Raw genomic sequence first — 57,448 nt, 5'->3', positions numbered from 1 at the left:
ACTTGTCTTTATTCCTACTTTTATTGGAAATAGCATATATCATACACCAGGGACTTGGATTGTAATGGTACCAAAGCTAAGCTATATCCTGTACGGTAGTGGCTGCGCTCTTTTAGTAATCGCATTTTTCCTTATGTACTTTGCTGTTCTAAAGAAATATTCAATTATATTAGGTATTATTTTGATAATCGGTGGTGTAATCTTGCTCATACATGGTACTAGACCATTCACTGCTATTTCTGATGATGGAATTAAAATGAGAGCTGATACTGGAAAAGAAATTTCTTCCTATACATGGCAGGATATCGAATACATTAACTATTATGATGTCATTAGAAGTGAAGGATTTGATCAATTTGAATTTCATTTTAACGATGGAACCCGATTATTACTAACTGAAAATGGTTATCTAATGCCTTATCATAAAGCACTAATGGCCAAAATTCGAGATGAGCAGCTAGCTGTTAATTGGAAATAAAAACTTGTAAAAAATGCTTAAAAGAGGCTGGGATAAAACTAAATTTCTAATTATAAAACCGGACAATACGATACATTAGCTCCGGGAATACACGTAGACTCCTGCGGGAAGCAAGGCTTCGGTGAGACCCCGCAGTGCGTTAGCACGAGGAGGCTCACCAGCCGCCCGCGGCGAGGTAGACACTGCGATGGTACTTTCGAGCAGATGTCGCCCCGGTACTGGAAGTGAAAGCGAAGTATATTTCCGGAGCGGGTTAGTTGCACCCAAATCGTATAGTTCGGTTTTTACTATGTAGAAAATGCTATTTTCCCAGCCTCTTTTACTTATGCTATTTTTCGTTTTACATAACCATTAATAAAAAGATACGTAAATAAAATTCCTCCAAATAAGATGACTACAAAACCAAGATAAGCTTGTGCTATTACAAACACAACACCGTACATAATGGTTTGAACAATTGCTAATTGCTTAAGCCAAGTTAACAGTGCAGTTTCCCTATTTTTCATCTCTACTGGATATAAATCCAACCACATAATCGTACGATGATGCTGATATAACGTCATCATTTGGAAACTACTCATATATATAAATAAAATAGCAAATGCTAATTTCACCCATATATTAGGGATAACATATATAAACAATCCACCAATAATAATTAGGCGGATATACATATTTAAATAATCCCCATCACGAATAAACGTAATTCGATATAAGTAATCATATGTATTTCTATTGGCAAATGGAATTCTTTTTTCCAAGATAGCAACTAGCCAATGTCTCTGTTTAACTCGATTTTTCAAGTGCGGTACATCGGTAAACATATTTGCAAATCGATAGAAGGCTTGTAACCGGCTGATATCTTTTTCTAGAAGCAATTCCCAGTGCAGACCGGCTTGTTTACGCGATACGCTAAAGTCGTATAAAAAAATAATAATAAAGAAAATAGTCGTAATTCCTGCGAGTAACATTTCTCCACTTATTAAAAAGTAGAATACAGCAATATTAAATACTAATCGAACCACTTGATCAATATATCGAATATTTTGCTCTCTTACTTTTAGCATCCACCAATTTGCTATTAGATTCCATAATTTAAAAATTAATACAATCAATATCGTTAATAAATAAGTTCTTCCGGTTCTTTCTTCAAAAGAGGCGAAATATAGTGGGCCAAAAGCAGCCGTTACAATGGCAACAATATACAATTGAAGTACAAAGCTATAAATAATAGCATTGCGAAAATATGCCTTCATTTTATGTTCCGCCGGGATTAAAAAGACTACATCTGGCTCTTTTAATAAAGTTCTTACAGGACTATAACTGACAACTAATCCTAAAACAATCCCCATGAGCCATGTAGTTGGAAAGTCTTCAGGCAGAACCTTTAATAATTCTTGATAATAATACGCAAGTGCCGCTATGAAGAATAACATTGCAAATGCAATATGGCCATTAAATATATATTTTAAATATCTACTCATGTCCTTTAAATGCGCATTAAATCGATTCATAAAAAATTCATGGGCATTAAACATGGCTATCTTCCTTTGTTAATTGAACATATAAGTCATCTAGCGTCGCCTTTGGCATATCAAACTGCTCTCTTAATTGTTCTAACGTACCTAACGCTCGCACTTCTCCATCATGTAAAATAACAAATCGATCACAATAGCGTTCTGCAGTTGCCAGAATATGTGTTGACATTAATATTCCCGATCCGTTTTCCTTCATTTCATCCATTAACTGTAAGTAGGATTGAATGCCAAGTGGATCTAACCCAACAAAAGGCTCGTCCACAATATAAAGCGGCGGCTCAATTAAAAACGCACACATAATCATAACTTTTTGACGCATTCCTTTTGAAAAATGAACTGGAAACCACTTTAATTTCTTTTCTAAACGAAATTCCTTTAGTAGCACTTTTAGTCTCTTTTCAAACAAGTCCTCTGGTATATTGTATGCCATCGCTGTTAAACGAAGATGTTCATACAATGTTAACTCATCATATAGAATTGGCATTTCTGGAATATATGCTAATTGATTTCTATATTCGGTCGGATTTTCTTTAAATGTCTTCCCATTAATTGAAATAGATCCTTTTTTTGGCTGCATAATTCCAATAACATGCTTAATGGTTGTACTTTTACCTGCACCATTTAATCCAATTAGACCTACTATCTCCTTCGCATTTACTTCAAACGAAATACCGTGAAGAACATTTTTATGGGTGTAGCCCCCAACTAGATCTTTAATTTGTAGTAAAGGTTCCATTACTTTCCCCCCTCATCATTCACTTGTTAAAAATTTTATCATTTATATGTGTAAAATCCAAAAGAAACTCTTATACGATTTTCGACATTTTCTTAAAAAAATGTGTATATATTTAAAAAAACAGTTCAAAATACTAGTGTAGGGTCGAGGAAGGCAACAACCAATTGTTCAACACAAATGAGGTGTTAGTATTGGAAAATGAAGATGCTTCACTAAAAAATGTGTTTAAAAAACAAATGGGGTGTTGACGAAAGATAATCTAATGAAATAAAACCCTTTTGTTAGAAGACATCTCAACGCCAAGGGATACTAACAAAAAGGTTTTTGTAGAACCAGTTAAATTGCATTAGCAAGGTAACGGTAAATACAAGTCCCCACATTAGTTTATGAACCTCGGCTCTACACAGGCAGGCTCGTCCTTATGGGCGATGCCTGTTTTTATTTGTGTATTTGGAGATCTGGAATAAGGTAAGTTGGCTTTTCTCGGTAGATTTTAATGCAAGGAATACTTTTACTTCCGTGAGAGCACTTCTCTCGGTAGTATCTTAACTTAAGTAATAAACTTTCTTCTGTGAGAGCGTGTCTCTCGGTAGTATTTTAACTCAAGTAATAAACTTTCTTCTGTGAGAGCACTCCTCTCGGTAGCGTCTTAACTTAAGTAATAAACTTTCTTCCGTGAGAGCACTTCTCTCGGTAGTATCTTAGCTCAAGTAATAAACTTTCTTCCGTGAGAGCACTCCTCTCGGTAGTATCTTAACTCAAGTAATAACCTTTCTTCCGTGAGAGCACTCCTCTCGGTAGTATCTTAACTCAAGTAATAACCTTTCTTCCGTGAGAGAGCTCCTCTCGGTAGCATCTTAACTCAAGTAATAAACTTTCTACCATGAGTGCACCCCTCTCGGTAGTATCTTAACTTAAATAATAATCTTCTTACCGTGATAAACCCCTCTCGCGTTATTTAAAACGACCCTCCCCCACCATAAAACTTTACATCCGCCAACCCAACTATATACAATAGAGGTAAAAGTTAGGAGATGATTGAAATGGCACATGAAAATTGTATTTTTTGTAAAATTGTAGCTGGAGAAATCCCTTCTGCTAAAGTATACGAAGATGATGAAGTGTACGCGTTTTTAGATATTAGTCAGGTTACGAAAGGACATACATTAGTAATCCCTAAAACGCATGTAAAAAACATTTATGAAACACCAAGTGAGGTGGCTAGTTCATTATTTGCAAGAGTGCCCCGAATTGCGAATGCAATTAAAGATACATATCAACCAGCGGGGATGAACTTACTTCAAAATAATGAAGCAGCTGCTGATCAGTCTGTTTTCCATATTCATATTCACTTAATACCAAGATATGGTGAAGGTGATGGGTTCTCATCGAACTGGACGGTCCATACAGATGAGTATAAACCAGAAGATTTACAACATATCGCTTCTGAAATTAACAAAAATATAAACTAGTCTAAAATTACTAATAATTTTAAAATTACCCTTTTTATTTTAAGTGATGTTTGTTATACTTAAAATAAGTTTCTGCAACTGACAACGAGTGTACAGTTGAGGAACTAAAATAAAAGAGCTGAGAGAAGCTTAGATGAGGAGAGTTACAAATGAATACAAGGATTTTAGTCATTCTGTCACTACTAGTGGGGATGGGTGCAGTATTGCACTTTATCATGCCAGCTTTCTATGGTGTTACGCCAGACATGATGTTGGCCATGATGTTTATTGGAATTATGCTGTTTCCTAAACTAAAGTATGTAAGTGTACTAGCATTAGCAACGGGTGCATTATCGGCATTGACATCACAAGCACCTGGTGGACAAATTGCTAATATGTTGGAAAAACCGATTACAGCATTAATCTTTTTTGCACTATTTCTTTTAATCAAGGATAGAGTAAATATAAAGATTAGCATTCCAGTACTAACTGCTGTTGGTACAATGATAAGTGGAACCATATTCCTATTCATTGTATTTTATGTAATTGGTTCAATGGAAGGTGTGCTTATATTAGCATTTTCATCTGCAGTATTACCTGCTGCAGTGTTAAACACGATTCTATTGGTTATCATTTACCCAGTTGTTCAACAAATCTTAAAAAGATCGAAACCAATTCCTGTATAAAGAATGATATAATAAATCCTCTGGCATTATCTTGTCAGAGGATTTTTTACACGACAGTTTCCTATACATATTATATTGAATCAAAAAGGAAACTGGATTAATAAAATAGATGAAAATCGGAAAAAGTAAAATGAGTGGGAAAGGAGCGGGATTTATATGGCAAATGGTAAATCATTAGCCCTTGGCATTTTAGTAGGGAGTGTTATTGGTGCATCTGCAACATTATTAAGCACTCCAACATCAGGTAAAGAATTACGTACAAAAGTGAAGGATCAAAGTCTAGAATGGAAAGAAATGCTTGAAAATCTAAAACTTGATGGTCTTCGTTTGAAAAATCAAATTGCAGCCACTTCAAAAGAAGGAGTCTCCCTGATTAAAGATTTAACAGAAGAAATGAAAATCTCAATTGTTGATTGGAAAGAATCGGTAGAGCCACATCAAAAAAACATCCATCAATATTTAGAACAAATTGAGTCTAGCCTAAAAGATTTAGAAGAAAAAGTCCAAGGAAATAAATAATCATAAGAAAAAGCCTTCTCACTTAAGAGAAAGCTTTTTTATTATGATTATTTTGGTTCTAAATCTTCTATGGAATCAATATCCATATAAGCTGGAACAACTAGACCAATTTTCGCACCTATAAGATTAGCACCAAGGTCGATAAATTCATCCTGATAGCCCTCATAGAATTCTTTGTGTGTGATCGGCATCCATGGTGCCAAAGAAGCATCACCATCTCCATTAGCAATAGATTCAAATACTACTGCAACATCAACAGGTGTTACCGTTACATCAAATCCTTTTTGTTCCATTGCAAATTTCACAACATTTGCTGATGCTCGCTCAGAATCCCATGGAGTAGATACAAGTTCTACCTTAACACCATCCACCTCATTTACACCATCTAGCCACGTGTCCACTTTGTCCTGATTATCTTCTACCCATCTTTGGGCAACAACGTCAATATCATCACCAGTTTCTTTCGATTCGTACATAATACCTTCCATATCTTCTACATCCCAGCTAAACTGTTCTAACACTTTATACGCTTCTGGCTTTTCTTCTTCCAATCCTTTTCTTACTATCGTTCTAATTTCTTCCTCGCCACCGTAGATTCCTTTTGGATCTTCTAAATACTTCATGTCAGGATGTTTTGCAAATGTCCAATGTGGGTTCCACCCAGTAATAATAATTGGTTCTTCATTTTCAATTGCTTTATCTAACTCAGATGCCATTGCTGCAGTTGAGGATAGTTCAACTGTCCACCCACTTAAAGAGTCATATTCTTCAATAGCCTTTTCTGTCGTCACACTAATACCTGCTCCTGGTTCAATGCCAGTAATTGTATAATCTACCGCTTCACTATAACTTTTATTATCATTTGTTGTTTCGGAACTATCATCTCCACAAGCTGATAAGACAAGTGCTCCTATTAAACCGAAACCTATTAAAAATTTCCTCATTACTTTACAAAACCCCTTTTAAAATTATTCACCAAAAACTTACTTAATTTTCTAACATTTACCACAAAAATAAAAGCAGACATTTTTCCTGTCTGCCTTTATTTTACTGTCCTTATTTTGCTTCTAAATCTTCAATTGAATCAATGTCCATATATGATGGAACAACTAGACCGATTTTTGCACCTTCAAGGTTTGCACCAAGGTCAACAAGTTGGTCTTTATATTCTTCATATAAATCACCATGTGTTCCAGGTAACCAAGCTGCTACCATAGCGTCACCTTCACCGTTAGCAACAGCTTGCCACATAACAGCATTGTCAAGTGGTGTTACAGTAACGTTAAAGCCCAAGTCTTCTAACACTTTACCTACTACATGAGTAGACGCAACTTCTGTATCCCATTCTACATATACTAATTCGATTTCTTTTCCATCTACTTCTTCTGCGCCTTCTGTCCATTCAGCAACTTTTTCAGCATTATCTTCAACCCAAGCTGCAGCTACTTCTTCAGGATCTCCGCCATCTGTAATTTCTAACATTACTGAGTTCATATCATCTTCTGTCCAGAAGAATTGATCTAACACTTTGTATGCATTTGGCATATCTTCTTCTAATCCTTGACGAGCCATTGTAGCAATGATTTCTTCATCACCATAAACACCTTTTGGATCTTCTAAATATTTCAGGTCATATTTTGCAAATTTCCAGTGTGGAGACCAACCAGTTACAATAATCGGTTCTTCATTTTTAATAGCTTCTCCTAGAGCAGTAGCCATTGCACCACTAGAAGATGCTTGTACTTCCCAACCATCTAGGCCATATTCTTCAACAACACGTTCAGATGCTTTAAATACACCTGCACCTGCCTCAATACCAGTGATTTTGTAATCAACAGCTTCACTATAATTTACTTCTCCATTATCTCCGGAAGTTGAATTATCTGAAGAATTATTATCATCAGATCCACACCCTGCTGCTACAAGTGTTAATGAAAGTCCTAGTGCTAAGCCAAGACGTTTCCAGTTACGTTTAAACATAAAATAAATACTCTCCTTCGTTTTGTGTTATATATGGAACTTCTCACTAAAGAGAAGGTGCCAACTAATTTAAACTATATTAATTACTCTTTTGAGTTTGCACTTTGTGTGAAACGGTCAATAATAATTGCAAGAATAACAATTCCAATACCAGCAACGAAACCAGTTCCTACTTGTGCACGTTGTAGGGCAGATAATACTTCCCTTCCTAGTCCAGGTGCACCAATCATAGATGCCGTAACAACCATTGATAGAGCTAGCATTACGGTTTGGTTTATACCAGCCATGATTGTTGCTTTCGCCATTGGTAATTCAACTTTTATTAATTTTTGCATACCAGTACTACCAAATGCCTCAGATGCTTCTACTAATTCTTTGGAAACTTGACGAATTCCAAGATTTGTAAAACGTACAGTTGGTGGTGTAGCAAAGATTAACGATGCAAACACACCTGGTACCATTCCAATTCCAAAGAATGCTACAGCTGGAATTAAATATACGAATGCAGGCATCGTCTGCATAAAGTCTAATATTGGTTTAATAATAGCTTCCGTTGTTTTACTTTTAGACATTAGGATACCTACAGGAACCCCTATGATGACGGATAATAAACTAGCAAGAAGAACTAATGTGAATGTATCCATTAAATGTTCCCATAAGCCTTGGTTATGAATTAACCATAGTCCCACAATAGAAAAAGCTGTTAATCCTAATTTCTTTCCACTTACAAAGAATGCTATTAATGCGACTAAGACAATAACAATAACAGGTGGAATCGACGTCAAACTATCGGATGTGAATTCCATAAAGCTACCAAAGTGCTCTTTAATAGGATCAAAAATAAATTCAAATGTTTCTGTAATGAAGTCAGTTACGCTTTCTGTCCAATCAGCAATTGGAATTCCTTCTGTGAACCATTCTTTAAGCATGGTGAGATTCCACCTCGCTTTCTCCAGCTAATGCGGCGATTACCGCTCCACGAACGATAATTCCAACCAATCTTTCATTTTCTACTACTGCAGTTGGAATTGGTGATCCGTTAATAATAGTAAAAATTTCATTCATCGGTGTATCCTTTTCAACTTGCTTTATATCTGTTCGTAATATTTCTGATATATCGCGAACATCATTTTTTATTGCTTCAGAAGCATCATCTGCAGTAACATACCCCTTTAAATTACGCTTACTATCTACTGCTAGAATGCTAGATATTCCTGCCTCTTTCATTCGCTCTAATGCTACTCTCGGGCCATGTTTTTCAACATTAATTGTTTCCGGACGTTTCATAATATGTTCCGCTGTTAAGATCTTCGAGCGATCGACATCTTCTACGAAACGTTCCACATAGTCATTAGCTGGATTCATCAGGATTTCTTCTGGTGTACCAATTTGTACAATGGAACCATCTTTCATTAATGCAATACGATCACCAAGACGTAGTGCTTCATCTAAATCATGTGTAATAAAAATGATGGTTTTCTTCATTGTAGACTGTAGATCAATTAGTTCATCCTGCATATCCTTACGAATTAATGGATCTAATGCTGAGAAAGCTTCATCCATCAGTAGTACTTCCGGATCATTCGCTAACGCCCTTGCTAACCCAACACGTTGCTGCATCCCTCCGGATAGTTGGTCAGGTTTTTGATCTAAATATCCTTCTAAACCAACTAGCTTTAACGCTTCCGTTGCTTTTTTAGCTCTTTCTTCCTTCGGCACCTTTTGAATTTCAAGGCCATACTCTGTATTTTGTAGAACAGTACGATTTGGAAATAGAGCAAATCGTTGAAACACCATTCCTAACTTTTCTCTTCTCACTTGGCGAAGTTGTTGTTTATCCATTTTCGCTAAGTCTTGGCCATTGATATACATATTCCCTTCTGTTGGCTCGATTAGACGGTTGATCAATCGTACTAATGTTGATTTACCACTACCAGATAGTCCCATTATTACGAAGATTTCTCCCTCTTCAACAGTAAAAGATGCTCTATTTACACCTACTGTACTTCCGGTTTTCTTTAAAATTTCTTCTTTTGTTAAACCTTTATCCAAAAGCTCTAGTGCTTGCTTTGCGTTCTTGCCAAATACTTTTGTAAGGTTTTTCGCCTCAATTATGGGCAAAGTACTCCACCTCTTTCTTAATACTCATCAAACTGCATTTATTATTAGATTAATAGAATGCATGAAGTCGACCGGTATGTTGTTTACTTGTATAACTATACCTTTTTTATATGAACTGGACAAACTTAATATTCCTTTATTTTCGATTGTATTTTTCATACAGTTAAAACTGTACGTATTAAACGGATGTTATCCTTTTAAATGCTCCATAATACTCCCAAATACGTACCAACTATCAATTTTTAAAATTCAACAGACTAATGTAACCTTATTATTAGGTGATATTTAGGAGGTTTGCATGTTGAATAACAGCACCGAATTGAAGAATGGTATTTTGCTAGAATTTGCAAAAACATTAGAATTATTTGATTTAACCCCAATTGAAGCTCGGATTTTTTCCTTTTTATATGTAGAAGGTAAACCGTTAACTCTTGACGAATTAAGTGATGCATTAGGTAAATCAAAAACGACAATGAGTAACGGTATTCGAAATCTAGGAGAACTAAATCTCGTTAAGCGTGTATGGAAAAGAGGAGTACGAAAAGATTTATACCAAGCAAACAAACAATTATATAGAACATTATTAAGTTCTTATATAAAAAAGTGGAATGATGCGACAGAAATCAGAAATGAAGCTGTAATTGAACTTAAGTATCAATTTGATCAATTACGAGAAGAGGAGAAAGATGAAGATCTCCAAGAGAAGCTTGAAGAAATATTAACATTCCATACCAAGTTAGATTCGTTTTTCAAAGAAGCTTCCGAAATAAAAAAATGATGGCTATGGGGAAATTCCCTATAAGCCATCTTTTTTTATAATTTTAATAAATTCACTCAGCAAATCTGGATAAAATCCTTCTTGATGTAAAGCATAGACTGTTTCCGTTGGTTCTAATTTATCGCTTAAACTCCCTACAAATCGAACAAGATGGGACGAATAATCTAATAATCCCTCTTCGATTTGTTCTTGATATTCTCCATTTAATTGTTCAAGAGTGGAAAAAAGTTCATTATACTCTTCTTGTGTCAGTTGATGCTCAATCACAAGCTTTGTAAAAGGGTATTTATTGATATCGATAATCTTAGTTAATAATTGCAATTGAAATAAGGTAAGATTATTCAACTCGGACAAACTTCATTTCCCTCCTTCAACAGTAAAAATAAGAAGTTTTACGAAAACAATCACAATTGGTAGTATTTTTATTTACACTTCTTTATAAAAACCTATTGCTTTTTATAACATATGGTACTATTATCGTAAACGTTAGAATAATAGATAGTTAAAAATTTATTATGACATGAAGAGGAGGGTATTCATATGATCTGCTGGAAGTCTATAAATATCGATAGACATTATGGTACAAAATGGGTAAATCTAATTTCAACTTTCATCACGATAATAACTTTTATCATATTAAATGTACCATTCTCTATTATGCACCAAGGTAACAATATTACTGATAAAGGGATCGTTTATTTACTTTTGGCAATTATTTTATTACCTTCTCTTCATTCCTTTATGCATATTTTACCATTAATTATACAAAATAGACGAATTAATTTAATTGTTAATAGAAAAAAAGCCTTACCAATCTATACATTTTATACAGACGCCCATATTAGTAAGAATGCCTTTTTACTATCTACAATAACACCAACTCTGACTATTACTATTCCTGGATTAATTTTAGCATTTCTATTTCCTGGATTGTATGTTTACTTTTTAATTGTTACAGCCATCAATATAGGAATGTCCTTTTTAGATTTTGTCACAATCAGACATCTACTAAAAGCACCAAAACACGCAGTAATAGAAAAAGATAACGAAGGCTTTGATATTCTTTTAAAAGCCAATTAGAAGAGGGAAAATACTCCCTCTTCTTTTTTTACATTCGAAAAGAGGCTTTTTTCACTATCCTTAATTTGAATTTTTTGTTACAGTATTTTATAGGTATCTATCGTTCTATTTAAATGATAGTTATTTTTAGGTTTAGGGAGGCATTTAATTATGATAATTTTCTTTCTTATATATGCATTCATTATTTTATTCATTTTTAATACATTGACGGATAAATTTTGTAACAAACTGGAAATGAATGCTACTAAGCGAGCTAATGTTTTTCGTGTTACAAATATTATGATACTTATCTTGCTCGTATCCTCCTATGTCAGAGTTTTAAATGTGATGGTTTAAATGATGAGGAAATATGTGTAAAAAATATGTAATTCTCCTTTTAGCTATTATAATATAGACAAACTGTGGTATATTTATTTTTAGCAAGAAAAGTAAGTTACAGATTAGGAGTGTATTTATGAAGAAATTAACGATTGCAACAATTACTGCTGGTGCTTTGCTTCTGTCAGCATGTACGGCTGATAATGACGAAAAAAATTCAGATTCAACTTCTAACGATCCAGATATCGTTGTTGAATCGAAAATAGGCGATATTTCCAAAGAAGAATTCTACAATGAAATGAAGGAATACTTTGGCGAAAATACACTATACAATATGGTCGTATTAAATGTATTAGAAGATAAATACGAAGTGACTGATGAAGAAGTAGATACAGCAGTTCAAGAAGTAAAAGATGAGCAAGGTGATATGTTCTCTTTATGGTTAATGCAAAATCGTTTTGCTGATGAAGAAGCATTCCGTAAACAAACATACGAAAGACTATTACAAGAAAAGTTAATGTTTGAAGATGTTGAAATCTCTGATGATGAAGTGAAAGAGAAATTTGACGAAATGAAAGAAAACAGACAAATTGCAATTCGTGCAAGCCACATCTTAATTAGTAAAGATGATGAGGATTTTGATGCAAAAGTAGCTGAAGTACAGAAGAAACTTGATGAAGGCGCTGATTTTGCAGAGTTAGCTAAAGAATATTCTTCAGACGGTTCTGCTGAAAACGGCGGTGATCTTGGTTACTTCGCTACAGGGAAAATGGTAAAGCCATTTGAAGATGCCGCATTTGCATTAGGTGAAGATGAAGTTAGTGGTCCTGTTGAATCAGAATTCGGTACTCACTTCATTAAAGTAACAGATATCCCTACGTTTGAAGATGAAGAAAGTAAAATTCGTAAAGAATTAGCATCAGAAAAAGTTGATTTTGCTGCTGTTCAAGAGAAGTTAAATAAACTGATTGAAGATGCAGATATAGATATTAAAATTGATGAGTTCAAAGATCTATTTACACAACCAGAAGCTCAAGGTTAAGAATAGATAGAAGGGTCTGTCCTAAGTAAAGTGGACAGACCCTTTTTTTAACTAGTTGCATTTCTGTTATGCCTTTCTTCCCGTTCTTCATTCATTCGATCTATATAGATTTGCCCTTCTCGCTCAATATAGTGCTTTTCCAATTCCTTTTCTGCACGCATCGCTCGAAAAGCCATATAGCCGCTAAAGAATATAAAAATTATTACTGCTAAAACCCACCAAGGCATTCCTAGAATCATCATATACCCTCCTTGTCCAATCTACATATTCCATATATATGTACAAGGAGTTCAATTCATTACTTTTTTAACTATTTTCAAAGGTAGGTTTATAAAATGTTCGATTATCCAGAGGAAATAATCGTTCAGTAAATTCACCCGGTTTTACTTTATCAAGTGCTCGATTCAACATATTCATTTTAGCATCAATTAAATCGATAAGATGTAATAATTCGGCTTCCCGTACTAAAGGTGGTGTAGGACTCCCCCACTCCGCTTTCCCATGATGAGAGAGCACTAAGTGTTGTAAAATCAGTACTTCTTCGCCATCAACGTTTAATTCTTTAGCAACATGGCCAATTTCTTCAATCATGATTGGGATATGCCCTAACAACTTTCCTTCCAATGTATAGGAAGTTGAAATAACTCCGGATAATTCTTTCATCTTGCCTATATCATGTAAAATAATCCCTGCATATAATAAATCTTTGTTAACTTGCGGATACAGTTCACAAAGTTCACGAGCGATTTTTAACATACTTACAATATGATGTAAAAGTCCTGACACATATTCATGGTGGTTCCTTGATGCTGCAGGGTAAATTAGTAATGGCTCCTGATATTTCTTTACAATTGCTCTTACGATACGTTGGATTGTTGGATTGGTCATCTCAAATATCGTTTCGGTTAATGTTGCTATTAATTCATCTTGCTCAACTGGTGCTTTTTCTATAAAGTCAGATAGTTGAACCCCATCCATTTCATGGGCTAGACGAATAGAATTAATTCTCATTTGTGCTTTTCCGCGAAACTGATTGACCTCACCAGTAATTCGAATTATTTGTTCCTGACAGAATAAGGTTTCATCTTCCTTCGTTACATCCCATAATTTTGCTTCAATTTCTCCAGTTGCATCCCGTAACATTAAAGTTAGAAATGGCTTTCCGTTTGTTGTTGTTCCCTTTACTGATTCTTTAATTAACACAAACCCTTCAAACGAATCCCCTATTTGATAGTCTCCGATCCCATTTTTCATTTGTTTTCCTCCCCATTAACAGAAATGAGATTGACATGCAATCTTTAGCAATAGTCAATCCCACCTGATTAGAATTTATTTGTTTTTAGGTATATATTCAAATATCTTACCAGACTCTACAACCTGGATAAATTTCATTAACCAGTCATAATAGTCTTGTGCATATTCTAATCGGTCCAAATCCCGGGTTATACGCTCTTTTAATTCACTATCCTCTGTAGAATCATACAGTTTTAATAATTCTTCTTTTGTTTCTTCCGCCTCTTCGATATTTGACTCGGTCTGTTTTCTCCATCTTCCACCAAATAATGACGTAAAAGATTTATACCAATCTTCTTCTGACTGGTATAGGTCTTTTCGAATTCCTTTTCTATATGTGGATTCTACCATTTTCATATCGTACAAAGTTCGTACTCCGGTTGACATACTTGTCTTACTCATCTCAAGTGCATCTCGCATATCATCCAATGTCATTGGTTCATCGGAAAAATATAACACCCCATATAATCTACCAATAGAAGAAGTAACTCCGTATAAATTCATATTTTTGGCAATGGTTTGGATAAACTTTTCTATTGTTTCTTCATGTTTTTCCCATTCTTTGCTCTTTTTGTCTTCCGTCAATGGATGTCCCTCCATTTGCAAGTTGTACAATTCCATTCATATATGTCATTTTAATCAAATTGATTGTACCTTGTTTTCCATTAATTTTCCACTAATGGAGTCATATTTGTCAACTGGATTAAGTTTTTGTCGAAAAAACTTTCACGAACTTCATCTCTACATGTGAAAAATAGAATTTGATGTCTTGTTGAAAACTCCTCTAGAATACCAATCATAGTACTATTTCTCTGTGAATCAAAATGAACAAATGCATCATCAATAATAAATGGTAAATGTGTTTTCTCACTCATTACGTCACTAATTGCTAATCGCAAGGAGACATATAGCTGATTGATTGTACCTTGAGATAATTCATTCACATGAAACCTTGTATGATCATTTCTCTCCACTATAAATGGTTTATATTCTGAAGGCGGATAAACAGTACTATAATATCCATTAGTGATTCGTCCAAAGAAATAACTAGTTTTTTGTAAAACTTTTTCTAAGTATGTGTCTCTAAAATTATCTTTTGTCTCTGCTAATAATTCTTTTGCCGTTTTTAATATTGCCCAACTTCGAACAAGTTTTGTAAGTTTTTCTTTTTCACTTTCGAATTGATGCATTTTTTCTGAGTATGCTTCTGAAGATTCCAATCGTTGGAACTCCACCTTAAGTTGAGCTAGCTGATGCCTAGTTTTATCTAATTCTTCCTCTAATATGTTAATTTGCTCATTCGCCTCTTCTATTTCTAATTCAAGAGAATTCTTTAAAGGAGGCTGTTCGATAAATTCCTCCCATTCAACTGGTGTGAAGTTATTTACTTGTGCAATAATTTTCTCACTTGCAGCTATTAGTTCTTGTCTCTCTATTAATTCATTAGATTTCTTATAAAATTCTTCTTCATCCTTCACATTAGCCTTGTTTAATAGTATTTGAATCTCATTTTCAATTGTTGCACATGTAATCGTTAGTTCTTCGATATGTTTTTCTCTTTCCTTTATTAATTTTGTTGTTTGGTTAATTTGCTGTTTTCTATCCTTATATTCTTCTACGATTGATGCAAGTAGTTCCATTTTTGCTTGTACAGTTTGAAGCTTTGTTTCAAATGAATATGTCTTGAAAAACTGTTCAATCAAATGATGGAATTGATCTATTTTTTCCTGTAGACTTTTGTTTTTATCAACTACTTCAGTTAACTCCTTGTTCTTTAATAGAACATTTCTCAACGTGTGTAAAAGTTCTGGCCAGTATTCAAGTTTTTGATTGGCAAGGAAAGGATATGCATGTATTTGTTCGCTTATTTTTTGACTCAAATCTACTTCTTTCATTTTTAGTAATTGTTGTTGTTCTAGCAAATGATTTATTTGAATCTCACAATCTCTGAGCTTATCTTGTAATAATTCTAGTTCCCTTTTATTTTCCCCATTTATTTGAAGTAACCGTTCTGCCTTATTCAGCTCTTGATCTGAGATTTCTGGTAACCCTTCTGGGATAGTACTATCCGTTATCATTAAGTCCATTTGTTGAATGGATTTCTTTCCTAACCCATATTGAGCAATTCCTAAAAGGACTATAAGTGCACTCAAGTTAATAAATAATAAATTATCCGTAAGAACCGTCATGCAACCTAATACGATACCAATAATAATACTTACTATTAATAAACGCGATATTCGTTTGGATGTTTTCTCTTTTGTTTTTTCCCATTTTACTTGCTTTTGTACATTTTTCTGATGGAGGGCAATCTTTAATTTACTCTCTGTATGAGAATCCACAATCTCTTCCAATTCCTTCTTTTTTTCAGGAGGGAGTAAACTAACATTAATATCCTCTATTTCTTTTTCAATCCGTGATTGTTTTAATTGTTGTAAATGAATCTGTTCCACAATACTCTGCTTATCATTCGTAAGTTTCTCTTTTTGTACCTTTAATTCCTTCCATTGATTTTCAATATGAAAAGGTAGGTGAAGAGTAGATAATTCTTGCATACTCATGTCTATATTTAGGTCCGTTATTCCTGCTTGTATTTCTTCTTCAAGTTTCCTGTGCTGTTTAATGATTGAGCTATACTCTTTATGTATCTCTTCATATGTTGAGTAGTAAGACAAAAGTTTATCCGCTTCCTCAATCGGGAAATTCTGATTCATTGACTCCAGTTCTTTATTTTCTTTTAATAAATTCGATTTAGTCGTCTCACTAATCTTCCTTTCACTTTGGATAGGAAGTAGTTTTTCTTTTAAGGATTGAAGTCGGACTACTCCATTCTCTGGAAATAAAATGTCTTCTGGTAACTGTTTTAATCGATGTTGGTAATTTATATATTCTTCTACTAATGGAAGAGTTTGAATCATTCTTTCTAATTTAATTATCGTATCTTTTTTCTTTTTTATTTTGCTTTGGATTTGTTGCAGATTTTTTTCTAATTCTAGACTTTTATTTTTCTTATCACGATATGTAGCTTCTTCTAATTTCAATCGTGCCAATTCTCCATCCAGTTTTTCTAGTTTTATTAACTGTTGATTAATGATTGGATTTTTTCCGTATGGTTTAAAATATTCCCCTAGTCGTTGCATGAACTTCTTTTCAACAGACTGAATTCTAGTTGAACCAGTTAAACCAATTCCAAGTAACATTTCACTTAAATCTTCATCTTTCACCTCTTGCAACTCACTTAAATCCATTGCTGAAAATGAAAAAATAGATTGATATGTTTTTCTATCGACTCCTCCAAGCCTTTCTTTTAACCATTCTTCAGGGTACTCGTTTCCATCTGGAGTAAAACAAACAGCAGCACCATTTCGAGAACCTCCTAATCGTTCGATTGTAAAGTTACCAATCTCAGGATCAATTACAGTTAGTCTGCCTCCTAATTTACCACTTGTTTTTGGTTGAAACTGTTTCCGGTCTTTTGGTGGTAATCCAAAAAGCATAAATAAAATAAATTGTTGAATAGTCGTTTTTCCAGACTCATTTTCTCCGTAAATTGCTAGAAATGAACGGTTAGAAAAGTCTATCGTATAATCTACCCATTTACCAAAACCATAAATGGTAGCCTTTTGTAACTTCATATCTTCACCTCACTCTTTTAAAAGTTCATGTACAAGCAGTTCATACGCTTCTTTCTTAATGGAAGTTATTTCTTCATTAGAGATTGTATCCATATATTTTCTGGCTTCTTTATGTTGCAGAATTTCACTTAAATAATCTGTTACAGAAGCCATATCTATTAACTGTGACAATTCTCCAATGAAATGATCACCTGTTTGAAGTTTTTCCTTATCAATTCCAGTATGAACTAGAGAATAACGATAGATATGAATCCAATTATGATATTGCATAAATGATTCGTTTATAATGTCGATAATATCTTCTAATAATTCCTCATTTTTCCATTCGTTCACGATTGTATGCTTACTTTCTAATGTCAGCTCGAGTAATTGTGGTAATTGGTAGTTCTGTTTTTTTAATTCCGCCACTACATGAATTTCAACTTGATGGATTGTTTCGCAATTAGTTATATCAATATTTAAACGATCGAATGTAACTGCCTGAAGTGGGATAAATTCTAACTGACTATCATGTATGGACAATTCAACATAATAACAACCTTTATCGCCAATTTCTTTACGATTTCTACCTTGTATATTACCTGGGTATATGATGAATGGGTTTTCCTTTAAGATTTCACGTTTATGAATATGGCCTAATGCCCAATAATTAAAATCTTTTTCCACTAAATCATTAATTTGAAATGGAGCATATGTATCATGTTCTGTATTGCTTTCAATACTTCCATGAAGCATACCAATATGGAAAGGTATTTCCGGATCTGATTTTGTATACTGGTCAATTTTTCTCTCAATAACTGCTCTTTTTTCATAACTAAATCCATAGATTTTTGCCAATGGCTTTTTTTCTTTTTCATAGATAAAAGAATGGATGTTTTCTTCATTAAATATATGTACATTTTCAGGATATGTTATCGGATAAATATTACCTGACAAATAATCATGATTTCCATACGAAAGATATACTTGTATTCCGTGGTGATGAAGTTGTTCAAAAGCAGTCCTCAACTTTATTTGTGCTTTTAAACTTTGTTTATCATTATCAAATAAGTCACCAACAAGTAGGATAAAATCTACTTTTTTCTTAATGGCAATATTAACTAAATTATCTAATGCATGAAATGTACTTTGGCGAATTTCGTGAAATAGATGATTATCGACACCTGCTAGCCCTCTGAATGGGCTGTCAAGATGTAAGTCGGCAGCATGAATAAAGGATATTTTCATAAACACCCCTCCTTTTTGTATATTTTATCAGAATTGATATACGAATGCACGTTCGACAATTAGTGGAAAGAAAAGGGGTACTTACGTCATATAAATACCCCATTAAAACCTATTCTTTTTTAGTCAACTGTAATGCTTTCTTAATATCTTTGAAGGCATTCGACTTGCCGTACATGAGTACGCCACCTTTATATACTTTCGCTCCAATTATAGCCAAAAGAAGAATAGTGACTAGTAATACTCCAACTGACAAGAGTACTTCCCATGCCGCTATATCTAATAGTCCTACACGGATAAACATGAGCATTGGTGAGAAAAATGGAATATAAGATGTAATCGTCACAAGTTGTGAGTCTGGTGTATTCATCCCGAATATTGCTAAGAAAAATGCCAGCGCAAGTAACATAATAAGTGGAGTAATAATTTGGTTTGCTTCTTCTACACGTGTCACTAAAGACCCTAACATGGCTGCTAATGTTGCATATAAGAAGTATCCCAACAAGAAGAACAGTATCCCATATAAAATAATAGAAATGGATGCATCTTGCAGTCCAAATGACTCAAGGATTCCACCAACACGATCCTTATTAACTTGGAGCATGATAAAGGAAACTAAGATAAATAGAGCAATTTGAGTTAACCCTACTAAAGCAATCCCGATTATTTTAGCAAACATATGGACAATAGGTGAAACACTAGATATGAGTAGTTCCATTACTCTTGAAGATTTCTCTGTCGCCACATCTGTCGCTATAATCGATCCATACATTATAACCGACACATATAAAAATAGTAGTATCAAATAGACGATTCCACGAGCCTGGTCTAGCTCTTCTTGAGATTTACTATTTGTATCTAATGCTACAGTAGTCCATTCAACTGGAATAAACATATTAGCAATTTCACTCTGGTCTACTCCTAGCTTTGAAGTTGTAAGCGCCACTTTTGCTTGCTGTAACTGTTGTTGAATGGTCGTCTGAAGCGAAGAATCAGTTATATTTTCTGCAAAGAAAGTTGCCTCTGGAAATCCATTAGAATCTAGATTCAACAATAATAGTGCGTCATAATCCCCTTCAAGCACTAGACTCTTTGCTTCCTCGACTGACTCTGTGAATGGTTCCATGTTCACTTCTTCATTTGGTTGAACGGTAATATATTCTAGTAATATATCTGATTCATCTATTATTGCTACTTTTTTCTCGTCATCACCTACAAAAGATTCAATAATAGAGTCAAAGTTTAACATTAACATGAGAAAAAAAAGGATTAAGATCGTACTAATATAAAATGCTTTCGATTTCAATTTCGTAACATACGTATGTGAGGTGATTATCCAGAACTTATTCAAAGCTTGCACCTACCTTCTCGATAAAAATATCATTTAACGACGGCTCTTCTAATTCAAACTTACGAATAAACCCTTTATCTTGAAGTTCACGGAATATTTCCTGTGATACATGTTCATCTGTTATTTGTAGTTCACAACCATTCATCGTTTTTTTATATTTAGCTACACCGTTCATTTTCTCTAGAAAAGTTAAATCAAAATCTGCATGTATACTAAGATTCTTTTTACCGAAAGAGCGTTTAATTTCTCGTAGTGAACCATGAACGACAGGATTTCCTTTTTGGAGGATACACAAATGCTCACATAGTTCTTCTACATGATCCATTCGATGAGATGAAAATACAATAGATGTACCTTGTTTCTTTAAATCAATAACAGCTTCTTTCAGCATTTCAACATTAATAGGATCTAACCCTGAAAATGGTTCATCTAAAATTAACAACTCCGGCTGATGTAAAACTGCTGAAATAAATTGGATCTTCTGTTGATTACCTTTCGATAACTCCTCCACTTTTTTATCCATATATTCTGGCACCTTAAACCGCTCTAACCACATCTCTAATTCCTTTACTGCGTCTTTTTTATCCATTCCTCGTAAACGTGCTAAATAGACTATTTGATCTCTTACTTTTAACTTCGGATATAATCCTCTTTCCTCAGGAAGATATCCGATAATACTACTTTTCTGATAATCTATTCTTTCTCCTTTCCAAGAAATTTCACCAGAAGTTATGCCTAATAATCCGAGGATCATTCGAAATGTTGTCGTTTTCCCTGCCCCGTTACCACCTAAAAAACCAAACATCTCATTTTCTGGAATTTCTAAAGAAAGATTGTTTACAGCTATGTTTTTTCCGAACCGCTTTGTTACATTTGACAATTTCAAACTCATATTTCTTCCCTCCTATTCCTTCCTTTGATAATAAGCTACAACAATTCCAAAGATGAGACAGTGTAGCATGTATAAAGCTGTTAATAAGAAAAATGCAAAAGATATACCATCAAAAATGATGACAATTGGCCATGCAATAAGCATAATAACGAGCATAATATCCCATGTTCTTCCTTTCGCTCGATTATTTACATGGTAATACCGCTCATCATAACGGTGATTTTTCATTCCCACTTTACGTTGAATAAAAAATATCATTAACATAAAAATATAGTTACCTATAAGTAGGAGTACTACCCAAGGTGCTTCGGTAAATTCTTGACTAAACATCATATTCCCCCAAACTATTTATTAAGATTCTTTTTTAATATCCACGGATTTTCCAACTTATCGAACATTCTCATCCCCCTCAAAAATAAATAAATCTTCAATCGCACACTCAAATATTTGAGCAAGTTTATGTGCGAGTACAAGCGAAGGCTTATACTTCCCTTTTTCTAAGGAAATAATTGTTTGCCTAGATACTTTTAAAACTTGTGATAATTCTTCTTGGGTCATATTTCGTTCTACTCGTTTTTCCTTTATTAAAGTTTTCATCACGATCTCCTACTTTTGTAAAGTTAACTTTACGTAAAGCGTACTATACATTATCTAAAAATGTCAAGGGGACTTTACAAAATAATTTATTTTTTACAAAATGGGGAGGAAAGAAGGATTTACGAAAGAAAAAGAGAATATATACCAATGGAACTATACTTCAGGAGGGACGAAAATGAGGACTTATGCATTAACGGTATTTAATAAAACTGGGGAAAAATTGTTAGACGAGACGTTTAAAGCAGAGAATGATCAAGATGCAAAAAAAATTGGGGAAGAGCGATTAGAAAAAGAAGGATACCTAGAACATACTCATCGATGTGTTTCACCAGAGGCTAAGTTAATATTATTTCATCGTTAATAAATAAGCTGTCTAAAGTTTAATTACTCCTTTAGACAGCTTAATCCAATATTACCTACAATATTACTTCCCTTTAAAGCTTGGTTTGCGTTTTTCTAGAAACGCACTTACTCCTTCTTTATGATCTTCTGTTCGACGTAAATCCCATTGATTTTCTTGTTCTTTTTTCAAATAAGCATTTAACGTATTAAGGTGTAACTCATGATAAGTTAATTTTGTTTTTAACATTGCTTCTAATGGAGATTCACGGAGAACCCCGACTAATTTTTCAACTTCTTCTTTGACATCTCCATCTGTGATTATATCCGCTAACCCTACTTGTTTTGCATCTTTACCAAGTATTTGCCGAGGATTTCCCCAAATAAATTGTTTCGCTTGATGAGATCCGAGACGCTGTTCCGCCCAAAAATGTCCTCCACCATCTGGTGCTAAACCAACTCCCATAAACAACATAGCAAATTTTGCTTCACTATTTGCAATAACATAATCAGCTGTTAATGCTAAACTTAATCCTAGACCTGCAGCCGAACCTTGAACGGCTGAGATTACAATCTTTGGCATCATATATAATGTTCGTACGACTTCTCCGATTGTTTCCATTACTTCATCAAAAAATTCCTTGTTCGAGAAGTCCTTCATCATTCCAATATCCCCACCAGCACAGAAAGCTTTACCTTCTCCTGATAAAATTACAATTCGATCATCGTTTTTTTCTACTTTTTTAATAACATCCAATAGTTCTAATAAAGTTTCTCTGTTTAATGCATTAAAACGATCTGGGCGATTTAAAATAATAGAGCTTACCCCATTGTTACGTTCGTATTTTACAAAATTCAAGATAATTTCCCCCTTTTTATAATCTATCTATCCAACATATTCGCTCTGAAACAAGCAAATTCCTTCTTTCGCATAACAAATATAGGCATAAAAAAAACACAGGAAATTTAGCATCCTGTGTTTTTAATCTTATTGCTGGGAGCCGTATAATTCTTCTAACGGTTTTGTAATGATTTGACTTAATTCGTTAATAACTAAGTTTAGTCGTTGTTCTGCTTCCATCAGTTTAGAAATTCCTTCATGTTGTTGAACAAGTTCTACAACTTGACGAGCTTTTTCAATTTCTTCCTCTGTAATATCTTGACCCTGCATCTGTTTTTGTTGAAGCTCCATTTGTGTATCACGGAAATCTTCGAACATTTTTTTAGCAGAGGGATCATTCATAACTGCTTCAAACGTATCCTTTAAACCTTTAAATTCTTCACTATCACGAATGGCCTTTTCTAAATCATAGGCACTATCATACATATTTGCCAAAACAAATTCCTCCTTGAATAGGTTACACCCACTATAACAAACGAAAACTTTGATGTATACTAATAGCTATTTTTGAAAAGAATTTTTTTTACACTATTGGTATAATGAAATAAAAAGTTAAAAATGAGGTTTTCCCTTTGATTGAAAAGCTAAAACGATTTTTTCCTTCTATTCAACATTATAGAACGATTCCAACTAAATTAAACGACAAATACAAATGGTTTTTAACTGAAGATTCTCAACTAATAGGTATTGAGCCAAATGAATTGGATGAAAAAGACAATGCATTATTGCACACATTATTAAAACCATATTATAGTCTATTTCCTAAAATGACGGACGCAGAAGAAAAATGGTACGAATGGATTAATAATAAACGTACAATCCCTAACACAAATTTGACGTATCGTTTTGTATACTTTCAAATTGTTCCAAATCAAATTGAACCACAGACATTTAATGAAGCAATTCGACAATTATTTGATTCAGAAATGCATCTATTATGGGAAACTGAAACTACAGGAATTATGATTGAGGTCATTGAATCAGAGAATACACTCTCCTACAAAGAAATTATCGATACATTAATGAGTGATTTGTATATTAATATACGTTTCTTTGTTGGCCCATATCAAACTGAATTACCTAATGTGAGGCAATATTATCATTACATATTGGAGTGGGCAAAAATCTCATTTCTTTATTCACAAAATAACGTGATCACTTATTTAGATGCTATCCCGTTTATCTTTGTCGAGCAATCTAACTTATCTTTTAAGAAAACTGTAATCAGTTTAGTATTGCAGGAATTCCAGGATGATAATGAATTTGCAAAAATAATGGAAGTATTTCTAGAAAGTAATTTAAATATTTCGGTTGCTGCGAAGAAATTGTACATGCACCGAAATAGTCTCCAATATCGTATAGACAAATTCCAAGAAAAGACTGGCATCGACGTTAGGAATTTCCACCAAGCAGTTTCAGTTTATCTAGCATTACTAGCAAATAGTAAATAACCTTTTGTAAACGTGCACAAAGACAGTCTATTTCTTTGTGCACGTTTACTATTTTGTCCATGCATAAAATTCACTATAATAAAGATAGAATTAAAACGCTTTCATTACAAGGGGGATATATACATGGCTGAACTAAGATTAGAACATATTCAAAAGAAATACGACAAAGAAGTAATTGCGGTAAACGATTTTAACTTGCACATACAGGACAAAGAATTTATCGTGTTTGTTGGACCGTCTGGTTGTGGTAAATCAACTACACTTCGTATGATTGCAGGTCTTGAGGAGATTACTGAAGGGGAACTTTATATCGATGATAAAAAGATGAATGATGTAGCTCCAAAAGATCGTGATATTGCAATGGTTTTCCAAAACTATGCATTATATCCACATATGAACGTATATGATAATATGGCTTTTGGTTTAAAACTACGTAAATTTAAGAAAGATGAAATTGATAAGCGTGTTCAAAACGCAGCGAAAATTCTAGGTCTTGAAGCTTATTTAGACAGAAAGCCTAAAGCTCTTTCAGGTGGTCAGCGTCAACGTGTAGCATTAGGACGTGCAATTGTTAGGGATGCAAAAGTTTTCTTAATGGACGAACCACTTTCTAACCTAGATGCAAAACTTCGTGTACAAATGCGTGCGGAGATTCAAAAACTTCACAAACGTTTACAAACAACTACCATTTACGTAACACATGACCAAACAGAAGCGATGACAATGGCTACACGTCTAGTTGTTATGAAAGATGGAGTTATTCAGCAAGTGGGAGCACCAAAAGAAGTTTATGATAATCCAAACAACGTATTTGTTGGTGGATTTATTGGCTCACCATCCATGAACTTCTTTAATGGTCATTTAAAAGATTCTAACTTTGTTATGGGTGATGTAAATATTAAAGTTCCTGAAGGAAAACTAAAACTTCTAAGAGAAAAAGGATATGAAAATAAAGAATTAATACTAGGCGTTCGCCCTGAAGATATTCATGACGAATTAGTATTTATTGAATCAACACCTTCAACAAAGATTACTGCAACAGTAGAAGTTGCAGAATTAATGGGTGCAGAAACATACCTATACTCTAAAGTGAGTGATCAAGACTTTATTGCCCGAGTTGACTCTCGTTCTGATATTCACGGTGGTGAAACAATCGATTTAGCATTTGATATGAACAAAGCACATTTCTTTGATGCAGAAACAGAAGAAAGAATTAAATAATAGTATGGTGTGAGAGAGGAGATAGATTCTCCTCTCTTTTCTATTCATTTAGACGAAATAAAAATGTAATTTATGTTAATTAAAGGGAATTATTTCTACAAACTTGTAAATAATATACTCATATCAAAGAGAAATAGAGGAAAGCAATTAGCTCTCCCCTATTTTGCCATTTATATTCTATTTTCCATTAAGTTGTTGCTGAGCAGTTTGTACTAATCGTTTAGTGATTTCTCCTCCAACAGAACCGTTAGAACGAGAAGTATTTTCACCACCAAGATTTACTCCAAACTCAGAAGCAATTTCATATTTCATTTGTTCAAGAGCCTGTTCAACACCAGGTACAAGAAGTTGGTTTGAATTGTTACTTGCCATATTTATCACCTCCTGTATCCATAGGTTTTACTGTTAAACGTGATTTATCACAAGAAATCACTGGTAATTGAGATAGAATAAGGTTGTCCTAAATTTGGGGACAATAAAGGGAAAGCCTTATAGACTTTCCCTGTTTAAGGGTTTTTAACCCAAGCCATCATTATTGAATTTTACCAGATAATTGTTGTTGAGCAGCTTGTACTAGACGCTTAGTGATTTCTCCACCAACAGATCCGTTAGCACGAGAAGTAGTGTCACCACCAAGGTTTACTCCAAACTCAGAAGCGATTTCATATTTCATTTGGTCTAAAGCTTGTTGTGCTCCAGGCACTACTAATTGGTTTGAGTTGTTGTTGTTTGCCATGTGTTATCACCTCCTGTGATATATATTGTGAGCAGAATCAAGAATTCTATCACAAAAAATGTTTGGTAAATTGTGGTTAGAAAATACACTTCTTTTCTTGAAGACTTAGATTTGAATTTTTTTAACTAATAGCATTTCCACTTCATAACTACAATGAAGAGGATTTCTTCTCGATTTCCATCTACATTTCTCCTTCATTACAACATTAGGGAAAATTATCACCATTTAAATCAAAAAAAACCTTACCATTAAAGGTAAGGTTCTTCCATCTTTATTTCGGATATGTCATCTCTTTTGGATTCACATATTTATCAAATTCTTCTGCAGTTAGTAATCCAAGTTCAACAGCAGTTTCTTTTAGTGTTGAATTGTTTGCGAAAGCTGTTTTAGCGATTTTAGCAGCATTCTCATAACCGATATGTGGGTTTAATGCTGTTACTAACATTAAAGACTCATTTAAGTTTTTCTCGATATTTTCAAGATTTGGTTCAATACCTACTGCACAGCGATCATTAAATGAAAGCATACTATCAGCAAGTAGTTGACAAGATTGCAAGAAGTTATATGCAATTACTGGTTTAAATACGTTTAGTTCAAAGTTACCTTGACTCGCAGCAAAACCAATTGCAGCATCATTTCCCATAACTTGAGCAGCAACCATTGTAACAGCTTCACTCTGAGTTGGGTTTACTTTACCTGGCATGATAGAACTACCTGGTTCATTTTCTGGAATTGTAATTTCTCCAATTCCACAACGAGGTCCACTAGCTAACCAACGAACATCATTCGCGATTTTCATTAAATCAGCAGCAAGCCCTTTTAAAGCACCATGAGCAAATACTGTTTCATCATGACTCGTTAATGCATGGAATTTGTTTGGAGAAGAAACAAATTCTTTACCTGTAAACTTACTAATTTCAGCACATACACGATCAGAGAATTCAGGATGTGCATTTAATCCAGTACCAACTGCTGTACCACCAATTGCTAACTCTTTTAAGTACGGAAGGCTAGAAATAATCATCTCCTCTGATTTTTCTAACATTCGATGCCATCCACTTATTTCTTGTCCAAGTGTTAAAGGTGTTGCATCTTGTAAATGTGTACGACCTATTTTTACAATATCCTGGAAAGCATCCATTTTTGTTTTAAGTGTATCTTTTAATGTACGAAGTGCTGGTAGTACCACATCTTCTACTTTTAGTACTTCTGCTACGTGCATCGCAGTTGGATAAGTATCGTTAGAGCTTTGTGATTTATTGACATCATCATTTGGATGAAGAACTAAGTCACTTCCTTGCTCTTTCAACCAATTATTTCCAACATATGCAATAACTTCATTCAAATTCATATTAGATTGTGTTCCACTTCCAGTTTGCCAAACAACTAGTGGAAAATGCTCATCTAAGTTTCCTTCGATAATTTCTTTAGCTGCATAGGCAATTGCTTCTGCCTTCTTAGCATCCAATAATCCTAAGTCGCTATTAGCTTTTGCAGCACTCATTTTCAAGATTGCAAACGCTTTTATAATTTCAGTCGGCATTGTTTCATTTCCGATTGGAAAGTTCTGTTTACTACGCTGTGTTTGTGCCCCCCAATATTTATCTGTTGGAACTTTTACTTCCCCTAATGTGTCATGTTCGATACGAAATTCCATATGTACTTCCTCCCCAATGTTGATTTTAACATCCTATTCTATTGTACCAAATTTTTAAGAAATGAGAATTAAATACATCTTATTTCAGTAAAAATGATGGGGCTAGGATTAATTCACAAAATTGTAATTCCTATTCCTCTAAATTACCATTATACTTATATGTATCATAGTATATAGGTTAGGAGGAATTACTCATGCCTAATATATGGACACATATGCTTTTTTGTGAAGATGTAGTTGATGCATCTGGAATACCTGATTCAATCCATAATCATAATTATATTTTAAATATAGGCGCACAAGGTCCAGATCCTTTCTTCTATTATAAATTTTGGCCATGGATCAGTGACCAGCCAGTTAATGAAATCGGAAATATCCTCCATACCAAAAAATGTGGTGCCTTTCTAATTGATTTAATTGAAGCTGCAAAAAATAAAGGTGATGAAATAAAATCTTATGTATTTGGATTTATTACTCACCACATCTTGGATAGAATCACCCATCCATATGTTCATTATCATGCCGGATATAGTGGAAATAATCATTCCAAACTAGAAATTGTCATTGATACATTGATGATGGAAAAATATAAGAATTTAAAAACTTGGAAAACGCCAGTGTATAAAGAAGTTCATATCAATAACAAACTTAGGCGAGATATTGCTGAATTACTTCATCAAACTATTAAAAAGCATTTTCCAAATATAAAAGAAAATACAGTCAGTAATATTATAAAAGCATATAAAGACATGAAATTAGCATTAAAGTTATTAGCAGACCCACATGGTTGGAAAATTAAGGTCCTTGGTTCTACAATTTCACCATTTTCACATCAACCAATTACCGATCATAAAGACTACTTAAACTTGGAACATGCTACCTGGTATCATCCAGCAACTAAAATTCCAAGTAAGAAAAGCTTTATCGATTTGTATGAGCAGGCTAAATTTGAAGGAATTGAGATTATGAAAAAGGTTATTTCCTACTGGAATGATAGGACAAATAAGGATGAGCTAATAGAAATTCTTGGTGATATTTCATATGATACTGGATTACCACTAGAATCAGATATGGAAAATCAATATTGTAAACCAATCATTTAATGCGATATAAAAACAGAAAACCGAACTTGTACTTTTATAGGTGTATTGCTCTAGCACCTGTAAATGTAAGTTCGGTTTGTTCTTTTCAGATTCTGCAGATTCCACTGAGTGGTCACCCTAGTAATAAAATATCGCTAAACATTTATAGTGGAGGATTCAAACGAAGAGTAAGATATATACCGATCAAAAGAATAAAAATAATTCCGATTATGATCCATTTCTTATCTAACATGACCTCACCTCTATAAATAATTGTACTATATTAAATATTGTTATGCAGCATTATCCCAATTATCCCTTAGTTATTATGCTGCTTTCTTCGCAGCTTCTACTCCTTTTTGTACATTTACTAAACTTAATAAAATAATACCGGCAATAAAGAATACAATTAGCGAAAGAATACCAAATCTACTATTTCCAGTTATTTGACCTACAAATCCGAAGACAAATGGCCCAAATACTGCTGAGAACTTCGAGGAAATACCGTAAAATCCAAAGAACTCACCCTTTTTATTTTCAGGTATCATTCGACCATAGATGGATCTACTTAAGGCTTGTGCACCACCTTGAACAAATCCAACAGCTGTTGCCAATAGATAGAAATGCAAGGCTGAATTCATAAAATAACCGATAATAACGATGCCTAGATAGATAAAAAGTGTAATCATTAAAGCTCGTTTTGCTGTAATTTTACCTGCTAACCATCCAAAGAAGAAGGTTGAAGGTATACCAACAAATTGTGTAATTAATAATGCAACAATCAAATCATTTTGACCGATTCCTATTTCCGTTCCATAAATAGTTGCCATCCGAATGATTGTTGAGATTCCATCATTAAATAACCAAAATGCAAATAAGAAAAGTAATAATTGCTTAAATCGACTGATCTCACGGAATGTCGTTCCAATTCTTGAAAAGCCAATTCTCATATACGACTTATCCCGTTTCACAGGTTCTTTCTTCTCATCATGAATGTTTTTAAAAAGCGGGATAGAAAAGATTAGCCACCATAATCCTACCATTGCGAAAGAGACTTTCATTGCCATCACTTGATCAGCTAAACCAAACCAGCCTGGCTTTAGAATCATCGCCACGTTAACTAATAATAATATTCCACCGCCTACATAGCCTAGAGCAAATCCTCTTGTAGACACTTTGTCTATATCTTTTTCATCTGCTACCTCTGGTAAGAATGCATCATAAAATACGTTCGCACCAGAAAATCCAATTGATCCAATAATGAATAGGATGGCTACGAAAATATAATCACCTTGCCCAGTGAAAGCAAGCGAAATACTTGCAACCATTCCCATAAAAGCAAAGAATCGTAGAAACTTCTTCTTCGCAGCTGAAAAATCAGCAATTGCTCCAAGTACAGGGGCTAAAATCGCGACTATTAATACTGCAATGGAGTTCGCATAGCCCCAGTAACTTGTCGCTAATCCACTATCGATATTATTGGCAGCAACACTGGAATAAAATATTGGTAAAATAGCGGCTAGCATCGTTGTAGCAAAAGCAGAGTTACCAAAGTCGTACATCGCCCAACTAAATTGAGTTTTTTTATCTTTTTTCAATTCTCAACTCTCCCATCTTCTTATAAAAACATATCACAAAATTATGGAGGCAATATTAAAAAATTGTAAATTCTTTTATGCTTTTTCTAAAGAGGCAGCAGCTTCATTTGTTGTTTCAATTGCTTGCACTAAGTTACCCATTCGCCTTACTTGTTCATCAACCATTGCTTCTAGTTCCTCAATTGTTGCAGTTGTCTCTTCTATAATCGATGCAAATTGATCTACCGATTGCTCGATGTTTTCAGAGGAACCTTTAATTTCATTTGCTCGTTCATTTAAGTATTGTAAATAGGTAATAAAGCTTTCTAATTGCTTACTAATTTTTTCAAAATTTTCCTTTGCAATCATTGTATGCTTTGTACTTGTAGTTAATTTCCCTTTATTTGTATTTACTTCAGCTTGTGTACTTTTAGCATCCTCTTCTATCATTTGCAAATTCTCTCGAATATGTTGTGCAGTAGCTTGGGACACTTCTGCTAATTTTCGAACTTCCGACGCAACTACAGAAAACCCTCTACCAAAGTCACCTGCTCTTGCTGCTTCAATACTAGCATTGAGTGCTAGTAGGTTTGTTTGTTCTGCAATAGCTTGAATTTTTTCGGCATTAGAAGCATTTTCATCAATCCGATTAACTAATGATTCCATATTCGTTGTTAGTTGATCAAAAGAAAGGCCAAAGTCATTAATTGTTTCAGCCAATGTTTCCATTGATGCTTGTCCTTTTCCAGATAGACTAATTAATTCCTCACCGTCAGCCATACTCTTTGCAAAAGAATCAATCATATTTTCCAATAATTGATGATTTTTATTTGTGGACTCAGAAATATCAGATGCATTCTCTGCTTGAACTTGACTAGCTTTTGCTAATTCTTGAAAACCAGCTAGCATTTCTTTCATTTGTTGTTGATTTAAGTTACTATCTTGTTCAATAATATCCATTTGACTTTTTACTTCCTGTGCACTTGCCTGTATAATTTCTGTTCTTTCTAATTCCTCCTCGGACTTAGCTTCGATTTCAGACATACTTTGTTGCATTGTCGTAATAAACCCTCTAGCCACCCGAATCTGGATAAACAAAACTATAAAAATCAACAAGAAGAAAACGGTTGCAATGATAGCAGAACGCATATCAAAACCAGCTATTTCTCCTTTGGTTACAAGAAAGAAGCCAAGTAATAATAACCCAAGTGCTCCACTTGTTGTTAAGACAGCTTTGGACAAAGAAACTGCAGCTACAGCAAGTAGAAAGAATGTAAAAAGCATATTGGTTACATAATTGGAACTTAACATGACAACTAGAGATACCCCTGCTAAACAAGTAATAGCAATATAAGGTATTACTTTACTATATATTCTTTTCATTTGAAAAATAGTAATAATCGCTAAACATATTAGTCCACCAATACCAATCGCTAGCATATTTTCTATTGGAGCACCGACAATAATTTCAGCTCCTAAGCCGAGGAACATGGCAAATAATAAGATATACGATAATGTTTTATTTTGCTGTTGTAAAATTGTAGTATTTATCTTCATGAAATCCTCCTAAAGTACTATAGATATATTCAAAAAAAGAGCCTTACCAGACGTAGGCAAGGCTTTTGAAGGATGCGCACGATTTATTCCCATATATAATGTAAATATTCTTCACGAACGCTTGCAAATTCCTTTTTATTTCCTTTTTTAATGGATTCGTTTATTTTATCCTCTAGTATCCCTTTATTATAATTAAAACATATTTCATCCAAAATAAGTCTTGAAATTAGTTTCATTTCAAATGGAATTTCTTTTTTAGCTGCTAGGACCTTTCCTTTATATGGATAAAAGCGGTATACTACCTTTTCCTTTTTCATTGGAATGCCCCTCTCGGCCTTTAATACTATTATCCTAAATTTTTAGAATAATTGCAATGAAAATATTAACTTTGAACTTGTATGAATTTAGTCATATTTTTTTCATAATGGAAACATACTTATAGCATGTCAATTGATATTCATACATACCTTTCTTTTTCTCTAGACCCACCCATACTTAGTTTGATATAGTGAGAGCGATTGTAATTACGTGGAGGAAAACTAAATGACACAACCAAATATGAAAAGTGGAGAAAAAGGTGCTTGGATAAGTATCTTCGCATATCTTTTTCTTGCAGGAGTAAAACTGTTAGTCGGGTACATAGGAAATTCCGAAGCATTATGGGCGGATGGATTAAATAATTCTACTGATGTCGTTGCTTCCATTGCTATATTAATTGGCTTACGAATATCTCAAAAGCCACCAGATCAAAACCATCGATATGGACATTATCGAGCAGAAACTATTGCTTCCTTACTTGCCTCATTCATTATGGTAGCAGTTGGTTTACAAGTAATCTTTTCTACAATAGGAAATATGTTTACTAGTGAAGGAACACGCCCAGATATGCTTACTGCTTGGACTGCTCTAGGTGCAGCAATCATTATGTTTTTCGTTTATCATTATAACCTTTCTCTATCCCGAAAAATAAATAGTGCTGCTCTTTATGCTGCTTCTCAGGACAATCGCGCTGATGCCTTAGTAAGTATAGGTGCATTTATCGGAATAATTGGTGCTCAGTTTGGCTTATATTGGCTCGATCCGCTAGCTGGATTAATAGTTGGAGTCATTATTTGCCGAACAGCATGGGAGATTTTTAAAGATTCTACTTTAATGCTAACTGATGGCTTTGATGAGGACAGATTACAAAAGATAAAGGCGGAAATTTCTACTTTTCCTGAAGTGAAAAAAGTTGAGGATATAAAAGGAAGAGCATTAGGTAATCAATCTGTTCTAGATGTAACGATAAAAGTGGATCCGCAATTAAATGTTATCAAAAGTCATGATATTACAGTGAAAATTGAAGAAGCTCTAGCTGAAAAGCACGGAATTCTATATACCCATATCCATATAGAACCGTATTATGAATAGAATTATATAATCAAGCTTCCTCGATAATCATTGTCGAGGAAGCTTTTGAATGAATATTATGTCCACATTAATCTACTTCTAATTCGTCCGTATTTCTTGTCTAATAAACCAATAATACGCAATAGCAAAGCAGATTAAGGTTGCTGCGATGAGACCCGTTAGTTGTGGCCAGACTAATAATAGACTTTGCCCAAGTGGCAGTGGTCCTGCTAATGCACCTACAGTTTGCTCCATCGTATACGGCCCAAGTGTTCGAACCTCTGGGGATAATAATGTTGTTGTTGACTCAGAGAATAAGTAACTTGGAGACAATCTTGAAATAGTTAAAATAGTCTCTTGTTTATTTAAAAATTCCTCCATAGTCGTAGTGTTTTCTGGATTGACATAGTTTTTACTAATGACATTAATAATCATATTATAAAAAACACTGAAAAATAGCCAAACTGCAATCCCTGACAATGCAGAAGTTGCTGCTTGTTTAAACCTAACAGAAAATAAAATACCTAAGTTTAACCAAAATGCAATATAGACGATACATAATAATAAAAAAAATACAATACGGATAAACTCTTCCAATGTTATAGGCAAACCAATAAGCAAAATTCCAAATGCCATTACTAAAAAACCTAAGGCAAAAATCAGCATCACATTGATTAATAATGCCGCTACAAATTTGGCATTAATTACATAATCTCTCGGAATAGGTTGTGCCATTAATCGAGTAAGCGTACCTTTATTACGCTCAGAATTAATGGCATCAAAACCTAATGCAATACCTAATAAAGGTCCAAGCAATGTTACAAATGTTAAAAACGATGGTAACGTTCCATCAGAGGTAGTAAATAATTTTAAAAACAAGTACGAGTCTTTAGCAATCTCCTTCGCTTCATCTGATTGTTCCAATGCATCTTGAATTGTCGTAATCGCTGTATACAAAGAACCCAAACAAGTTAAACCGATAATAACTAGTAATATGATGATCCGAAAACTTCTAATATAATCCGTAAATTCTTTTTGTACGATTGCCTTAAAAATCGACTGTTCTTTATAATTTTTATCAAGTTCATCATTGTTTTTTCTAAAGTTGATTTTATCTTTTATCTTTGTGAGTATCATTTGTTTCACGCCCTTCAAAATAGAGGTGATAAATTTCGTCTAAACCGAAGTTCTTTTTGCTTATATTAGAAAGGTCAACTTCGTAGTTCATGATAAGCTTGGCAATTTTAGGTGTTATGTCTTTTTGGCAGTGAATATCAATGGATGAACTACCTAAATAATCGATTCGACTCACTTCATCCAATTGCTGTAGTTCTTGAAGAAGTTCATCAGATAGTGGTTCTGCTTCAACATGGATAATAATAGCTTCACGTTCAAATAATTGTTCCGTTAACGATTCTACATTACCTTCTGCAAGTAATTTTCCTTTAACAAAGATCCCGACTCGATCACATATTTGTTGTACTTGATGTAGATGATGAGAAGAAAGCAGCACAGTAATCCCCTTTTCTTCATTTAATTCCTTTATTAAATGAAGTATCTCTCTTACCCCTTCTGGATCAATTCCTAAAGTTGGTTCATCTAAAATAATTACTTCAGGTTCTTTTATTAATACATCTGCTAAACCAAGACGCTGCTTCATACCACGAGAATACTTTCCAGTTTTTTTATGAATGGCGTCTCCGAGCCCGACTTGTTCTAATAACATATACGCCCTTTCTTCAGCTTCTTCCTTTGGGATTCCATTTAAGGAAGCGGTATACAATAGATTGTTTAACCCAGACATATGTTGATAAAAACCTAAATCATCAGGCAAATAGCCAACTCGTTTTTTTACCTCTAAAGGGTATTTTGTTGAATCAATTCCACAAACTCTTAATTGACCAGAAGTCGGTTCTGTCAGTCCTAACAACATAAAAATTGTAGTAGATTTACCAGCACCATTTGGACCAAGTAAGCCAAATATCTCACCTTGCTTAATCGAGAGTGACAAACCATTAACTGCAGGGATATCATCATAAATTTTCGTTAATTGTTGTATTTCTATAATCCCTTCACTCATGCCTATCTCCTCCCATATTTTCTAATGATGTAATACAAACCACCAATTACAACTAGTATGATAGCTACCCCAGCAAGTCCCCAAATCGTAGAAGTTTTAACAGACATTCGAATATTGGCATTGGAGGAGGCTTCAGCGGTTTTGGCACTAAATGTGGTTGCATAATCACCCGCTATGGCATCTTTTGGTGCTTTTATAGTCGCTTTTACATTAGAAGTTTGACCTGCTTTTAACACTGGAATCGTTTTTTGCTCAAATTCTACTTCCCAATTTGGAGGTGTAGAAGCATTTACATTAACATCTGTTAAGTCAACAGTCCCATTATTTTTAACTTCTAATTCAATAACAGTATCTCCACCAGCAGTTATATCTTCACTTAATTTTCCATCTGGAGTAGATAGTGATAAGTCATATGTACCAGTGACAACTGCTTCGAGTTCAATTTCACCGGACGTTGCTCCTGATTGAGCTTTAATTGGAATAGTGTACGTATCTGCTTCTGCATTAACTGCTGGTGTCACAACTACTTGAACTGTTTTCTCTTCATTTGGCTCTAAAGTGACAGAAGTAACCGCATTACCATCCACTTTGAATTGAGTAGTCCAACCTGTTGGTGCTTGAGCTGTTAATGAATAATGTTGTTGTTCAGCAGTTTGATTTTTTAATAATGCACTATATTCAAAAGCAGTTTCAGCATGTCCTTGCATATTCGTTTGTTCCGATGAAAAAAACGTTTCAAATGTCCCTTCCTCTGTCACATTAACCATTAAATTTAATCGACTTGTACTCGTTCCTTCTGCAACAAGATCAAAATCATATGAACCTTTTTCCACTTTTAACGGAACCGTAACTACTAATCGGATATCTTGTTCATCATTAGGTCTAATCGATAATTGTTCGATACTAGTTCCATTAGCTGTTATTTGGTAATCCCATCCATCTGGTAAGTCTTCTAATGAAAACTGTACATTTTCGATAGCGTTCCCATTATTAATAACATCCACAGAGTATTCTATATCCTCACCAGGAGTTTTAGACAAACCAGTGTAAGGTGTATAGATAGAGATTTCTGCAGATACAGTTGAGGCAAATAATACACCCCCTACTATCATAGTAAGCATGGAAATAATAATTTTCTTTAACATCTGATTGGTCTCTCCTTTTCTTTTATATATTCACTAAAGATACGAGAATTTTTTGGAATTGGATTTAATTTTTTATAATTATTCCATACTTTTTTGTTAAGATAGTTGGCAGAAAATAATAAGGGGGAATTAAAATGGATACAGAGCGGGATAAACACTTATTAAACCTAATTGCTGAGGGATCACAACATGCTTTCAATCAGTTCTATCAACATTATGTATCCTTTGTCCTTCAAATAGCAGTTAATGTAATAGGAGATCCAAAAGAGGCAGAGGATGTTTGCCATGATGTGTTTATTGAAGTCTATCAAAAACCAAATCAATATAATGCACATAGAGGCAGTGTGAAAGCATGGTTAGCGGTGAAAACTAGAAGCAGGTGTATTGATCGATTACGTAAAAATGAGCCAATTCTAGTAAATAAATTAGAAAAACTAGATACAGAACAAGCTGTTTTATTAGAGAAACATGTCTTAATGGATATAGAAAAAGAGATTATATTTAATGCATTGAATAAACTCCCAAATAAGCAAAAGGAACTAATTATTGGTGCTTATTTTGAAGGTAAAACACAAAGAGAACTTGCAGAAACCTACAATAAGCCCTTAGGTACAATAAAATCATCTATTAGATATGGATTACGAGCATTACGCAAACAAAAGTCATTACTCCAATGGGCAAAAGCAGATAGGGAGTGAAAAGAGTGAAACATTTAACAGAAGATATATTAGTAGATTATGTGTTAGGTTCTCTACATAGTGAGCAAATAAAAAATGTGAATAAGCATGTATTAATCTGTGAGGAATGCCGAGAAAGAGTATCTCTTTGGCAACAACTTACTGCAAAGGAAAGTGAATTAATACCTTCTAAAGAATTACAGCAGCGAATAATGGCCACGATTGACTCACAACCAAAATCAAAAAAGAAAAAGCACCAATTTTATTACATTGTGGCCAGCACAGCGGTAACCATTTTCCTTGCTAGCATTCTAGTATTCGTTAATCAAAGTAGTCATGATTTAACTGAATCAAAAGAAGAGTATATTACTGCACAGCATAATCTAATTCCTGAACAATCTTTTCTAAATAGGCCCGAAACAAATAGACTGGATATCTTTCCCGTATCATTGGATAAAAATATTAAAGGAGATGTTTGGTTAAACGAGGCGACGAATGAGTTAATCTTTCAAGTTGATGGATTGGAACCTCTAACCGCACATGATTATCAAGTTTGGTTAATCCATGAAGATAATGTTTGGAAAGATGAATTATTACAGTTTGAGAATGGAAGAGTACAAGTATACTATAAAGGACCAGATGTAGGAACGATTCGATTTATTAAAGTGAGTGTTGAACCAATAGGTGGAAGTCACACACCAACAGGACCAGAAACGTTGTTTATTGATCTACATCAATAGATGCCTCGGCGAGAGATCAGGTTACAGTGACATTTTAATAGGTTTTTTAGTACGGAATGGATACGAGAAGAGTTGTCAACGACATTTCGAGTGAAATTTCTGTTCAAATGTTTGTGAGGAAGACTATCAACGACATTTCGAGTGAAATTTTTGTACAAATGTTTGTGAGGAAGGCTATCATTAACATTTCACACTAATATTTTGCTCAAATGTTTGTGAGGAAGGCTATCATTAACATTTCACACTAATATTTTGCTCAAATGTTTATGAGAACGGCTATCATTAACATTTCACACTAATATTTTGCTCAAATGTTTATGAGAACCTCTTTCACTAACATTTCACTCATAATTTTTAGCTAATTATTTATGAGAACCTCTGTTACTAACATTTCACTCAAAATTTTTAGCTAATATGTTTGTGAGACCCTCTGTCACTAACATTTCACTAAAAGATTTTCGTCCAAATATTTATGAGATTTACACAACAAGTCCTATATAAAGAAAAAGCTTCCAGAATGCAAGCATCAAGGAAGCTTTTTCACGTTTATATAAACTCACTAATCAAAATGTCGTCAATAAAAATACCGATACAATTGCTCCGACAACGACAAAGATTACATTCAAACCGATCAATGCTAATCCAATGGCTATGAGCCCACCAACTAACCCAATGTATGGTTTATCAGGGATAACGGATAATATGCCTGGGAAAATCAACGCTCCCAATGCAGCATATGGAATGGCATTTAACCAACGATTCACCCAATCTTTAAAATGTAATTTATCTACTATAAAAGTTGGAATTATTCTCGGAATCATCGTAGCTAATGCCATACCAATAATAATTACAAAAATCATTCTCGTACCTCCTTCAGCAAGAAGACACCACTTAAACCACCAAGTACCGTTCCAGTCACAATTGCCCAACCACTACTCATAAATTGTAAGCATACTGCGTTAATTAACATAGCAATGACAGCAATGAGTCCTACTTTAAGTTCTTTTTTAACGGAAGGTACTAGTAATCCAATAAACATAGCATATAATGCAATTCCCATACTTTGACTAAGTGTATCAGGTATAATTTCTCCGAGAACACCACCAAGGAAGGATCCAATCACCCATGACAAATATGCCATCAAAGTTAAAGCAATATAAAACAAATGTCCCTTATCTTCCTTAGCCTCTTTCGTATGAAGGGAGGAAACAGCAAAGGTTTCGTCGGTTAACCCCATGGAAAGAGGTAATTTCCACTTTAAGTCAACATTACGCATTCGATTCATATACGATATACTCATCACAAAGTGACGAAAGTTTAACACAAATGTTGCAATAATTATTTCAATAGCTCCTGCACCGAGTGCAATCATATTAGCACCCATAAATTGACTTGCACCTGCAAACACCATGACACTCATTAAAGTCAATTCCGTTAGTGATAGACCAGCTTGTTTTGCCAGAACACCGTATGTAATTGCAATAGGAATATATCCTAACATAATCGGAAAACCAACGATAACTCCTCTCTTTATCATGGTATTTGAAGGCGATATAGTAGATTTTTGTACCGATTCCATTCGTCACTTCTCCCCAAGTAAAATTTCTAACTATTATAACTGATTTCAGATGACCTGGAAACATAAATGCCACAAAATTTTAAATTTTTTACGTTAAACTAATAATCTTTATAAAAAAATCTGTGTCATTAAAATGGTTATGAGCATCTTAATGACACAGACTGTTATTCCTAGCTATCTTGTTCTGTCAAAATAATTGGATCACCTTCAGTAATTACAATCGTGTGTTCGTACTGTGCAGATCGTCCACCGTCTACGGTTCTAGCAGTCCAATTATTACTATCCAACTTACTACGCCAGTCCCCTTCGTTTAACATCGGTTCAATGGTAATAACCATACCAGGTTTTAAACGAAGGCCTTTATTCGGTAAGCCAAAATGCGGGATATGAGGATCTTCATGAATAGTTGGTCCAATTCCATGACCAGTAAAATCACGTACTACTGAGAAACCTTCCGCTTCAGCATACGTTTGAATGGCATGGCCAATATCTCCGATTCTATTTCCAGCTTTTGCTTGTTCAATACCTAAATATAACGATTTTTTAGTAACTTCCATTAAACGTAAGCCTTTTTCATCGACATTCCCCACCGCATACGTCCAAGCAGAGTCAGCAAGACCACCATCCAGATTTACGACCATATCAATTGTTACAATATCTCCGTCCTGTAATTTGTCTTCTCTAGGGAAGCCATGGCAGATTTCGTCATTTATAGAGGCACAAGTTGCATAAGGGAAACCATTATAACCCTTTTGCTCTGGAACAGCCCCATGCTTTTCCAAAAATTGATCTACAAATGTATCGATTTCCATTGTACTAATACCTGGCTTTATCATTTTTGCAATTTCTTTATGAACTTGAACTAATAGATCCGCAGCCTTTTGCATTTGTTCAACTTCACGCTTACTTTTTCTAGTAATCATTTAATCGTCCTCTCTATTTAATCATCTTTCAATGCTTTTCAGTTATATTTATCATTTCATTAGTGTATCACATTTTATGGGTACTTTCATCACTACGACATGAATCCATTTCTTCAATTTTAATTTAGACTTTAATCACAATTACTGTACATTCGCCCGGTCATCAAATTATTGCGTACATACATTGTTATAGAGGAGGTGGCAGTAAATGAGCAATAAAGAAGGTTATGGAACTGGATTTGCTTTACTTGTTGTGCTATTTATCCTGTTAATCATCGTAGGTGCAAGCGGCTATAATAATGGTGGTAACTACGGATATGGTGGCGGTTGGTGGTGTTAAACTCCAACCTGTTAACAACTTTATATAACTAATTTTAGGAGGTGTTATTATGGGACGCGGATTTGAAGGCGGATTTGCGCTAATTGTAGTTTTATTTATCCTGCTTATCATCGTTGGTGCAGGCGGATATAATAGATACTAATTTCAAGAGGGGGAGTTAATCCCCCTCTTTTTATTTAGAAATACTCATGAATATGATAAATTTTACCATTTTCTATACTTGCTTCATCATTTAAAATATCAATTAACACTCCACCAACTGAATTCGTATCCCTCAGTTGGTTTGTTTCTTTATAACCCTTAAACTTTTCCACTTCTTTAAAGGACTCTTTTGAGCTAGAACGGATTGTTTGTTGCATCGAAGTATCCATTATCCCAGGATTAAATGCAATTATTTTATGACCTGTTTTCAGTGTTTCTTGTTCTAATGCTACTGTTTTTGTATACATGTTAATACTTGCCTTTGAACTACAATAGGCACTCCAACCATAAATAGCTCGGTCTGCCGCACCTGAAGTAATATTTACACCGATAAACGTTCTGTTCGCATTTGTCGAATAACTTAGTAGCTGATTCATTAATACAATAGGTGCAATTGTATTTATCTGAAAATGATCGATGATTGCCTGGTTATCTAATAAGCTAGCTTGATTAATTGGATCGATAACGGCAGCATTGTTAATCAGATATATTAATGATGGTGAGTATGATTCAATATCCACTTTTAGTTTTTCAATCGTATCTTCTAACTCATCAAGTTTGCTAACATCACAAGAATAATGGTGGAATTTCACATTATTTTTATGGGCAATTTTTTCCAATCGATCATTCTTACTTCTTGAAATCCCTAATACATGTATTCCTGACTCTAAAAATAACGTAGCAACTGATTCTCCTAACCCTTTAGAAACTCCTGTAATAATGGCAAGCTTCATTTCTCACACCGCACCTTCTCCGTTATACGAAACTATCGGCATCTTCTTTTCAATTCTTTCTCTGATTTCTTCCATTCTTCTCTGTAATCTTTCGTCTCTATCTTCTGGAGCAATTTTCTTATGTAAGGCAGCATATAAGGTAATATCACGTACTTTTAAGAAAAGCGGTAATAACTTCTCCCAATCCTTTGGTGGCTCCTTCTCTAGTGTATACCCTTTCATAAATGCAGTAAGAAAAGTTGCTGTAAACGAATTTTTTTCCTTCATACTTGTAAGATTAGTAAATAATGCAGAGCATGTATAATAAAGTGGTATAGCAATATCAGATACATGCCAAAAATAACAAGCATCATCAAAATCAAAAATAGAAATACTTTCACCATTAAAAAAGAAATTCCCGTAATGTATATCATTATGGATAAGTCCAAAGTCTTCCTTTGGTAAGCTGTGTAAAGCCTTCACTATTTCTTGTGTACGAGCAACGACTATATCATTATCGATATATTTATCTACTTCAAACAGATCATCTTCATACCAAAACTTACGAAGTTTTTGTTTTGGATGATAATTAACCGTTACTCGATGCATTTTAGCCGTTTCTCTACCCCATTTTTCAAATAAATCTTCATTAAATAATTCATCCGTTACTCTCAAAGCTTTACCTTGTACTTTTGAGAATAAGCAAGCAAAAAAGATCGTATGATCCTTCGCTATTTTCTTCTCAATATATGTTTCGTTTGAAGATTTATAAATAGTTGGAACGTTTACATGTTGACTGTTTAAATAGTTAATCCAATCCAATTCTCCTAATATTTCTTGCTCACTTCGATGAGAGCTGTGCGTTACTCTTAATATATAAGGATGATTATCTTTCATTACTTCGTATACATAATTTTCAAACCCACTTAAAACCTTATACGAATCATCAAGCTTAAACACCCTCAAAAAATAATCTAAAATATCTTTACTATAAACATCCTCTACTACCTTCTCCATATTATCCCCCCTTAAGTAAGGTTGGGACAAAGCCATCTCTTTTTTTAAAAAGACAAAACATGAACCTAGTGTATCTAGCTAGCCTAGGATATTTTACTTTAACTTCGCTTCGTCCCTACCTTATTTGTTATCTATTAGCTACTTCATTCCAATAATATACGAGTGTTTCCATACCTTTATCATAACTATTTAAAGGAAAACTTTCATTTGGGGAATGGAGTCTATCATCTGGTGTTCCAAACCCTAGTAGAACAATTGGCATATTATAAATGTCTTCTATCCACTCTACTACTGGAATCGAACCACCCATTCTTACAAAGACGATTTCCTTTCCAAATGCTTTCGTATAACTTTCTGCAGCTTTTTGAATTAATGGATGATTTGGTTCAACTTTATAAGCCTTAGCAGAAAGCTTTTCTTTTTTCACTTGAACGTTTACTCCTTTTGGAGCAACTTTTTCCACGTGAGATACAATTGCTTGCTGAATTGTATCTGGATCTTGCCCAGGTACTAAACGACAAGTAATTTTTGCAGTTGCTGAAGTGGGGATAATTGTTTTTGTTCCTTCCCCTTGATATCCACCGTATATACCATTAATCTCTAAAGTAGGTCTTGCCATCGTATGTTCTTTCGCCGTATATCCTTTTTCTGACACTGTTTCCGTTATACCGGTTGCTTTCACAAAGTCCTCACTAGGAACTTGTTTAATTAATTGTCTTTCTTCTTCGGCTAAATCTTCCACCCCATCATAGAATCCATCAATCGTTACAACTTCATCAACATCTTTCATTGATGCAAGAATATGAGATAATGCCATGATTGGATTACGAACAGCACCACCATACATTCCAGAATGTAAATCATGGTCTGGACCTGACACGGTAATTTCCACCCCAGTGAATCCTTTTAATCCGTAAAGAATGGTAGGCTGATTATTTGCAACCATACCAGAGTCAGAAATTACTGCAAAATCAGCTTGAAATAGATCTTTTTTCTCCTGTAGCATTGAATAAAGATTTTCACTGCCTATTTCTTCTTCCCCTTCTAAACATACTTTTACATTCAGTGGAAGTTTTCCTTCTGTTTTCATTAGTGCTTCAAATACAGCTAAATGCATAAATACTTGCCCTTTATCATCACTAGAACCACGTGCATATAAGCGGCCATCCCTAATTTCTGGTTGGAATGGGTCACTATCCCACAGTTCAATTGGATCTACAGGCTGAACATCATAATGCCCGTAAAGAAGAACTGTTGGAGCTTCTGGTCCTGCTTTTGTATATTCAGCATACACAATCGGATGTTTTTTCGTTTCGAGTTGTTTTATATTTTCAAAACCAATTTCTGATAAGTAAGTTTCTAAAAAGTTCGCTGCTTGTCTGACATCATTTTTATGTACACTATCGGTGCTAACACTTGGAATGGAAAGAAATTCATTTAGTTTTTGTAGTAGACGGTCTCGACTCTCCATTAAGTACGTTAATGCTTTTTCACTCATATAGACATCCCCTTCTCATTTATTGTGTATATTTTAGCATAGATTAGAATCGTTTAATATAAGTTAATAGGAGGAGTGAAAAATAAAATAAGCAGCCGTTAAGCTGCTCCAATTAATTTCCTATAGCTTGGTCCAAGTCTTCCATTAAATCACGAACATCTTCTATTCCTACTGATATTCGAATTAATCCATCTGTAATTCCTAATTCCATCCTTCGATCATATGGAATCGATGCGTGTGTCATTTTAGCTGGAATAGAGATTAAACTCTCTACTGCTCCTAGACTTTCTGCTAACGTAAAATATTTTATTTCTTTCAATATATTCTCTGCTAATTCTCCACTACCTACATCAAATGATATCATTCCACCAAATCCTGTTGATTGTTGCTTAGCAATTTGGTGTCCAGGATGAGTTTTGATTCCTGGATAGTATACAGACTTTACGTTATCATGGTTTATTAAATAATCGACGATTTCTTTACTGTTATTCTCAATCTGCTCCATACGAAGTGCAAGCGTTTTAATTCCTCGCATTAATAACCAGGAATCTTGAGGGCCTAAGACAGCACCAACTGAATTTTGGAGAAAATGGATTCTGTCCGCCAACTCATCCGATTGGACAGCAACAAGTCCTGCAACAACATCACTATGCCCGCCAATATACTTAGTTGCACTATGAACGACGATATGTGCACCTAAATCTAATGGTTGTTGCCAATATGGTGTAGCAAATGTGTTATCTACAATTAACAATAATTGATGTTCCTTTGCTATTTCGGCCATTTTCTTTATATCGGTAATTTTCAACAATGGATTTGTCGGTGTTTCAATGAAAATTGCCTTTGTATTTTTTTGGATAGCATTTTGTACCGTTTCCGGTTTCGTTGTGTCAATAAACGTGTGGTCTAGCTTAAATTTTTTCAACACCTTTGTCATTAAACGAAAAGAACCACCATACACATCATCTGTAATAATGACATGATCTCCTGCCTTCAATAACAACATGATAGTAGAAATTGCTGCCATTCCAGATCCAAATGCAAATCCATGTGAACCATTTTCTAAATTTGCAATCACTGTTTCCAGTGCATGTCGAGTTGGATTGCCTGTTCGAGCATATTCATAGCCTCGTAAATTTCCAACCCCATCCTGTTTAAATGTACTCACTTGATAGATTGGAACTGAAACTGCACCAGTTTGTTCATCTTGTGTTATTCCTCCATGAACCATTTTTGTTTTAGAACGCATTATAGACTCACTCCTTTCACTTTAGGATAAATGTGTTTACTCAAATAGCGGTCACTACTGTCTGGAAAAATAGTGACGATATTCGTGCCTTTCTTAGCAATTTTAGCTTCTTGTAATGCCGCATACATTGCTGCGCCAGAAGAACTTCCAACTAGCAACCCTTCTATTCGTGCAAGTTCCTCCACCATCTTAAATGCATGGTCATCTGATACCGTATAAACTTCATCAAAGAATGTTGGGTCTAAAAAGTACGGTAGAAATTCCATTCCAATTCCTTCTGTACGATGAGGACCAGGCTCTCCACCCGCTATAATAGAACCCTCTGGCTCTACAATAATTGTTTTAATGGCAGAATTCTGTTCTTTTAAATACTTAGAACATCCCATGAATGTTCCACCAGAACCTGCACCTGCTATAAATACATCTATCTCCCCCTCTAGATCCTTCCAAAGTTCTGGTGCAAGTGTCTTATAGTAAGTGTTTGGATTTGCGATATTGGAAAATTGTTGCGGAGAATAACTATTCGGGATTTGTTGCAGGAGTTCTTTTGTTTTATTTATTGCACCAACTATACCTGCCTCTCTTGGGGTATGAACAATCTCTGCCCCTAAAGCTTGCATAATGAGTTGTTTTTCTTTACTAAAATGTTCTGGAACGACAAATATTGCCTTTAAATTATACTTCCTAGCTGCTAATACTAATCCAATTCCTGTATTACCTGCCGTTGGTTCGATAATCGTTCCACCTGGTTGAATTTGTCCAGTCTTGAGTGCATCTCGAATCAGTTCTATTCCCAACCGGTCCTTTATGCTACCACCTGGATTGTAAAACTCTAGTTTTGCATAAATATTTACATCTTTTGGTAAGTCAAAATTATTTATCCTAAGCAATGGAGTGTGGCCAATAAGCTCATCTAAAGACTGGTATACAGTCATTTTATCCCCCCGTTATTTAGAATACTTCATGCCATTCATCCTTCTTACTAAGCATCTTATCTGCTATTTCTTTTGCGCCTTCTAGACTGTGATTAGCTGCCCATCCACATTGAACTTCATTACATGCTGGAACTTCAGTAGCTTGTAAAACGTCTCGTAAAGTTTTCTCCAAAGCTACTACAACATCATTATAGGAATCGTTATTAAGAATGGATAAATAAAATCCTGTTTGGCATCCCATCGGGCTAATATCTAATACATTTTCCATATGATTTCGAATGTTTTCCGCCATTAAATGTTCAATGGAGTGTAAGCCTGCCATTTCCATATGCTCTTTATTTGGCTGTTTGAAACGAAGGTCATATTTATACACTTTATCTCCGTTTAAACCTTCTGTGACGCCAACGAGTCTAACGTATGGTGCTTTTACTTTTGTATGGTCTAGATTAAAACTTTCTACATTCATTTTTTTCATTTCACATTTCCCCTTTTCCTTTTTTAAATTAGTAAATAGTTATCTATCCATTTTTTATAGCTATGATTAACCATACAAAATCATTCATTTGCTTAAAAGTAATCGAAAAATTCTTATCTTTAAATATTTTTTCAATCGTATCGGTTGTTGGGTAGTACTCTCTTTTTAGATCTTCTACTAAAGTTGTATAACCATTCCTCTCAGCTTCATCAATAACCTTTTGTTTTGCTGCTACTGATTCAAACATCGTATCGGCAAAAACAACTCGATCATTTTTTTCTAATAATGTTGTAAACTTTTTTACTGCAACTTCCTTTTCAGCATCTGTCAAGTGATGAAAAGCATACGTACTAACAATTGTTTGAATAGGTATATTTAGTTCTGGATATTGAAGAAAATCACCATCTAAAACAATAGTCTCTGGTATCTTTTTTTCGAAAATCTTACGCATCGCTTGAGATGGTTCAATACCAATAACATCATGGCCAGCTTGTAAAAGCTTTTTCGTTAAATTTCCTGTTCCTACTCCAAACTCAAGTACATTCCCCTTCGATTGCATCGTTACTTCTTGCAATATCTCATCGTAGTTCCGAAAAACCTCTCTATATTCAGGATCTATTCCAGCAACAGTTTGGTCATAATCTTCTGCCCATCCATCAAATATCTCAATAAACTCGCGACCCATTTCTCTCAACCCCATTCTAAACCACAGTAAAACACTATGTTTAATAAGGATTATATGTAAACGAGAGGTATATGTTGCTATGGAAAACAAAAATAGTGCTCCCATTTTTGGGAGCACTACCATTTATCTGTTTTGTGGAAATATACGTTCTATCATATTTCCAAATTCTTCAAAGAATCCCTCAATTGGTTCACCATTGTCTATATCATCTGCATAATTGTTTGCCAAATTTAAAAAGTCTGGGTTAGTGGACACGTATACATTTTCAATGGAATTATCTACAGACTGAACAATTTCAGAAATTCTCTTCTTAACATCATCAGTCAATTTATTCCCTTTATTATTACCATTATTGTTATTTGTATCTAATTCAGCGGCAACATACGCATTGTTATCCGTAGTAATGACATATGCATTATCAATTACATCCATCTTTTCGACAATTAAATCTGCCGCTTCTTCCGCTACATCATAGCGATTCGTTTCGCCTTCCTTGTCATTACGGTCATCTTTACTATATCGAACTTGTTCTGGACTATGGTAATTTCGTGTACCTTGATAATTATTTGGCTCTTCTAGATCACGTTGAAGTGTATAGTTTCTGTTATTATCTGGGTGATTTTGATATCTTACTGGTTCTATATTTTGATTTAACGTTCCTTCTTGTCCTCTACTCTCCTCATTATCCGCTCCACATCCAGTAGCAAATAAAAGGGTTGCCGCTGCCATCGTAATCAGTTTTTTCTTCATCAAACATAATCCCTCCCTTTCATTTTTTTAGTATGTAACAGCAATAACTGTTTATGCTAACTAGGGCTCGCCTTAAATTGGAAGGGACACCAATTTTGTATGTGCAAAATATATATGTATTAAGGGGAAGCTATAAATACCCTTGGAGTTTTAAGGAGGGGAAACCATGGACATTCCAGACTACGATAAAGCGCTATATTATACACTATGGGGACAATGGGATGATTTACTTGTACTAATGGTGCGTACAAAGGATGACATGTTATCCAAAAGAATACAAAATTTCCTACATGCTTACCATTATTCACTAGATAACCAAAAAATAATCGACTCACATGAGAATCTTCTTTACTATATTGACCATGCAATGAAATACACCACTCCAATGGCTATAATGGAAGTATAGGAAATAAAAACAGCTGATCTTTTTTATTGGATCAGCCGTTTTTTTTAGTCATTATTATTTCCTCTATGTTTCTTATCATGTTTATTTTTATGATGGTTATTATCTCTCCCTTTGTTCCCTTTACCATCATGTCTTTCATTATATTTCCAGTTTTTTTTATCTGCCTTCTCTACTCTCGGATGTTCTTTCTGTTTTTTATGTTGAATATTATATTTGTCATTATTCCGATTTTTGTTTTGGTATTGTTCATGATACTTATCTTTTTCGTTATGTTCATGCTTCTTTTCTTTTTTCTCTTTACCTCGATTATCCGATTCCTGCTTATCTTTTTCTCGTTTTTCATGACCTGGAATGATATGACTTTTTCCAAAATCTACTTTATGTTTATTATAATTATTACGCATTAGTTCATTGTGTTTATTATTTTTATTTGAGTTTATATCCCCATTTTTACCCTTTAATTCACTTGGATGCATTTCTTCCTTGGAGATCTCGATTAAATCTTCTTTCTGCTCAACGGAACTAGGTGTCACTATATCTTTTTCATTTGATTTTTCAATAACTTCGTCTTTGGAACTTATTTTTTTATTATGAAAAAATGATTCCAAAACCTCGCTGTCTTCTTCTGTAACAATAGCTTTTTCATGATTATGCACTTGCTCTGCTAACACTTCATTCATGGATAATTTCTTTTCTTCTGCTAGTTCTCTAACTTCTTCTGGAATTTTAACTGTAATTACTTCCCATTCAGAAGGTTTGCTTGCAAAATGTTTTTTAATAATCTGATCTACTGGATTTTTATCAATACTCTCTAGATAGTGGACGCCAATAACGACATTTCTGTATGTATTGACTAATCCTTTTTCTTCGCTTTTATTAATAATAAGATCAATAGCAACTTCCAGTTTTTTACCTTTTAGCTCTTCAATTTCGGCAAGAATTTGGGCTGCGTCATCATTAAATGGTGTAATGCCCAACACTTCATAGTCATCATTAATTTCCAGCTCGATACTAGGATTGATGTCAATATCTACAAAAGCATACGTTTTATTACTATTCATTACCATATAAAATGGGAATAATGCTATCAATAAGATACAAGCAAGTGTGATTACACGTTTCGTAACAAACATACTTTTCAATTGACTAAGCCATTGTTTCTCAACAAGAGGCTCATAATTCACTTCAAACCCTATATCCATATCTGTTATTGGATGAGCTTTTTCAAATAAACCATCACGAGTCATTACAATGGTATATTTTCGATGTTTCTCCATGATAATTCCTTTCTTCACTGGCCCACCCCCTTCAAGTAATCTTTGAGAAATACATAATCTCCTCTAAGAATAATGAATATAGCTAAGATAAATTTTCGATTTCTTTCCAACGTCTTTTTACTAACTTCAACTTTACTAGATAATTGCTTTATTGGAAGTTTTTTCTTTTGTTCCACGTATTCGCTTAATTCATGATTATCATGAATTAAGCGGGCAATGCTTACAGCTGTTTCACGAGCATCACGGTGCTTAGGAGCAACTTCAACTAAATCCGCTATTGATAATTTGTAAGTAGCAAGTTTCTTTTTAAAATCTAGGATTTCTTCTCGTCGGTACCATCCTTCTTGTTCTTGCTGATACTTATCTCTAACAGCCTCAATTTCTGTTGGGTTTTCCATATTCTCTTCATCATATGTTTCATCTAAAGATATGGATTGTGGATACTTATTTTGTGATCTAATATAGTCAATGACTTTACGCTTAATAACTAAATTAGCAAACGTTAAAAAGGAGCTTCCACGCTCAGGCGAAAATAACCGCATGGCATCATTAAAAGCGGTTAATCCAATACTAAATTCATCATCTCGTTCTGGATCAATATATCGTTTACACACCTCGGACACACATTTAGCAATGAAAGGTTGATACTTTTTCAGTAAATAATTTTGAGTATCTTCATCACCAGATTGTGCACGGGTAACTAATTCTTCCAAGGGGACTTCTTTTAAGAGTTCATGCTTCAAAACGCATCCCCCTATCATTAATATATTTCGTTTTTATTACATTTTTTTTGGGTGTAATATCTACTTCTATTAAAAAATCTAATCTATTTATATTTAAATAGGCCATAATTAACCCACCATTACATATATTTTTTTCTATTTAAGAATATGATAATCTTATCGTAATACTATTACAGCTTGTATTACTCCATGTTACAATTTGTTTAAAAATGTAGGTTAATACCCTTTTTCACGAAATTATGGCCGAATCTTTTATCTTATACTGTTTATTTCATTTCATTTATCGAAGTACTATTTAATCGATCGTAAAAATAATCTATTGGAACAAATAAACCTACTTTACCATGAACTTCATGATTTAAAGTTGCAAAGATAACACCAATGACTTCCCCATCCGAATTAATAATTGGACTACCACTATTACCTCTATAAACAGGTGCCTGGATCATAAGAACAGGTAATTCCCAGCTATTTAGTTCTGTATAGCCTATGATTGTCCCTTCATTTGCTATTCCATTAAAAGCTAATGGGTTACCTATAAAAGATATTTCTTCCTCTTCTTCAAATAACGTCTTCTCTGCTAACTTTAAATGCGGGAGTGCTTTTTCACTATTTACTTTTAATAAAGCAAGATCCACCTCTGGATACTCCTCAACAATTTCTGCTGAAAATAGCCCTTCTTCAGGAAAAGCAACTGTAATAGTTGTCCCTTCATCAATGACATGATAATTTGTCAGAATAAATCCATCATCTGAAATAGTAAAACCAGTACCCTTACTATCCCCTGTCTCAATGACAACGATAGCTTCCTTGTAGGCCTTAATATCGTCTTTAGTCGATAATTTTGCTGAAGTAATTAAGAAATCAATTGCAGGAATAGAAAAAGTTGATGGAAGGATGGCAATTACATTAATAAAAAGCGCAATCGCAATAAGCCAAAACATCCATTTTGGAAATGGACGTTTTGGCTTTTTGGACTGATGTTCCATAGTAGCTCTAATGAGTGCTTCTTTTCTTGCTTGTTCTACAATCTCATAAAGCTCCTCATCATCAAACTCTTCATATAAATCTTCATCAATAATGTCGGATTTTATATTTTCTTCTTTACTATTCATTTGCTAACACCCCATATTTGTACGTAACTACATCGCTCTCTGTGATACCCCTTGTTGCATTTTGTACATTTGATAGTAAGTGCCTTTTTCTGCAATTAATGAATCATGGTTTCCTTCTTCTATAATTTTACCATGTTCCAAGACAAAAATGGTATTAGCTTGTTGAATAGTAGAAAGCCTGTGGGCAATAACTAATGTTGTTCTACCTTTCTTTAATACTTCAAGTGCATTCTGGATGACTGTTTCTGTTTCCGTATCAATATTAGCTGTTGCTTCGTCTAATATTAGTATGGCAGGATCAAATGCTAGTGCACGTGCAAAGGAAATTAATTGACGTTCACCTAATGAATAGGTGCTACCGCCTTCAGTTACCCGTTCGTCATACTTTTTCGGCAACTTATCAATAAACCGGTCAGCTCCAACGGTTTTTAATGCTTCGATGGCTCTTTCTCGAGAGATTTTTGGGTCATTCATCGTCACATTGGAAAGGATCGTACCAGAAAATAAGAAAGGGTCCTGTAATACGATACCCATATGACTCCTAACTTGCTGTCTAGACCACTTCATAGTCGGATTGCCATCAATGGTGATTTTACCTTTTTGCGGATCATAAAATCGGAATAAGAGATTCATAATAGAACTTTTACCAGAACCAGTATGACCAACAAATGCTACTGTTTCTCCTTCTTTAATGGAGAAAGAAATATTTTTTAATACATAATCTTCGCCTTCATATGCAAAGGAAACTTGATCAAATGTAATATTACCTTTATAGCGGGTAATTTCCTTTTCATTGACTTCTTCCCCTTCTAAATCCATTAACTCAAAAACGCGTCCACCTGCTACCCTTGCTTGCTCTAACAATGGTAATTGATTAACAATATCACTTACTGGCTCAAATAATCGGGTTAGCAAGTCAACAATCGCATAAAGCATCCCAATGGATATAATACTATTCAAATCAAGGGAAGCAGAACCAAAGTACCAAATGAATGCAACAAACGCTAAGTTACGAAATACGGTAACTAAGTTGTATTGTGTTAAAGCACTTAACTTTAGTAACTTTCGTTGATACGTAAAATGTCTCGTATTTAGTTCTTCAAACTCACTCCTAGTTTGTTTCTCCCTACGAAACGCTTGAATGATTGGCATTCCTTGTATTGCTTCATTTATCTTTCCATTAATTTCACTCACTGTTGCACGAATGACTTTATTATATTTTGTTCCATAATATTTATATAGCTTCATCCAAATAAATATCAGTGGCACTAACAATAAAAACCAAGCTGCTAACTTCGCATTTAAAATAAACAATGCGACAAATATCCCGGCCATGTATATCGCACTTGTAATAATAATACTCAATACACGTTCATATAAATCACGAATTGCTTCTGTATCGTTTGTAACTCTAGCAACAATCGACCCAGCAGGATTATCTACATAATAATTAATTGGGATTGCTTGTGTATGTTCAAAAATATCATTTCGCATCTTTTTAACAATTTGATTTGAAGCTTTTTGTAATAAAAATGTTTTATAAAACTGAAAGATCGCTGCTATTAACAGTAATCCAACATATAATCCTAACAGTAATAAGATTGGCCTTTGCTCTGGTTGAAAAAATGTATATAAATCACTGGTAGATATTCTCTCACCGGTAAAACTAACTTCCTCTGTCTGTGACTTAATAGAAATCATATTATCGCTTACGGTTCTCTCCCCTATAAGAGGAACATCCCCTTTCACAAGATAATATTCTCTACCGATTTGTAAAATCGTATAAGTTGATACAATTTCTTCATTTTCTTCTAATCGGTCCCCACGCTTCAAATAATTATCTTGATATTCAATTGTCGTCCGGTCATCCTTTTCACTAACTTGATACCAAGTTCCTTCAATACCAACAATATGTTCGTCTATAATTGTTTTTGCGATTAATGGTCCAGCTAATTCTAATGCTGTAGCAATAATTAGAAATAGTATTCCTAGTAAAATTTGTTTTTTAAATTGCAAGGCATAATTAAATAATCTACGTTCTGTTGATCTCTTCTTCATTAGGAGATCACCTCCTCATCATCGAGCTGTTGCTGTTCATACTGTTCTTTATACCAGCCCTGATTCGCCATTAACTCTTCATGAGTCCCTTCCTCGACGATTTTTCCATCTTCAAGAACAATAATATGATCAGCATGAGTAACAGCAGACAGTCGATGTGCAGCAATAAGTGTTGTTTTGTTTTGTCGTTCCTTCCGTAAATGGTCTATGATTTTCGATTCTGTTTTTCCATCTACGGCAGATAATGAATCATCTAAAATTAATATCTCTGGATTTTTAATAAATGCTCTCGCTAATGCAACTCGCTGTTTTTGTCCTCCTGACAGAGTTACACCACTCTCGCCAACTTTTGTGTCGAGTCCTTTAGGTAATTGTTTAATATCGTCAACAAATTGAGCAAGCTCCATAACGCGATAAATTTCCTCATCACTTGCATCACTTTTACCAAATTGAATATTTTCCCTCACACTTTTAGAGAACATAACTTGATCCTGTGGTACATAACCAATCCAAGAACGAATTTGTTCAAGTGTAATACTTTCAATATTGACATCTGAAATAGAAACTTTTCCTCTTATTCCTGGATATTGTCTAAGTAATAATTTGAATAACGTTGTTTTACCTGCACCAGTCTTCCCAACAATTCCTATCGTTTGACCATTTATGATGTTCAAATTAATATTATCTAGTTGATTTATTTTTGTACCTGGATAGGAAAATGATACATTATCAAATTTAACAGTTTCTACTTTGGAAACTTCGATTGGTTGTTCCGGTTCTTTCACATCAACTTCATAGTTAATTGTTTCGTTCACTCGATCCAGTGACGCATTCCCTCGCTGTAATACGTTTATTAATTCACCAACAGCGAACATTGGCCAAATTAACATACCAAGATAGACGTTAAAAGAAACTAAATCTCCAAGTGAAATAACATTTTGGAAAACTAACATCGTTCCATAACCTAGACCAATCGTATAAGAGAGTCCAACTAATATTTTCATCGTAGGTTCAAACATCGCATCAATTTTAGCAACAGCAATGTTTTTCTCATACACATCTTCAGTCATTTTTTCAAATCGAGTTTTATCCTGTTTTTCCTGAACAAATGCTCGAATCACACGAACACCACGAATAGACTCCAATACTTCATTATTCATATTTCCAAAAGCAGCTTGTGCTTCTGTAAAACGAGCATGTATCGCAGCACCATATTTATTCATAATAATTGCCATAATTGGCAGTGGAATTAAAGCTGCTAAGGTCAACTTCCAACTAATTGTAAATCCCATCATTGCAATTAGCATGAACATGAATGTTGTCGAGTCTACTAGTGTTAAGACCCCAAATCCTGCTGTTTGGGCAATGGCCTTTAAATCATTCGTACTTCTTGCCATTAAATCCCCTGTCTTATACTTGCTATAGAAGGTTGGCGTCATTTTTAAAAAGTGATCTACTAGCTTTGAACGTGTCCATCGTTCTAAAATAACTGCACCACTAAATAACGTATAATCCCATAAAAATGAAATACTATAATGGACAACTATAAGTACTAAATAACCGACTATTATTATCATTAGCAATTTGGATGTCAACGTATCGAATTGAATCTGATCGATTGCAAACCCTAATAAACGTGGTGGTATTAACCCAATCGCACTCGCTACCATAAGTGCAATAACAGCAAACGTATACCGTTTCCAATAATGCTTAAAAAACCAATCCAACTTCTTAAAAACCGAAAACATAAAATCACCCACTAATCTCTTTGATTGTAATTATTACAGCTTTTTATTATTTATTTTTTGTTAATGTCTGAGAGTTAAATTACATCCTTACTCTGAGGGACAACGTAAGACAATTAACAACAAAAAAATGCATGCGCCAATGACGCATGCATGTAAAATCAAGGAACAAAAAAACAAATTCATCCCATATATTACAAAAAGGTCACAGCACACTGTGACCTTTAATAAACGATTCTGATATTATGTAAAAAATTAATACATACTACTCCGCTTATCAGAGGCCACATGAATTATATAGTTATATGCTTTTTCCATTACAATTACGTTTTCCATTTTCATGCCCTCCTTTTCATTAATTAATACTATCTCATTATAAATTGGTAAAATTAAGAAGTCAACATTTTTTGTAAATACTTATTCTCATTCTAATATTAAGAAATTTTAACCTAAAGTTTCTTTAACTTTTATTTTTATTTTTATTTTAGGTTTTAATATTGTTTTATTTGGGTATTAGGGAAAAAGGAAATAATATGTCCTATTGTTTCCTTCGATAACTCTGTTGCTAGTGATATTTCTTCTAGGGTTGCAAATGGATGTTTCTTAATATATGTACGTACTTTTTCAAGTTCTAACAAACAATCATTACACATGTAAAATGCACTATATTCTTTTGGTCTTTTACATAATCTACAATTATGTAAGTTCATCTCAATTGCCCCCCTTATTATTTTGTATATGATTCGAATACTGCTATAGTTTTTTTAGGGTCTTACATGAACAAAAGGAGTGATTATAATGCATCTTGATGATATGTTAGCTTACAATAAAATTTTCGTAGAAGGAAAAGAATATGAACAATATGCAACAGATAGTATCCCAAATAAGAAAATGGTTATTTTTACATGTATGGAGTCCCGCTTAGTAGAATTATTACATCGAGCACTTAATATCCAAAATGGAGATGTAAAGGTGGTTAAAAATGCTGGGGCAATTATTAGAAAACCTTTCGATAGTATTATGAAAGGAATATTAGTTGCCATTTATTCCTTACAGGCAGAAGAAGTTACTGTTATTGGTCACTATGATTGTGGTATGTCTAAGGTAGATACAAAAGCTTTAACACAGACAATGATAGAAAGAGGAATTCCCGAAGAAACGATTCGTACATTACAACATAGTGGAATCGATTTTGATGATGAATTTCATGGATTTGAAACAGTTGAACAATCTGTAATGCAAAGTGTTAACTTAATACGAAACCATCCACTCTTACCTCCATATGTTAAAGTTCACGGTTTAGTTATTGATCCAGACACAGGTAAAGTAGATGTTATAACGAGAGGCTGGGACAAAACCCCAGTAAATTAATATAAGCATGGTCCTTACCAACGTTTTAATGGTAAGGACCATGCTTATTATTTTTTGCACGCAATTTTCTGATATTAAAGTAAACAAAAAGGACACC

62 protein-coding genes (1 of these 62 cut by a window edge) are annotated in these 57,448 nt (G+C 34.1%); 18 read left to right on the top strand and 44 right to left on the bottom strand.

Translation table 11 applies throughout. The features are described 5' to 3' along the window. Nucleotides 1-478 carry the 3' portion of a hypothetical protein gene (locus tag IEV35_RS08345; protein ID WP_188384217.1) on the top strand. Its footprint begins 74 nt before the window's first position, so 478 of the gene's 552 nt are visible here — the last part of the coding sequence; the start codon falls outside the window, past its left edge; its stop codon occupies nt 476-478. 323 nt (nt 479-801) lie between these two features. On the opposite strand, the gene IEV35_RS08340 is transcribed toward IEV35_RS08345, so the two are convergent. Both IEV35_RS08340 and IEV35_RS08335 read right to left on the bottom strand, forming a co-directional pair. Beyond that, nucleotides 802-2,016, bottom strand: coding sequence for an ABC transporter permease (locus IEV35_RS08340; RefSeq protein ID WP_188384216.1), 1,215 nt, complete (start codon nt 2,014-2,016; stop codon nt 802-804). Continuing rightward, complete coding sequence (locus IEV35_RS08335) at nt 2,009-2,752, bottom strand: ABC transporter ATP-binding protein (RefSeq protein ID WP_188384215.1); 744 nt, start codon at nt 2,750-2,752, stop codon at nt 2,009-2,011. The genes IEV35_RS08340 and IEV35_RS08335 overlap by 8 nt, the downstream gene beginning before the upstream one ends. Before the next feature lie 1,043 nt (nt 2,753-3,795). Between IEV35_RS08335 and IEV35_RS08330 the strand changes: the two genes are divergently transcribed. The 3 genes from IEV35_RS08330 to IEV35_RS08320 all read left to right on the top strand — a co-directional run bounded on the left by IEV35_RS08330 (nt 3,796) and on the right by IEV35_RS08320 (nt 5,408). Beyond that, nucleotides 3,796-4,224, top strand: coding sequence for an HIT family protein (locus IEV35_RS08330; RefSeq protein ID WP_188384214.1), 429 nt, complete (start codon nt 3,796-3,798; stop codon nt 4,222-4,224). Between the two features lie 149 nt (nt 4,225-4,373). Then, nucleotides 4,374-4,889, top strand: coding sequence for a tryptophan transporter (locus IEV35_RS08325; protein ID WP_188384213.1), 516 nt, complete (start codon nt 4,374-4,376; stop codon nt 4,887-4,889). 156 nt (nt 4,890-5,045) lie between these two features. Then, complete coding sequence (locus tag IEV35_RS08320; protein ID WP_188384212.1) at nt 5,046-5,408, top strand: YtxH domain-containing protein; 363 nt, start codon at nt 5,046-5,048, stop codon at nt 5,406-5,408. 47 nt (nt 5,409-5,455) lie between these two features. On the opposite strand, the gene IEV35_RS08315 is transcribed toward IEV35_RS08320, so the two are convergent. From IEV35_RS08315 to IEV35_RS08300, 4 genes are all read right to left on the bottom strand, one after another. Then, entirely contained in the window at nt 5,456-6,352 is an 897-nt protein-coding gene (locus tag IEV35_RS08315) for a glycine betaine ABC transporter substrate-binding protein (RefSeq protein ID WP_188384211.1), read from the bottom strand. 112 nt (nt 6,353-6,464) lie between these two features. Continuing rightward, nucleotides 6,465-7,388 carry a glycine betaine ABC transporter substrate-binding protein gene (locus IEV35_RS08310; protein WP_188384210.1) on the bottom strand — a complete coding sequence of 308 codons (924 nt, stop codon included), beginning with the start codon at nt 7,386-7,388 and terminating at the stop codon, nt 6,465-6,467. Nucleotides 7,389-7,471: 83 nt separating this feature from the next. Beyond that, the gene (locus IEV35_RS08305) at nt 7,472-8,317 is read right to left on the bottom strand and encodes an ABC transporter permease (RefSeq protein ID WP_188384209.1); all 846 of its coding nucleotides are present in this window, start codon (nt 8,315-8,317) and stop codon (nt 7,472-7,474) included. Beyond that, entirely contained in the window at nt 8,310-9,509 is a 1,200-nt protein-coding gene (locus tag IEV35_RS08300) for a quaternary amine ABC transporter ATP-binding protein (protein WP_188384208.1), read from the bottom strand. The genes IEV35_RS08305 and IEV35_RS08300 overlap by 8 nt, the downstream gene beginning before the upstream one ends. 298 nt (nt 9,510-9,807) lie before the next feature. Between IEV35_RS08300 and IEV35_RS08295 the strand changes: the two genes are divergently transcribed. Further along, nucleotides 9,808-10,287 carry a GbsR/MarR family transcriptional regulator gene (locus IEV35_RS08295; RefSeq protein ID WP_188384207.1) on the top strand — a complete coding sequence of 160 codons (480 nt, stop codon included), beginning with the start codon at nt 9,808-9,810 and terminating at the stop codon, nt 10,285-10,287. An 18-nt stretch (nt 10,288-10,305) separates the two neighbouring features. Here IEV35_RS08295 and IEV35_RS08290 read toward each other — a convergent pair whose 3' ends face one another. Continuing rightward, complete coding sequence (locus tag IEV35_RS08290) at nt 10,306-10,641, bottom strand: DUF1878 family protein (protein WP_188384206.1); 336 nt, start codon at nt 10,639-10,641, stop codon at nt 10,306-10,308. Nucleotides 10,642-10,827: 186 nt separating this feature from the next. Here IEV35_RS08290 and IEV35_RS08285 point away from each other — a divergent pair, with 186 nt between their 5' ends. Continuing rightward, on the top strand, nt 10,828-11,367 hold the full coding sequence (locus IEV35_RS08285) for a DUF3267 domain-containing protein (protein ID WP_188384205.1): 540 nt from the start codon (nt 10,828-10,830) through the stop codon (nt 11,365-11,367). Between the two features lie 454 nt (nt 11,368-11,821). Then, nucleotides 11,822-12,727, top strand: coding sequence for a peptidylprolyl isomerase (locus tag IEV35_RS08280; protein ID WP_188384204.1), 906 nt, complete (start codon nt 11,822-11,824; stop codon nt 12,725-12,727). Between the two features lie 47 nt (nt 12,728-12,774). Here the strand turns inward: IEV35_RS08280 and IEV35_RS08275 are convergent, their stop codons facing one another. The 9 genes from IEV35_RS08275 to IEV35_RS08235 all read right to left on the bottom strand — a co-directional run bounded on the left by IEV35_RS08275 (nt 12,775) and on the right by IEV35_RS08235 (nt 21,719). After that, entirely contained in the window at nt 12,775-12,966 is a 192-nt protein-coding gene (locus tag IEV35_RS08275) for a sporulation YhaL family protein (protein ID WP_188384203.1), read from the bottom strand. A 67-nt stretch (nt 12,967-13,033) separates the two neighbouring features. Then, nucleotides 13,034-13,981 (bottom strand): 3'-5' exoribonuclease YhaM, encoded by a 948-nt coding sequence (yhaM, locus tag IEV35_RS08270; protein ID WP_188384202.1) that lies wholly within the window; start codon nt 13,979-13,981, stop codon nt 13,034-13,036. Nucleotides 13,982-14,056: 75 nt separating this feature from the next. Then, nucleotides 14,057-14,605: a GbsR/MarR family transcriptional regulator gene (locus IEV35_RS08265; RefSeq protein WP_188384201.1), complete on the bottom strand. Its 549-nt coding sequence runs from the start codon at nt 14,603-14,605 to the stop codon at nt 14,057-14,059. Nucleotides 14,606-14,685: 80 nt separating this feature from the next. Continuing rightward, on the bottom strand, nt 14,686-17,655 hold the full coding sequence (locus IEV35_RS08260) for an ATP-binding protein (protein WP_188384200.1): 2,970 nt from the start codon (nt 17,653-17,655) through the stop codon (nt 14,686-14,688). A 9-nt stretch (nt 17,656-17,664) separates the two neighbouring features. Continuing rightward, on the bottom strand, nt 17,665-18,882 hold the full coding sequence (locus IEV35_RS08255; protein ID WP_229740689.1) for a metallophosphoesterase family protein: 1,218 nt from the start codon (nt 18,880-18,882) through the stop codon (nt 17,665-17,667). A gap of 109 nt (nt 18,883-18,991) precedes the next feature. After that, nucleotides 18,992-20,239, bottom strand: a complete 1,248-nt coding sequence (locus IEV35_RS08250; protein WP_308419775.1) for an ABC transporter permease — start codon at nt 20,237-20,239, stop codon at nt 18,992-18,994. Beyond that, nucleotides 20,223-21,122: an ABC transporter ATP-binding protein gene (locus IEV35_RS08245; RefSeq protein ID WP_188384197.1), complete on the bottom strand. Its 900-nt coding sequence runs from the start codon at nt 21,120-21,122 to the stop codon at nt 20,223-20,225. Before IEV35_RS08245 ends, IEV35_RS08250 begins: the two co-directional genes overlap by 17 nt. Nucleotides 21,123-21,134: 12 nt before the next feature. Then, nucleotides 21,135-21,452 (bottom strand): DUF2178 domain-containing protein, encoded by a 318-nt coding sequence (locus IEV35_RS08240; protein ID WP_188384196.1) that lies wholly within the window; start codon nt 21,450-21,452, stop codon nt 21,135-21,137. 57 nt (nt 21,453-21,509) lie between these two features. Continuing rightward, the gene (locus IEV35_RS08235) at nt 21,510-21,719 is read right to left on the bottom strand and encodes a helix-turn-helix transcriptional regulator (protein WP_188384195.1); all 210 of its coding nucleotides are present in this window, start codon (nt 21,717-21,719) and stop codon (nt 21,510-21,512) included. Nucleotides 21,720-21,894: 175 nt separating this feature from the next. Here IEV35_RS08235 and IEV35_RS08230 point away from each other — a divergent pair, with 175 nt between their 5' ends. Continuing rightward, a complete protein-coding gene (locus tag IEV35_RS08230) occupies nt 21,895-22,080 on the top strand; it encodes a YhzD family protein (RefSeq protein ID WP_188384194.1) in 186 nt (61 codons plus the stop codon). Nucleotides 22,081-22,143: 63 nt separating this feature from the next. On the opposite strand, the gene IEV35_RS08225 is transcribed toward IEV35_RS08230, so the two are convergent. Continuing rightward, complete coding sequence (locus IEV35_RS08225) at nt 22,144-22,917, bottom strand: enoyl-CoA hydratase (RefSeq protein ID WP_188384193.1); 774 nt, start codon at nt 22,915-22,917, stop codon at nt 22,144-22,146. Nucleotides 22,918-23,046: 129 nt separating this feature from the next. Next, a complete protein-coding gene (locus IEV35_RS08220) occupies nt 23,047-23,394 on the bottom strand; it encodes a YlbF/YmcA family competence regulator (protein WP_188384192.1) in 348 nt (115 codons plus the stop codon). Between the two features lie 137 nt (nt 23,395-23,531). On the opposite strand from IEV35_RS08220, the gene IEV35_RS08215 reads away from it, so the two are divergent. Together IEV35_RS08215 and IEV35_RS08210 are read left to right on the top strand one after the other, a co-directional pair. Continuing rightward, nucleotides 23,532-24,410: a PucR family transcriptional regulator gene (locus IEV35_RS08215; RefSeq protein ID WP_188384191.1), complete on the top strand. Its 879-nt coding sequence runs from the start codon at nt 23,532-23,534 to the stop codon at nt 24,408-24,410. A gap of 123 nt (nt 24,411-24,533) precedes the next feature. Continuing rightward, entirely contained in the window at nt 24,534-25,631 is a 1,098-nt protein-coding gene (locus IEV35_RS08210) for an ABC transporter ATP-binding protein (protein WP_188384190.1), read from the top strand. A gap of 177 nt (nt 25,632-25,808) precedes the next feature. On the opposite strand, the gene IEV35_RS08205 is transcribed toward IEV35_RS08210, so the two are convergent. The 3 genes from IEV35_RS08205 to fumC form a co-directional block, all read right to left on the bottom strand. Continuing rightward, complete coding sequence (locus tag IEV35_RS08205; protein ID WP_188384189.1) at nt 25,809-26,003, bottom strand: alpha/beta-type small acid-soluble spore protein; 195 nt, start codon at nt 26,001-26,003, stop codon at nt 25,809-25,811. A gap of 160 nt (nt 26,004-26,163) precedes the next feature. Continuing rightward, nucleotides 26,164-26,367 carry an alpha/beta-type small acid-soluble spore protein gene (locus IEV35_RS08200; RefSeq protein ID WP_188384188.1) on the bottom strand — a complete coding sequence of 68 codons (204 nt, stop codon included), beginning with the start codon at nt 26,365-26,367 and terminating at the stop codon, nt 26,164-26,166. A 271-nt stretch (nt 26,368-26,638) separates the two neighbouring features. Beyond that, nucleotides 26,639-28,024 (bottom strand): class II fumarate hydratase, encoded by a 1,386-nt coding sequence (gene fumC, locus IEV35_RS08195; RefSeq protein WP_188384187.1) that lies wholly within the window; start codon nt 28,022-28,024, stop codon nt 26,639-26,641. A 194-nt stretch (nt 28,025-28,218) separates the two neighbouring features. Here fumC and IEV35_RS08190 point away from each other — a divergent pair, with 194 nt between their 5' ends. Then, the gene (locus tag IEV35_RS08190) at nt 28,219-29,127 is read left to right on the top strand and encodes a zinc dependent phospholipase C family protein (RefSeq protein WP_188384186.1); all 909 of its coding nucleotides are present in this window, start codon (nt 28,219-28,221) and stop codon (nt 29,125-29,127) included. A gap of 305 nt (nt 29,128-29,432) precedes the next feature. Here IEV35_RS08190 and IEV35_RS08185 read toward each other — a convergent pair whose 3' ends face one another. From IEV35_RS08185 to IEV35_RS08175, 3 genes are all read right to left on the bottom strand, one after another. After that, a complete protein-coding gene (locus IEV35_RS08185) occupies nt 29,433-30,704 on the bottom strand; it encodes an MFS transporter (protein WP_229740688.1) in 1,272 nt (423 codons plus the stop codon). A 75-nt stretch (nt 30,705-30,779) separates the two neighbouring features. Continuing rightward, nucleotides 30,780-32,240: a methyl-accepting chemotaxis protein gene (locus tag IEV35_RS08180; RefSeq protein WP_188384185.1), complete on the bottom strand. Its 1,461-nt coding sequence runs from the start codon at nt 32,238-32,240 to the stop codon at nt 30,780-30,782. Between the two features lie 83 nt (nt 32,241-32,323). Further along, nucleotides 32,324-32,557 carry a hypothetical protein gene (locus tag IEV35_RS08175; RefSeq protein ID WP_188384184.1) on the bottom strand — a complete coding sequence of 78 codons (234 nt, stop codon included), beginning with the start codon at nt 32,555-32,557 and terminating at the stop codon, nt 32,324-32,326. A gap of 226 nt (nt 32,558-32,783) precedes the next feature. Here IEV35_RS08175 and IEV35_RS08170 point away from each other — a divergent pair, with 226 nt between their 5' ends. Further along, nucleotides 32,784-33,650, top strand: a complete 867-nt coding sequence (locus tag IEV35_RS08170; RefSeq protein ID WP_188384183.1) for a cation diffusion facilitator family transporter — start codon at nt 32,784-32,786, stop codon at nt 33,648-33,650. A 78-nt stretch (nt 33,651-33,728) separates the two neighbouring features. Here IEV35_RS08170 and IEV35_RS08165 read toward each other — a convergent pair whose 3' ends face one another. Genes IEV35_RS08165 through IEV35_RS08155 form a run of 3 tightly spaced genes read right to left on the bottom strand, consistent with a single transcriptional unit; the run spans nt 33,729 to nt 36,854 of the window. Continuing rightward, entirely contained in the window at nt 33,729-34,766 is a 1,038-nt protein-coding gene (locus IEV35_RS08165) for an ABC transporter permease (RefSeq protein ID WP_188384182.1), read from the bottom strand. Then, nucleotides 34,741-35,709, bottom strand: coding sequence for an ABC transporter ATP-binding protein (locus IEV35_RS08160; RefSeq protein WP_188384181.1), 969 nt, complete (start codon nt 35,707-35,709; stop codon nt 34,741-34,743). The genes IEV35_RS08165 and IEV35_RS08160 overlap by 26 nt, the downstream gene beginning before the upstream one ends. A 2-nt stretch (nt 35,710-35,711) precedes the next feature. Continuing rightward, a complete protein-coding gene (locus IEV35_RS08155; protein WP_188384180.1) occupies nt 35,712-36,854 on the bottom strand; it encodes a COG1470 family protein in 1,143 nt (380 codons plus the stop codon). A gap of 134 nt (nt 36,855-36,988) precedes the next feature. On the opposite strand from IEV35_RS08155, the gene IEV35_RS08150 reads away from it, so the two are divergent. Together IEV35_RS08150 and IEV35_RS08145 are read left to right on the top strand one after the other, a co-directional pair. Continuing rightward, nucleotides 36,989-37,552 (top strand): RNA polymerase sigma factor, encoded by a 564-nt coding sequence (locus IEV35_RS08150; protein ID WP_188384179.1) that lies wholly within the window; start codon nt 36,989-36,991, stop codon nt 37,550-37,552. A 5-nt stretch (nt 37,553-37,557) separates the two neighbouring features. Beyond that, nucleotides 37,558-38,271 carry an anti-sigma factor gene (locus IEV35_RS08145; protein WP_188384178.1) on the top strand — a complete coding sequence of 238 codons (714 nt, stop codon included), beginning with the start codon at nt 37,558-37,560 and terminating at the stop codon, nt 38,269-38,271. A gap of 563 nt (nt 38,272-38,834) precedes the next feature. Here the strand turns inward: IEV35_RS08145 and IEV35_RS08140 are convergent. The 3 genes from IEV35_RS08140 to map form a co-directional block, all read right to left on the bottom strand. Next, on the bottom strand, nt 38,835-39,131 hold the full coding sequence (locus IEV35_RS08140) for an AzlD domain-containing protein (RefSeq protein WP_188384177.1): 297 nt from the start codon (nt 39,129-39,131) through the stop codon (nt 38,835-38,837). Further along, entirely contained in the window at nt 39,128-39,850 is a 723-nt protein-coding gene (locus tag IEV35_RS08135; protein ID WP_188384176.1) for an AzlC family ABC transporter permease, read from the bottom strand. The genes IEV35_RS08140 and IEV35_RS08135 overlap by 4 nt, the downstream gene beginning before the upstream one ends. 170 nt (nt 39,851-40,020) lie before the next feature. Then, nucleotides 40,021-40,773 (bottom strand): type I methionyl aminopeptidase, encoded by a 753-nt coding sequence (map, locus tag IEV35_RS08130; RefSeq protein WP_188384175.1) that lies wholly within the window; start codon nt 40,771-40,773, stop codon nt 40,021-40,023. A 208-nt stretch (nt 40,774-40,981) separates the two neighbouring features. On the opposite strand from map, the gene IEV35_RS08125 reads away from it, so the two are divergent. Then, nucleotides 40,982-41,113 carry a YjcZ family sporulation protein gene (locus tag IEV35_RS08125; RefSeq protein ID WP_188384174.1) on the top strand — a complete coding sequence of 44 codons (132 nt, stop codon included), beginning with the start codon at nt 40,982-40,984 and terminating at the stop codon, nt 41,111-41,113. Between the two features lie 49 nt (nt 41,114-41,162). Continuing rightward, nucleotides 41,163-41,255, top strand: coding sequence for a YjcZ family sporulation protein (locus tag IEV35_RS08120; RefSeq protein WP_188384173.1), 93 nt, complete (start codon nt 41,163-41,165; stop codon nt 41,253-41,255). A gap of 34 nt (nt 41,256-41,289) precedes the next feature. Here IEV35_RS08120 and IEV35_RS08115 read toward each other — a convergent pair whose 3' ends face one another. The 8 genes from IEV35_RS08115 to IEV35_RS08080 form a co-directional block, all read right to left on the bottom strand. Continuing rightward, nucleotides 41,290-42,048, bottom strand: a complete 759-nt coding sequence (locus IEV35_RS08115; RefSeq protein WP_188384172.1) for a (S)-benzoin forming benzil reductase — start codon at nt 42,046-42,048, stop codon at nt 41,290-41,292. A gap of 3 nt (nt 42,049-42,051) precedes the next feature. Further along, nucleotides 42,052-43,044: a phosphotransferase enzyme family protein gene (locus IEV35_RS08110; protein ID WP_188384171.1), complete on the bottom strand. Its 993-nt coding sequence runs from the start codon at nt 43,042-43,044 to the stop codon at nt 42,052-42,054. 127 nt (nt 43,045-43,171) lie between these two features. Next, complete coding sequence (locus IEV35_RS08105) at nt 43,172-44,542, bottom strand: dipeptidase (protein WP_188384170.1); 1,371 nt, start codon at nt 44,540-44,542, stop codon at nt 43,172-43,174. 112 nt (nt 44,543-44,654) lie between these two features. Continuing rightward, on the bottom strand, nt 44,655-45,791 hold the full coding sequence (locus tag IEV35_RS08100) for a bifunctional cystathionine gamma-lyase/homocysteine desulfhydrase (RefSeq protein WP_188384169.1): 1,137 nt from the start codon (nt 45,789-45,791) through the stop codon (nt 44,655-44,657). Beyond that, nucleotides 45,791-46,726, bottom strand: a complete 936-nt coding sequence (locus IEV35_RS08095; protein ID WP_188384168.1) for a PLP-dependent cysteine synthase family protein — start codon at nt 46,724-46,726, stop codon at nt 45,791-45,793. Before IEV35_RS08095 ends, IEV35_RS08100 begins: the two co-directional genes overlap by 1 nt. A 16-nt stretch (nt 46,727-46,742) precedes the next feature. Beyond that, the gene (locus IEV35_RS08090) at nt 46,743-47,201 is read right to left on the bottom strand and encodes an S-ribosylhomocysteine lyase (RefSeq protein ID WP_188384167.1); all 459 of its coding nucleotides are present in this window, start codon (nt 47,199-47,201) and stop codon (nt 46,743-46,745) included. A gap of 43 nt (nt 47,202-47,244) precedes the next feature. Then, complete coding sequence (locus tag IEV35_RS08085) at nt 47,245-47,886, bottom strand: class I SAM-dependent DNA methyltransferase (RefSeq protein ID WP_188384166.1); 642 nt, start codon at nt 47,884-47,886, stop codon at nt 47,245-47,247. A 123-nt stretch (nt 47,887-48,009) separates the two neighbouring features. Then, complete coding sequence (locus tag IEV35_RS08080) at nt 48,010-48,636, bottom strand: YhcN/YlaJ family sporulation lipoprotein (protein ID WP_188384165.1); 627 nt, start codon at nt 48,634-48,636, stop codon at nt 48,010-48,012. 166 nt (nt 48,637-48,802) lie between these two features. Here IEV35_RS08080 and IEV35_RS08075 point away from each other — a divergent pair, with 166 nt between their 5' ends. Beyond that, nucleotides 48,803-49,042 (top strand): YhdB family protein, encoded by a 240-nt coding sequence (locus IEV35_RS08075; protein WP_188384164.1) that lies wholly within the window; start codon nt 48,803-48,805, stop codon nt 49,040-49,042. Between the two features lie 44 nt (nt 49,043-49,086). Here IEV35_RS08075 and IEV35_RS08070 read toward each other — a convergent pair whose 3' ends face one another. The 6 genes from IEV35_RS08070 to IEV35_RS08045 form a co-directional block, all read right to left on the bottom strand. Then, a complete protein-coding gene (locus IEV35_RS08070) occupies nt 49,087-50,337 on the bottom strand; it encodes an anti-sigma-I factor RsgI family protein (protein ID WP_188384163.1) in 1,251 nt (416 codons plus the stop codon). Further along, nucleotides 50,334-51,080: an RNA polymerase sigma factor SigI gene (gene sigI, locus IEV35_RS08065; RefSeq protein WP_188384162.1), complete on the bottom strand. Its 747-nt coding sequence runs from the start codon at nt 51,078-51,080 to the stop codon at nt 50,334-50,336. The genes IEV35_RS08070 and sigI overlap by 4 nt, the downstream gene beginning before the upstream one ends. A 248-nt stretch (nt 51,081-51,328) precedes the next feature. Further along, the gene (locus IEV35_RS08060; RefSeq protein WP_188384161.1) at nt 51,329-52,177 is read right to left on the bottom strand and encodes a S1 family peptidase; all 849 of its coding nucleotides are present in this window, start codon (nt 52,175-52,177) and stop codon (nt 51,329-51,331) included. Between the two features lie 27 nt (nt 52,178-52,204). Then, the gene (locus IEV35_RS08055) at nt 52,205-54,235 is read right to left on the bottom strand and encodes an ABC transporter ATP-binding protein (RefSeq protein ID WP_188384160.1); all 2,031 of its coding nucleotides are present in this window, start codon (nt 54,233-54,235) and stop codon (nt 52,205-52,207) included. Next, the gene (locus tag IEV35_RS08050) at nt 54,235-55,983 is read right to left on the bottom strand and encodes an ABC transporter ATP-binding protein (RefSeq protein ID WP_188384159.1); all 1,749 of its coding nucleotides are present in this window, start codon (nt 55,981-55,983) and stop codon (nt 54,235-54,237) included. Before IEV35_RS08050 ends, IEV35_RS08055 begins: the two co-directional genes overlap by 1 nt. Nucleotides 55,984-56,471: 488 nt before the next feature. Next, on the bottom strand, nt 56,472-56,690 hold the full coding sequence (locus IEV35_RS08045) for a hypothetical protein (protein WP_188384158.1): 219 nt from the start codon (nt 56,688-56,690) through the stop codon (nt 56,472-56,474). Nucleotides 56,691-56,778: 88 nt separating this feature from the next. On the opposite strand from IEV35_RS08045, the gene IEV35_RS08040 reads away from it, so the two are divergent. Then, complete coding sequence (locus IEV35_RS08040) at nt 56,779-57,351, top strand: beta-class carbonic anhydrase (protein ID WP_188384157.1); 573 nt, start codon at nt 56,779-56,781, stop codon at nt 57,349-57,351. Nucleotides 57,352-57,448: the final 97 nt, after the last annotated feature.

It is taken from the genome of Ornithinibacillus halotolerans, from assembly GCF_014637405.1.
Classification (GTDB): domain Bacteria; phylum Bacillota; class Bacilli; order Bacillales; family Amphibacillaceae; genus Ornithinibacillus; species Ornithinibacillus halotolerans.
This window is presented reverse-complemented; position numbering and strand designations above follow the sequence as displayed.

Excerpts from the sequence above, each read along its gene's own strand:
- IEV35_RS08340 (WP_188384216.1), bottom strand. The coding sequence starts at position 2,016 with ATGTTTAATGCCCATGAATTTTTTATGAATCGATTTAATGCGCATTTA.
- IEV35_RS08335 (WP_188384215.1), bottom strand. The coding sequence starts at position 2,752 with ATGGAACCTTTACTACAAATTAAAGATCTAGTTGGGGGCTACACCCAT.
- IEV35_RS08330 (WP_188384214.1), top strand. The coding sequence starts at position 3,796 with ATGGCACATGAAAATTGTATTTTTTGTAAAATTGTAGCTGGAGAAATC.
- IEV35_RS08325 (WP_188384213.1), top strand. The coding sequence starts at position 4,374 with ATGAATACAAGGATTTTAGTCATTCTGTCACTACTAGTGGGGATGGGT.
- IEV35_RS08320 (WP_188384212.1), top strand. The coding sequence starts at position 5,046 with ATGGCAAATGGTAAATCATTAGCCCTTGGCATTTTAGTAGGGAGTGTT.
- IEV35_RS08315 (WP_188384211.1), bottom strand. The coding sequence starts at position 6,352 with ATGAGGAAATTTTTAATAGGTTTCGGTTTAATAGGAGCACTTGTCTTA.
- IEV35_RS08310 (WP_188384210.1), bottom strand. The coding sequence starts at position 7,388 with ATGTTTAAACGTAACTGGAAACGTCTTGGCTTAGCACTAGGACTTTCA.
- IEV35_RS08305 (WP_188384209.1), bottom strand. The coding sequence starts at position 8,317 with ATGCTTAAAGAATGGTTCACAGAAGGAATTCCAATTGCTGATTGGACA.
- IEV35_RS08295 (WP_188384207.1), top strand. The coding sequence starts at position 9,808 with ATGTTGAATAACAGCACCGAATTGAAGAATGGTATTTTGCTAGAATTT.
- IEV35_RS08285 (WP_188384205.1), top strand. The coding sequence starts at position 10,828 with ATGATCTGCTGGAAGTCTATAAATATCGATAGACATTATGGTACAAAA.
- IEV35_RS08280 (WP_188384204.1), top strand. The coding sequence starts at position 11,822 with ATGAAGAAATTAACGATTGCAACAATTACTGCTGGTGCTTTGCTTCTG.
- IEV35_RS08275 (WP_188384203.1), bottom strand. The coding sequence starts at position 12,966 with ATGATTCTAGGAATGCCTTGGTGGGTTTTAGCAGTAATAATTTTTATA.
- yhaM (WP_188384202.1), bottom strand. The coding sequence starts at position 13,981 with ATGAAAAATGGGATCGGAGACTATCAAATAGGGGATTCGTTTGAAGGG.
- IEV35_RS08260 (WP_188384200.1), bottom strand. The coding sequence starts at position 17,655 with ATGAAGTTACAAAAGGCTACCATTTATGGTTTTGGTAAATGGGTAGAT.
- IEV35_RS08255 (WP_229740689.1), bottom strand. The coding sequence starts at position 18,882 with ATGAAAATATCCTTTATTCATGCTGCCGACTTACATCTTGACAGCCCA.
- IEV35_RS08245 (WP_188384197.1), bottom strand. The coding sequence starts at position 21,122 with ATGAGTTTGAAATTGTCAAATGTAACAAAGCGGTTCGGAAAAAACATA.
- IEV35_RS08240 (WP_188384196.1), bottom strand. The coding sequence starts at position 21,452 with ATGTTTAGTCAAGAATTTACCGAAGCACCTTGGGTAGTACTCCTACTT.
- IEV35_RS08235 (WP_188384195.1), bottom strand. The coding sequence starts at position 21,719 with ATGAAAACTTTAATAAAGGAAAAACGAGTAGAACGAAATATGACCCAA.
- IEV35_RS08230 (WP_188384194.1), top strand. The coding sequence starts at position 21,895 with ATGAGGACTTATGCATTAACGGTATTTAATAAAACTGGGGAAAAATTG.
- IEV35_RS08210 (WP_188384190.1), top strand. The coding sequence starts at position 24,534 with ATGGCTGAACTAAGATTAGAACATATTCAAAAGAAATACGACAAAGAA.
- IEV35_RS08205 (WP_188384189.1), bottom strand. The coding sequence starts at position 26,003 with ATGGCAAGTAACAATTCAAACCAACTTCTTGTACCTGGTGTTGAACAG.
- IEV35_RS08200 (WP_188384188.1), bottom strand. The coding sequence starts at position 26,367 with ATGGCAAACAACAACAACTCAAACCAATTAGTAGTGCCTGGAGCACAA.
- fumC (WP_188384187.1), bottom strand. The coding sequence starts at position 28,024 with ATGGAATTTCGTATCGAACATGACACATTAGGGGAAGTAAAAGTTCCA.
- IEV35_RS08190 (WP_188384186.1), top strand. The coding sequence starts at position 28,219 with ATGCCTAATATATGGACACATATGCTTTTTTGTGAAGATGTAGTTGAT.
- IEV35_RS08180 (WP_188384185.1), bottom strand. The coding sequence starts at position 32,240 with ATGAAGATAAATACTACAATTTTACAACAGCAAAATAAAACATTATCG.
- IEV35_RS08175 (WP_188384184.1), bottom strand. The coding sequence starts at position 32,557 with ATGAAAAAGGAAAAGGTAGTATACCGCTTTTATCCATATAAAGGAAAG.
- IEV35_RS08170 (WP_188384183.1), top strand. The coding sequence starts at position 32,784 with ATGACACAACCAAATATGAAAAGTGGAGAAAAAGGTGCTTGGATAAGT.
- IEV35_RS08165 (WP_188384182.1), bottom strand. The coding sequence starts at position 34,766 with ATGATACTCACAAAGATAAAAGATAAAATCAACTTTAGAAAAAACAAT.
- IEV35_RS08160 (WP_188384181.1), bottom strand. The coding sequence starts at position 35,709 with ATGAGTGAAGGGATTATAGAAATACAACAATTAACGAAAATTTATGAT.
- IEV35_RS08155 (WP_188384180.1), bottom strand. The coding sequence starts at position 36,854 with ATGTTAAAGAAAATTATTATTTCCATGCTTACTATGATAGTAGGGGGT.
- IEV35_RS08150 (WP_188384179.1), top strand. The coding sequence starts at position 36,989 with ATGGATACAGAGCGGGATAAACACTTATTAAACCTAATTGCTGAGGGA.
- IEV35_RS08140 (WP_188384177.1), bottom strand. The coding sequence starts at position 39,131 with ATGATTTTTGTAATTATTATTGGTATGGCATTAGCTACGATGATTCCG.
- IEV35_RS08135 (WP_188384176.1), bottom strand. The coding sequence starts at position 39,850 with ATGGAATCGGTACAAAAATCTACTATATCGCCTTCAAATACCATGATA.
- map (WP_188384175.1), bottom strand. The coding sequence starts at position 40,773 with ATGATTACTAGAAAAAGTAAGCGTGAAGTTGAACAAATGCAAAAGGCT.
- IEV35_RS08125 (WP_188384174.1), top strand. The coding sequence starts at position 40,982 with ATGAGCAATAAAGAAGGTTATGGAACTGGATTTGCTTTACTTGTTGTG.
- IEV35_RS08120 (WP_188384173.1), top strand. The coding sequence starts at position 41,163 with ATGGGACGCGGATTTGAAGGCGGATTTGCGCTAATTGTAGTTTTATTT.
- IEV35_RS08115 (WP_188384172.1), bottom strand. The coding sequence starts at position 42,048 with ATGAAGCTTGCCATTATTACAGGAGTTTCTAAAGGGTTAGGAGAATCA.
- IEV35_RS08110 (WP_188384171.1), bottom strand. The coding sequence starts at position 43,044 with ATGGAGAAGGTAGTAGAGGATGTTTATAGTAAAGATATTTTAGATTAT.
- IEV35_RS08105 (WP_188384170.1), bottom strand. The coding sequence starts at position 44,542 with ATGAGTGAAAAAGCATTAACGTACTTAATGGAGAGTCGAGACCGTCTA.
- IEV35_RS08100 (WP_188384169.1), bottom strand. The coding sequence starts at position 45,791 with ATGCGTTCTAAAACAAAAATGGTTCATGGAGGAATAACACAAGATGAA.
- IEV35_RS08095 (WP_188384168.1), bottom strand. The coding sequence starts at position 46,726 with ATGACTGTATACCAGTCTTTAGATGAGCTTATTGGCCACACTCCATTG.
- IEV35_RS08090 (WP_188384167.1), bottom strand. The coding sequence starts at position 47,201 with ATGAAAAAAATGAATGTAGAAAGTTTTAATCTAGACCATACAAAAGTA.
- IEV35_RS08085 (WP_188384166.1), bottom strand. The coding sequence starts at position 47,886 with ATGGGTCGCGAGTTTATTGAGATATTTGATGGATGGGCAGAAGATTAT.
- IEV35_RS08080 (WP_188384165.1), bottom strand. The coding sequence starts at position 48,636 with ATGAAGAAAAAACTGATTACGATGGCAGCGGCAACCCTTTTATTTGCT.
- IEV35_RS08075 (WP_188384164.1), top strand. The coding sequence starts at position 48,803 with ATGGACATTCCAGACTACGATAAAGCGCTATATTATACACTATGGGGA.
- sigI (WP_188384162.1), bottom strand. The coding sequence starts at position 51,080 with ATGATAGGGGGATGCGTTTTGAAGCATGAACTCTTAAAAGAAGTCCCC.
- IEV35_RS08060 (WP_188384161.1), bottom strand. The coding sequence starts at position 52,177 with ATGAATAGTAAAGAAGAAAATATAAAATCCGACATTATTGATGAAGAT.
- IEV35_RS08055 (WP_188384160.1), bottom strand. The coding sequence starts at position 54,235 with ATGAAGAAGAGATCAACAGAACGTAGATTATTTAATTATGCCTTGCAA.
- IEV35_RS08050 (WP_188384159.1), bottom strand. The coding sequence starts at position 55,983 with ATGTTTTCGGTTTTTAAGAAGTTGGATTGGTTTTTTAAGCATTATTGG.
- IEV35_RS08045 (WP_188384158.1), bottom strand. The coding sequence starts at position 56,690 with ATGAACTTACATAATTGTAGATTATGTAAAAGACCAAAAGAATATAGT.
- IEV35_RS08040 (WP_188384157.1), top strand. The coding sequence starts at position 56,779 with ATGCATCTTGATGATATGTTAGCTTACAATAAAATTTTCGTAGAAGGA.